The sequence below is a fragment of the Polaromonas sp. genome, from assembly GCF_012927455.1.
Classification (GTDB): Bacteria; Pseudomonadota; Gammaproteobacteria; order Burkholderiales; family Burkholderiaceae_C; genus Polaromonas.
In genome coordinates, this window is the sequence record NZ_JABBPE010000021.1 from 1 (window position 1) to 56,497 (window position 56,497).

Here is a 56,497-nt window from a genome sequence, read left to right on the forward strand (position 1 = left end):
CTCAACGCTGGGCTATGTCAGCCCAATGACGTTTGAACAACGCTGGATCGCGGCACAGCAGCAAGACAGAAAGTCCGCATAGGTAGCAGCCTATGGAGTATGGAATTCAGGGGCATGGTCACAGTGCGGCAGAATCCCTCGTCCAAGATGAGTCCGAACGGCGGGCCACCACTTGGTTAGGCTCTGACGTTGAATGTCCGCAATTGGTCGGTAGATGCCTATCCGGAGTGGCCCAGTCCAGAGCAGTTGGACGCCTAGGTCCCACCAGATGCCGCAACGCCCAAACGCCTATACTTATTGCATCCCTTGGGGAGTAGCCGGCTTCCGTTCTGGAGGCGCCTTCGTCAACATACTTGGCATGCTCAGCATGCTGTGGCGCTGGCAACCGTTCTGGTTGGCGAGACCATCGGCGCGTCAGCACGACACGGGTCGGGCAGTGCTGATGCGCCCATGCGCTCGCCCGGCCGGAAAAACCCCCCATGAATTTCATCTCCATCGCCTTGCTGTCGCTGGCAATGTCCACAGACGCCTTTGCTGCAGCTGTTGGCAAAGGCACAGCACTCGAAAAACCGCGCTGGAGCGAGGCGCTGCGAACCGGCATCATATTTGGTGTTATCGAGGCGCTGACGCCGCTGGTGGGATGGGCGCTCGGCTTGACCGCAGCGCACTACGTCAAGGCCTGGGACCACTGGATTGCATTCGTGCTGCTGGGTGCCTTAGGACTTCACATGGTGTTTGCAGGCTTTAAGGCCCCTGAAGCTGAGGAGCCGCAAAAACCCAGCAGTCATTCGTTCTGGCTGCTTGCCGTTACCGGCTTCGCCACCAGCATCGACGCCATGGTTGTCGGTGTGGGACTAGCCTTACTTAATGTCAACATCCTGCCTGTCGCCGTTGCCATCGGTTTCACCACCTTCGTTATGGTCACCATTGGCGTCATGGTCGGTCGCGTGTTGGGCGCCGTCGCGGGCAAGCGCGCTGAAGTTGTCGGCGGCGTTGTGCTCATCGGTATTGGCGCCACCATACTGATTGAACATTTAACGGGTGGCTGAATGCCAAGGTCTACTGCTTTTCGATGCATGCAATTTGGTTGCATCTCACCCTCGTCCTGCCTGCACGGCTCTACGGCTGCAACTTTTTAGGAATTAGCCATGCACACCCACAACCTGGGCGCTTGGAGCCACGACCACACGTTCGACTCGGGTAACCTGGCCGGTGAACGCAGCACGCGAGCCGTGATGTGGATTACCGTGGTCATGATGGTGGTCGAAATTGCCGCCGGCTGGTGGTACAACTCGATGGCGTTGCTGGCCGATGGTTTCCACATGAGCTCGCACGCTGTCGCTATCGGGCTCAGTGCTTTCGCCTACGCCTCAGCCCGAAGACTCGCAGGCGACAGCCGCTTTGCCTTTGGCACCTGGAAGATTGAGGTTTTGGCAGGTTTTGCCAGCGCCATTTTTCTTCTGGTTATCGTCGCGCTCATGGTGGTGGGCTCCGTCGAACGCCTTTTTTCTCCTGCGCCAATTCACTATCTGGAAGCCATCATCATCGCTGCGGTTGGTTCAGTGGTGAACATTGTCTCGGCATTGATTCTTGGCGCCGCGCACCACGAAGGCCATGGCGACCACCCTCATGAAGAGCACCACGGCCATCACGGACACGAACATCACCATGACATGAACCTCCAGTCAGCCTACGTCCATGTGATAGCCGATGCGGCGACTTCGCTGCTAGCCATTTTCGCGCTGGTGGGTGGCTGGATGTACGGATGGGCATGGCTGGACCCTGTGGCCGGCATAGCGGGCGCTGTTGTTGTCGCGCTGTGGGCCAAGCGTTTGATTACAGATACCGGCAAGGTCCTGCTCGACCGCGAAATGGACCATCCGGTGGTGGATGAAATCAGGCAGGCCGTCAAAGAGGCGGGACACCAGAGCGAGACCACTATTGCTGACCTGCATGTCTGGCGCGTGGGCAAGGCAAACTACTCCTGCGCCATCAGCCTGGTCACGCATGACAAGGGCTTAACGCCTGGCAAAGTTAAAGGCTGGTTGTCGCAGCACGAAGAAATCGTTCATTCAACCATCGAAATTCATTGCTGCGAAGTAATGCATGCCCATTGATGATAAATGTGTTGGCACAGCCTTGAGGATTGATGTTTTTAAATCAGTAAATCAGCGATGGCAGGCCTCGGCTTTGTCGCCATTCTGCGATGAGTCTGAAGCCGGTTCCGCGCAGTGCCATCGGCCCATGGCTACCCTTGTTCAGTCCCGGTGAATGGTCTTCTCCAGCCGCTTGAGGTCAAAGCCCTGGCTGGACAGCCGTGCCAGCAAGGCGGTATAGGTGCCAGGGGCCACTTTTGTGCTTCTGGACAAAATCCACAGATACTCCTGCTTGGGCTCACTAACGGCCACAAGCTGGTACGCGGGGTCAAGGTCAATGACCCAGTAGTCACCCCATACCGCTGGAATGAAGGACAGCCAGGCAGGGGCAAAACGGACCTCCAGCTTCGAAGAAGCGGTGCCCCCAATTTGTCTGGCGCTACCCACCGCCTCCTTCATTTCACCGTTTTTTTGCCGGCACCTGTTGATGACCTGAACCTGGCCGCCCGACTGCAAGCTGTACTCGGCCCGCGTGTCAGCCACGCATTTTTTCTGGAACCAAGCCGGGAATTTGGCAATCTCGTACCAGGTTCCCATGTAGCGCGGGACATCGAGCGCGCTAATGGACGCCAACGCAAGGACAGGCTCGGATTTGTCGGCCGCATGTGCCAATGCGCTGCTCAGGACAAGAATGGCAGCAATCAGGATTTTCATTTCTCTTTGTTTCTATCTGGGTAGTGCCGTGAATTTAAGGCATGGCATCGGCTAATGGTCTATCTTGGAACGTCCGCGGCTAGTCGACAGCAGCTATACCGGAAGGCTCAACATGCTTAAATTACCGATGCCGGCAGTATAGAAGCGTCGAGCAGCCCGCGACCTCGACCCGGCCTGTATTCAGGCTTCCAAGTCCATTGGCCTACGACATTCCTTCGCAGGTGTTGGCGGTGGCGACATAATCGCGCTTCACCCGAACGATGCACGCGTTGTGCGACCCGAAAGTGATTCACCAACGTGCTGAACGCGCGCTACGGCGCTGCCATGCCCTTGTCTTTGAGCACTACCTGAGTGTCCTCGCTCGCCAGCAGGATGAGCAATGACAGCGCGGGCGGGGAGTCGGAAGCCCAAGCCGAGACGGCGCCAGCGTAGACGGTGCCGTTCTGCGTGCCCGCTACTACCTTAGCGAGCGGGATGATGGAGCCGACAGAAACCGCATCTTCTTTGCCCAGCGCCTCAAGCATCGCCGGCGGCAGGATGGCCAGGTCAAAGTTTTGGCCATCGCGGATGCGCTTGGCAACCCCAGCGGCCGTGTCCTTCACCACCAACAGTTTGTCTCCAGTGCGCTTCTCGAACATGGGCGCCATGGCGGCGACCACCGGAAAGAATGCCTCTGCGCTAAGCACCTTGACCTCTGCAGCCGCCGCGGCGATTGCAAAGCTCCAGCAGACGGGCAGCAAAGCGAGGCGACTGGCCGATTGGCGCCAGCCGCCACTGCAACCAAGAGCGGAATGGGCTGTGTTCATGAGCAATATTGTGTCACAGCCCCACCTTACGACACGCCAAACTGGCACCCATCACCGACGGGCCGGCATGCATGCAACCTGCCTTGCAGTCGGCACGGCCAAGGCATCGTAGAAGCCTTCTGCAGCAGGTCTAAACACTAGCTCATCGGGCTTGTCAGGCCAGCTCTGGCTGGGTAGGCCTGCTGCAATCGTTGAAATCGTCTTGACATAGCAGACATCCAAGTTGTGGGGTTCGGAGACCGGTTTGGAGCGACTAGTTCGGAAAGTTTTACAGCCGCTTGCAGTCTTCTGCGTCACTGGCGCTTCTAGTTTGACCGTCTGCTTCTGGCCGGGCGCGGTCAATGTACCCACTGAAATCGTCGCCACATAGCCGGCGTTCGAGTTGCAGGGTGTCGCCAAAGCCGTGTTGGCCAAGGCGCAGTGCGTTCGCCAAGATATGCTATCCAACTTTCAGGCCTTGAACATAACCATCTACCTGGTTCACAACAATGCGCGTCCGGATGTCGCGGGTATTCTTTGCGCATGGGCCTCTGTCCACCATGCCTATGTCCGGGACGCTCGGGGGTTCTAGTGTCAAGGCCCGCAGGACACCGACTTGCGCACCAATTGAACGCTTTTTGCACTGGCTCCGCTCCAGCCGCCACGCAATTGCAGCACAAAATGAAAAACTGAAGCGGAACTCTTGCTACACAACAAAAATCGCCGCCCTACTTTCTAAAATTAAATGCTTATGTTGAACGCCCCAACACAGAAGGTGATAATTATCGGCGCCGGAATCGCGGCTTCTCGCCAGCCTCTGGTTTCTGGCCTTCCGTTTCCACATCTATGAGGCTTCGTCGGAAAACCCTGTCGAGATGGGATTGGAACACCTCCGGGTGTCAGTACTCCTTCGCGCCGAATGGAACGGGGGGCGGAATCAGCCCGGACTTGAGGTAGTTATCAATAGTCTTGGTGCAGACGCTGGCCAATGGCTGGGGCGAGGGTGGTGGTTTGCCCGGCATCGGACGACTGACGCCATTCCCTGAAGCCACAGCGCCAGCCGGGGGCAATTGCGGGAACTGAGCCGGGCGCTGACCGCTGCGCCTTCGCGCAACTTCCTCCTCGCTGGAGCGCCTCGGCCTAAGCCGCGTCGCTCGGTCGCACCATCAGCCTGCGCGGCTCGATGCCTGACTAACTGCCAAGCGCCCTCAGCACATTCTCCGCCGTAGCCGGCGCATCCATCGCAACGCGCTGCCCCGGGCCTCTCGTCGAAGCCACTGCATCGCGCAATGCCTCCCACACACTGATCGCCAGCATCAACGGCGGTTCGCCGACGGCTTTGCTGCCAAACACGTTGTCCTCTCGATTCGGCCCGGGCCATAGGTCTATCTTGAAGTGTTCGGGTATGTCGCCGGTTGCAGGAATTTTGTAGGTGCTAGGCGCGTGGGTGCTGAGCATTCCCTTGTCATTCCAGACCAGCTGCTCGGTGGTGAGCCAGCCCATGCCCTGCACAAAGCCGCCTTCGATTTGCCCGATGTCAATCGCCGGGTTGATGCTGGTGCCGACGTCGTGCAGGATGTCGACCTTCAGCACGCGGCTCTCGCCGGTCAGCGTGTCTATGGCCACTTCAGTGCAGGCGGCGCCGTAGGCGAAGTAGTAAAACGGCCGGCCGGTCAGCGTGGTTTTGTCGTAGTGGATTTTGGGCGTGCGGTAAAAACCGTCGCTCCACAGCTGGATGCGGTTGGCATGGGCTTGCTTGACAACCTCGGTAAAGCGCCGGCTGGCCAGCGGCGTGATGATCTGGCCGCTCTCGAATTGCACGGCGCCGGCGCCGCAGCCGTCGAGCCCGGCGACAAACTGCGCCAGGTTGTCGCGCACATGGCGCGCGGCGTATTGCGCGGCCCGGGCGTTCAGGTCGGTGCCGGCCGATGCCGCCGTGGCCGAGGCGTTGGGAATCTTGCTGGTGTCGCTGGCCGTCGCCAGCACCTGTTCAAACGCCACGCCGAGCTCGTCCGCGACGATCTGTGCCACCTTGGTGTGCAGGCCCTGGCCCATCTCGGTGCCGCCGTGATTGACCTGCACGCTGCCGTCGGTGTAGACATGCACCAGCGCGCCGGCCTGGTTAAACAGCGTGGCGGTGAACGAAATGCCGAACTTCACCGGCGTGATGGCGATGCCGCGCTTGATCACCGGGCTGCCGTTATTCCATGCGGAAATGGCCTGACGCCGCCGCTGATACTGCGCAGTCTGCTCCAGTTTTAATAGCAATGGCGGCAGGATGTCGTCTTCGACCCGCATGCCGTAGTGGGTGGTATTCCGCTCGTCAAGGTCGTAGAGGTTGCGCCTTCGCACCGCCAGCGCGTCCAGGCCCAGCTGCCGCGCAATGTCGCCCACAATGGTCTCGATCACGATCATGCCCTGCGGGCCGCCAAAGCCGCGGAAGGCGGTGTTGCTTTGGGTGTTGGTTTTGCAGCGGTAGGAGGCAATTTCGACATCCTGCAAAAAGTAGGCGTTGTCAACGTGAAAAAGCGCTCGGTCCGCCACCGGTCCCGACAGGTCGGCGCTGAAGCCGCAGTTGGCGGCCATCATGAGCTTCAGTCCGGTGATGCGCCCGCTGTCGTCAAAGCCCGCCGTGTACTCGTAGGCAAAGGGGTGGCGCTTGCCGGTGACCAAGAAGTCGTCGTCGCGGTCCAGCCGCAGCTTGACCGGGCATTTCAGTTTATTCGCGGCAATCGCCGCCCACACCGCCAGTTGTCCGGCCTGCGTTTCCTTGCCGCCAAAGCCTCCGCCCATACGCCGGCATTCGACGCGCACCGCGTGCTGGCCAACGCCCAGCGCATGCGCCACCCAGTGCTGCACTTCGCCCGGGTGCTGCGTGCTGGAATAAATCAGCCACTGGTTTTGCTCCTGCGGCACCACGTAGGCGACCTGGCCTTCCAGGTAAAAATGCTCCTGACCGCCGACTTCGAGCGTGCCGTGCAGCGTGTGCAACGCCGTTTGCAGCGCCTGCGCGGCGTCACCGCGCTTTAAAAAGACCGGCGGCAGCACGTAGCTTTGCGCCTTCAGCGCGTCATGCACATCCAATACGGCGGGCAGCGCTTCGATGTGGCACACCACCTGGCGCGCGGCGCGGCGCGCCTGCATCACCGATTCGGCCAACACCAGGCCTATGACCTGGCCGACATGCTGCACGCTATCTCGAGCAAACACCGGCTCGTCATGGGCAAAGTTGCCCAGCAGCGGGTCACCGGGAATGTCCGGCGCCAAAATCACGTCGCGCACGCCCGGCATGGCCAGCGCGGCGGCCGTGTCAACCGCTAACAGCCGGCCATGGGCGACGCTGGACAAAATCGGCGCGGCAAACAGCGTGCCGCGTATCTCCGCAATGTCGTCCACGTAGGTGGCTGCACCTTGAACCTGGGCGCGCGCGCTTTCATGAAAGTGCGGCGTGCCAGCTGCCTGCGGCACCGGTGGCTGGCTGACGGAAGTTGGTTCGTCGGCAGCGCTTGCCGCGTGGGCGTTGGCTGCGATCACGTCCGGATCGGCGACCGCATCGCGGCTTGGGGAAAGGGCGTTGTCCATGCTCATGCGGTTTCATCCAGCACGAACGAAGCCAGATCAATCTGCTGCACGCCCTGGCTTTCCAGCCAGTAGCGCTGCAGCAGGTTGCCCAGCACCTGAATGCGGTAGGCGGCGGAGGCCCGCATGTCGGAAATCGGCGAGAACTCTGCTCGCAGTACGGCTATGGCCAGCTGTACGGTTTGGAATGACCACGGCTGGCCGAGCAGTGCGGCTTCGGTCTGGACGGCGCGCACCGGTGTCGCGGCCACGCCGCCGGCGCCCAGGGAGGCGGCACGAACCACGCCGCCTTCAACGTGCAGATTCAGCGCCAGGCAGATGGCGGAGATATCGTCGTCGAAGCGTTTGGAGATTTTGTAGATACGCAGGTTTTCGTCGACGCTGGCTTTCGGCACCTTGATCCAGGCCAGCAGCTCATCGGGCGCCATGATATTTTTGCGGTAGCCGGTGTAAAGCCGCTCCAGCGGCAGTTCGCGTTGACCGCGAACGCTCATCAGCAGCACAGTCGCACCCAGCGCAATCAACAGCGGCATCGAATCGCCAATCGGCGAGCCGTTGGCGACGTTGCCGCCCAGCGTGCCCGAGTTGCGCACCGGCAGGCCGGCAAAGCGGTTGAAGAAGGTCTGCAGTTGCGGCCGGTCGGAGACCAGCGCGGCAAAGGCATCGTGCAGCGTGACGGCGGCACCAATGGCGATGTGCCGCGGGGAGTTCTCGATGCGGCGCAGTTCACCGACCTGGCTGAGGTCCAGCACCTGCTCAAACTGGCGGTGCTGCTTGGTCACCCAGAGGCCTACATCGGTGCAGCCAGCAACCAGCTGGGCTTGTGGATGGGCGGCGCGCTGTTGCAGCAAGGCCGCCAGCGTGCGCGGTGATTTATAGAAAAAAGCGGCCTCCAGCCCAATAGCCACGGGCGTAATCTGCTCTAATTTTGATAGCAAGTCGGTTTCGTCCAGCGTTACCGGCGGCAAGCTTCCCATGAGTTGGGCGGCGTCCAGAATCGGCCGGTAACCGGTGCAGCGGCACAGGTTGCCTGAGAGTTCCTGCTGCGCCATTTCGCGCGTGATGGGCTCGCCCTTGCAGACATGGTTTTGGTACATGCCGAAGAGGCTCATCACAAAACCCGGGGTGCAGAAGCCGCACTGCGACGCATGGCACTTCACCATGGCCTGCTGCGCTGGATGTAGTGGTGGTTCAATCCCTCCTCTCTCGCCAGCCGGGGCCGTGGACCCGGCTTCGCCGGGCCGCAGGCGCAGGCCTTGCAGGCCGCACGACTGCGAGACGCCGCCGCCCTTCGTGCCGTCCAAGCCTGCACCGGCAGGCTCGGAGCCGCAGCACTCAGCCCCCTCGGGAAGCAGCGAACCATACGAAGCGGAGAGCGTGGGGGCTCCCTCTTCACCAGCAGGGGCCGCGGAACCGGCTTCGCCGGGCCGCAGGCGCAGCGCCCCCTCGGGGGGCAGCGCAGTACGCGAAGCGGCAAGCGTGGGAGTCCCTTCTTCGCCAGCAGGGGCCGCGGAACCGGCTTCGCCGGGCCGCAGGCGCAGCGCCCCCTCGGGGGGCAGCGCAGTACGCGAAGCGACAAGCGTGGGGGCAATATCCTCCACGGTCCACAGCGCCATGCCGTCAATCGAATGCGCCAGCCGGATGCAACTGTTGACGGCGCGGTAGCGCATGGCGTCGCCCTGCGCTTCGCCCAGCACCACCGTGCAGGCGCCGCAGTCGCCTTCGCCGCAGCCTTCCTTGCTGCCGGTGAGGCCCAAGTCCTCGCGCAGCAGCTCCAGCAGCGTGCGGCTGGGTGGTACATTCTCGACAGAAACAACTTCGCCGCGCCTGACAAACTGAATGGTTTTGACAGGACGAGGGGTAGCAGAGCTGAGGGTGGTCATGCGTGTCAGGGTAAAACAATCGGGCTGCAGCCGCCATACAAAAATGCATTTCAACCGCATTGCCATAAGGGTATGAAAGATTTGCATCTGGTCAGGGGCTGAACACCGCGCTGATGGCGATTGAGCATAGCGCGCCCCCGGCCACGCTTACAACGCCGCCAAGTGCTTGCGAGCGGGCCAGGCGGGTGCCAGGGGTGCTACAAAAACAATAGCTGCTTGCGCCCGCATTTATTGGGCTAGAGGCCTAAAACATAGAGAAAAATGGAAAATTGACCGCCCGCCAGAGACTATGACCGCTGCTGCTCCTTCTTCCTCTTCTCCTGCTGCCCTGGCGGAAAACCGCCTCGGACTTGCGCCCAGGCTGCAGCTTTCGGGCATTTCCAAGCGCTACCCGGGCGTGATCGCCAACAGCGACATTTCGCTGACCGTGCTGCCCGGTGAAATCCATGCGGTGCTGGGCGAAAACGGCGCCGGCAAGTCCACGCTGATGAAGATCATCTACGGTTCGGTCAAGGCCGATGCCGGCAGCATCGCCATCGACGGCCAGGGCGTAGCGGTGCGCAATCCGCAGGAAGCGCGCGCGCTCGGCATCAGCATGGTGTTTCAGCATTTCAGTTTGTTTGACACGCTGACCGTGGCTGAAAACGTCTGGCTGGGCCTGAACAAGCACTTGAGCCTGGCCGAGGTGTCCCAGCGCATCACCGAGACCACGCGCGCCTACGGCCTGCAACTGGACCCGACGCGGCCGGTCCACACGTTGAGCGTCGGCGAGCGCCAACGCGTCGAGATTGTGCGGGCGCTGTTGACGCACCCCAAGCTGTTGATTCTGGACGAGCCGACTTCGGTGCTGACGCCGCAGGCGGTCGACAAGCTGTTCGTCACGCTGCGCAAACTCGCTGCCGAAGGCTGCAGCATTTTGTACATCAGCCACAAGCTGCATGAAATCCGCGCGCTGTGCACCGCCTGCACGGTGCTGCGCGGCGGCCGGGTGACGGGCGACTGCGACCCGCGCCAGGAATCGAATGCTTCACTGAGCCGCCTGATGATTGGTGCCGAGCCACCGGCGCTGCAGCACCGCGCGCTGCAGGCGGGCGCTGTGGTGCTTGACGTGCGCCAGCTGGTACTGGCCAGGGACGAGCAGTTTGGCGTGGATTTGCAGCAGATAGCGCTGCAGGTGCGCGCCGGCGAGGTAGTCGGCATTGCCGGCGTCTCCGGCAACGGCCAGAAGGAGCTGCTGTACGCGCTGTCGGGGGAAGACACGCGCGCCGCCGCCACGTCAATTGTCGTGAAAGGCCAGAACGCCGGCAAGCTGAGCCCGGCGCGGCGCCGCGCGCTGGGCCTGCACTTTGTGCCGGAAGAGCGGCTGGGACGGGGCGCGGTGCCGGCACTGTCGCTGGCGCGCAACCTGATGCTGACGCGCAAAGAGGCGGTGACGGCCGGCGGCTGGCTGCGCGGCGGCTGGCTCAAGGGCCGGCAACTGCAGGCGCAGGCGCAGCGCATCATTGCGCGCTACCAGGTCAAGGCGGGCGGCCCGCAGGCCAGCGCCATGTCGCTGTCGGGCGGCAACCTGCAAAAATTCATCATGGGCCGCGAGATCGATGCGAAGCCGGCGCTGCTGATCGTGTCGCAGCCAACCTGGGGCGTCGATGTGGGCGCCGCCACGCAGATACGTGGCGAGCTTTTGACGCTGCGCGACGCCGGCTGCGCCGTGCTGGTGGTCAGCGAGGAACTCGACGAGCTGTTTGAAATTTGCGACCGCCTGTACGTGATGGCCAAAGGCCAGCTCTCGCCCTCGCTGCCGCGCGACCAGGCGACGGTGGAGCTGGTAGGGCAGTGGATGAGTGGCTTGTGGACGCAGCCCGAGCCGCCAACTGAAGCAATGCCGGAGGTGCAGCATGGCGCAACTTGAAGTCCGGCCGCAAGCTTCTCAATTCTGGAGCTACGCCTCGCCGGTGCTGGCGCTGCTGATCACAGTGGTACTTGGCGTCGGGCTGTTCCTGGCGCTGGGCAAGGACCCGCTCAAGGGTCTGCAGGTGTTCTTCTGGGAGCCGATCCGCTCGCCCTATGCGCTGGGCGAGTTGATGGTCAAGGCCACGCCGCTGCTGATCATTGCGCTGGGCCTGGCGGTGTGCTTTCGCTCCAACGTCTGGAATATTGGCGCCGAGGGGCAGTTTGTCATGGGCGCGGTGGCGGCGGGCGGCGTGGCGCTGCTGGCCGACAAGGGCACCGGCGCCTGGATCGTACCGGTGATTCTGGCGGCCGGCGTGCTGGGCGGCATGGCCTGGGCTGGCATCACCGCCTTGCTGCGCGACCGCTTCAATGCCAACGAAATTCTGGTCAGCCTGATGCTGGTTTATGTCGCCGACATGGTGCTGAACTACCTGGTATTCGGCCCCTGGAAAGATCCCGCGGGCTACAACTTCCCGCAGAGCAAAACCTTCGAGGCGGTGACGCAAATCCCGCGGCTGATGCCCGGCTCGCGCGTCACCATCGGCATCCTCTTGGGGCTGGCGGGCGTGTTGGCGCTGTGGCTGTTTTTGTTTCGCACCTACGCCGGCTTTGCGCAGGAAGTCAGCGGGCTGGCCCCGGCGGCAGCGCGCTATGCCGGCTTTTCATCCCGCCGTGCGCTGTGGGTGGCGCTCTTGATTTCAGGCGGCGCGGCCGGGCTGGCCGGTGCGCTGGAGGTGGCCGGCCCGATTGGCCAGCTCACGCCTTATGTGCCTGCGGGCTATGGCTTTGCCGCCATCATTGTGGCCTTTGTCGGGCGCCTGCATCCGGTCGGCGTGGTGTTTTCAGCTTTGCTGATGAGCATGTTTTATATAGGCGGTGAGCTGGCGCAATCGCGCCTGGGCATGCCCAAGTCGATCACCGGCGTGTTCCAGGGCCTGTTGCTGTTCAATTTGCTGGCCTGCGACACGCTGATTGCCTACCGCTTCAAGTTTTCAAAGCCGCTGGCAACGCCAGTTTTTGCGCCAACCGCCAAATCCGTTGAAGGGGCCCGCTGATGGATTCGACCGCCTTGCTGCTGGCCGCCACCCTCAGCGCCGGCACCGTGCTGGCGATTGCGTCGCTGGGTCTGCTGATCAATGAAAAAGCCGGCATCGTGAACCTGGGCGCTGAGGGCATGATGCTGTGCGCCGCCATTGCCGGCTTTGCCACCGTGGTGCATAGCGGCAACCCCTGGCTCGGCTTTGTCGCAGGTATGGCGGCGGGGGCCGTGCTGGCCGCCATCTTCGGCGTGCTGGTGATCTGGCTCAACACCAACCAGTACGCCACCGGGCTGGCTTTGAGTCTTTTTGGTGCGGGTTTCTCGGCGTTTGCGGGCATCAAGTATGTGCAGGAAAAGCTGCCCGAGCAGTCGCAGTTCCCCATCCCGCTGCTCAGCGACATCCCGTTCGTCGGCGTGGCGCTGTTTCGCCAGCACCCCATGGTCTACATCGCGATGGCGCTGACTGGCGCGCTGATCTGGTTTTTGTACCGCACGCGGGCCGGTTTGGTGTTGCGCTCGGTCGGTGAAAGCCCCGAATCGGCACACGCGCTGGGCTACCCGGTGCGGCGCATCCGCCTGGCCGCCGTGGTGGCCGGCGGGGCGCTGTGCGGGCTGGCCGGTGCCTATGTGTCGGTGGTCTACACGCCGCTGTGGGTCGAGGGCATGATGGCCGGCAAGGGCTGGATTGCGCTGGCGCTCACCACCTTTGCCACCTGGCGCCCGGCCCGCGTCTTGCTAGGTGCTTACCTGTTTGGCGGCGTGACGATGCTGCAGTTTCATCTGCAGGGCCTGGGGGTTGATGTGCCGCCGCAGTTTTTGACCATGCTGCCTTACCTGTCCACCATCGTGGTGCTGGTGCTGATTTCGCGCAACCCGCTGTGGATTCGCGTCAACATGCCAACCTCGATTGGCAAGCCGTTTTATCCCGGCGCCTGATTTTTCAGCCGCATAATTGCGGTTTTTGTTGCACCGCGTGACCTTTTTCCCCTGTTCCCTTGATTTCCCCTTCATTGAAAGCGAAATGACATGACCGACCTGCAAAAACGTTCCCTGCTCAAGCTGGCGGCCCTTTCAGCCATGTCGGTGCTGACCAGCGCTGCCCTGATGGGTTGCGGCAAAAAAAGCGAGCCCGCGCCAGCAGCGACAACGGCCCCTGCGCCGGTTGCGGCAGCCCCGGCCAAGACCGAGCCTTTGAAAGTCGCCTTTGCCTATGTCGGCCCGGTCGGCGACGGCGGCTGGACCTTTGCGCATGACAACGGCCGCAAAGAGGTGGAAAAAGCCTACGGCGACAAGGTGGTGACCAGTTTTGTTGAAAAAGTACCCGAATCGGCCGACGCCGAGCGCGTGATTCGCGACATGGCCGGGCAGGGCAACCAGCTGATATTTGGCACCACCTTCGGTTACATGGAGCCCATGCTCAAGGTGGCGGGCGACCTCAAGGGCGTCAAGTTCGAGCACGCCACCGGCTACAAGACCGCAGCCAACATGCGCACCTACGACAGCCGCACCTACGAAGGCGCTTACATGGCCGGCGTGGTGGCGGGCAAGATGAGCAAGTCGGGCACGCTGGGCGTGGTCGGCTCGGTGCCGATTCCCGAGGTGGTGCGCAACATCAACAGCTTCACGCTGGGCGCGCAGTCGGTCAATCCTAAAATCACGACCAAGGTGGTCTGGGTCAATGAGTGGTTCAACCCACCCAAGGAAACCGAAGCCGCCACGGCATTGATCAATGGCGGTGCTGATGTGCTGTTCCAGAACACCGATTCATCAGCCGTGCTGCAAACCGCCGAGAAAATGGGCAAGCGCGCCTTTGGCTGGGATTCGGATATGACCGCTTACGGCCCGAAAGCGCACCTGGCTTCCGCCGTGATCAACTGGGGCCCTTACTACGTGAAAGCCGTCGGCGAAGCGCTGGAAGGCAAGTGGACAGGCGGGCAGAGCGCCTGGTGGGGCGTAAAAGAAGGCGCAATTGACCTGGTGTCGATTGCCGCCGATGTGCCGGATGAAACCAAAAAGCGCATCGGCGAAATCAAGATCGGCCTGAAAGACGGCAGCTTTTCGATTTGGAAAGGCCCCATCATGGACAACAGCGGCAAAGAGCTGGTGGCCAAGGACGCGGTGGCCGACGATAAGTTTCTGGGCGGCCTGAAAAGCTACGTCAAGGGCGTGGAAGGCAAAGTTCCGGGTAACTGATCAGACCAGCCAGACAGAAAACCTCGGCTGCCTTCGGGCAGCTTTTTCTTTTTTGGAGTTGAAATGAACCTCGCTAAAGCTAGTGTCAAACCCGTCGCCGCCGACCGCCTGCCCGAGCTGCTCAGGCGCATGCCGAAAGCCGAGCTGCACATTCACATCGAAGGCTCGCTCGAGCCCGAGCTGATTTTTGCGCTGGCTGCGCGCAACGGCGTGCAGCTTCCCTACGCCAGCGTGGAGGAACTGCGCAGCGCCTACGCCTTCAGCAATCTGCAGAGCTTTCTGGATATTTATTACGCCGGTGCCAGCGTGCTCTTGAAAGAGCAGGACTTCTACGACATGGCGCGCGCCTACCTGGTTAGAGCCGCTGCAGACAATGTGGTCCACACCGAGCTGTTTTTCGACCCGCAAACGCACACCGCGCGCGGCGTCAGCATGCAGACCGTGATCCAGGGCCTGCACCGCGCCTGCGTCGATGCCCAGGGCGAGCTCGGCATCAGCGCGGCGCTGATCCTGTGTTTTTTACGCCACCTCAGTGAAGAAGAGGCGTTCGAGACGCTGGAGCAGGCCCTGCCTTTTCGCGACTTGCTTCTCGGCGTCGGGCTCGATTCGGGCGAAGTTGGCAACCCGCCTGAAAAGTTTGCGCGCGTGTTTGCACGCTGCCGCGAATTGGGTTTTCACTTGGTCGCACATGCCGGCGAGGAAGGCCCGCCCGCTTATGTCTGGACGGCGCTGGACTTGCTCAAGGTCGAGCGGATTGACCACGGCGTGCAGTCCAGCAAGGACGCGGCCTTGATGCAGCGCCTGGCCCGGGACCGCATTGCGCTGACGGTGTGCCCGCTGTCCAACCTCAAGCTCTGCGTGTTCCCCGATCTGGCCAGCCACAACCTGCGCCAGCTGCTTGACGCCGGGCTGGTGGCCACCGTCAACTCGGATGATCCAGCCTACTTTGGCGGCTACATGAATGACAACTTCACACAGACCTTTGCGGCAACCGGGCTCACTGCGCAGCACGCGTACATTCTTGCGCGCAACAGCTTTGAGGCCAGTTTTATCGATGCGGCGGCCAAGCGGATGCACATCGACCGCTTGAACGAATTCTTCGAAAAATTTCAGTAAGGCCTTGATGGCACAAGACGGAAAAAAAGGGCGGGCGCCTGCATCAGCCAGCCCCTGGCCGATCGCGCTGGCCGGGCTGGTGGCGCTGGCCGTGGCCATGGGCCTGGGCCGCTTTGCCTTCACGCCGCTGCTGCCCATGATGCTGAACGACGGCGTGCTCGATTTGCCCGCCGCCAGCTGGCTGGCCAGCGCCAACTATTTTGGCTACCTGCTGGGCGCCATGCTGTGCACGCTGCAGCCCTGGCTCTGGGCGCGCTTTCGCTGGCTGCCCCTGCTGGCTTATTCGTCGCTGGTTCGCGCCGGGCTGCTGGCCACAGGGCTGCTGACGCTGGCCATGGCCTGGCAAGCTCCGGCGGCCTGGCCCTGGCTGCGCTTTGCGGCCGGCGTGGCCAGCGCGGTGGTGTTTGTCTTCACCTCGGGCTGGTGCCTGTCGCGGCTGGCCAGGCTGGGCCTGCCGGCATTGGGCGGCGTGATCTACGCGGGCCCGGGCGCCGGTATTGTGGTGAGCGGCCTGTTTGCCAGCGGCATGGTGGCCTGGCACTGGCGCGCCGCCACCGGCTGGCTGATTTTTGGCGTGCTGGCTTTTGCGCTGACCGCCCTGGTCTGGCACAGCCTGCGCGGCGGTGACGAGCGTCTGGCGCCGCGCGGCTTGCCGCCAGCCAGCCAAATCGGCGTCGCGTCGCCGCAGCACGGTCACGCCGAGATGGGGCTGCTGACGCTGGCCTACGGGCTGGCCGGCTTCGGCTACATCATCACCGCCACATTTTTGCCGGTGATTGCCCGGGCCGCGCTGCCCGGCTCGGCTTGGCTGGACCTGTTCTGGCCGATCTTCGGCCTGGGCGTGATGGCCGGCGCGCTGCTGGCTACGCGCGTCTCGCCGGCCAGGGACTTTCGCGTGCTGCTGGCAGTTTGCTATTTTCTTCAGGCGCTGGGCATCTCCGTCAGCCTGTGGAGCCCCAGCCTGGCCGGCTTTGCGCTGGGCAGCCTGATGCTGGGACTGCCGTTTACCGCCATCACCTTTTTTGCGATGCAGGAGGTGCGCCGCCTGCGCCCCAACACGGTCGCCAGCTTCATGGGCCTGCTCACCGCCACTTACGGCGTTGGGCAGATCCTGGGTCCGCCGCTGGTGGCGCTGCTGCTGCGGCGCGCCCCCAGCGCGGACGCCGGCTTTTCGCTGTCGCTGGTAATTGCCGCCAGTGCCTTGCTGGTCGGCGCGGCTATGTATGGCTGGCTGGCGCGAGTCTATCCCGTCCTTAAAAAGCACCCGATTGAACAGAGCCGGTAAAATCTCATCTTGCCAGCACGCTGCCCCGGCGAGCTGCAGTTGTTTTTGTTCCGGGGCCATGTAGAGGACCACCATGTATAAAAACCTCGCAACCGCTGTCATTTCGACCGTCGTGGCTGCCTGTTTTATCTCTCCCGCCTTTTGTTACCTGCCGCGCCAGTGCAAGCGGAGCGCCGCATGAGCTACCAGGTCAAAGAGATTTTCTACACCCTGCAAGGCGAGGGCGCCAACGCCGGACGGCCTGCGGTTTTTTGCCGCTTTGCTGGCTGCAACCTGTGGTCTGGCCGCGAGCCGGATCGCGCTACTGCCGTCTGCCGCTTTTGCGACACCGATTTTGTCGGCACCGATGGCACGGGGGGCGGCAAGTTTGCCGACGCCGACGCGCTGGCGCACCAGATCGCCGCGCAGTGGCCTGCCGGCGACAAGGCACACCGTTTCGTTGTGATGACTGGTGGCGAGCCGCTGCTGCAGGTCGATGCCGCGCTGGTCGCGGCGCTGCATGCGCAAGGCTTTCAGATCGCCGTCGAAACCAATGGCACGATCGCAGCGCCCGCTGGCATAAACTGGATTTGCGTCAGCCCCAAAGCCGGTGCGCCGTGGATTCAGCGCGAAGGCCAGGAGCTCAAGGTGGTCTGGCCGCAGCCCGGTTTTGAACTGGCGAAGCTAGCGGAATTGGAGGCGGCGCGCTTCACGCACCGCTACCTGCAGCCCATGGACAACCTCGAGCGCTCGCGCAACACCCAGGCCTGTATTGCGCTGTGCCTGGAGCGGCCGGCCTGGCGGCTCAGCCTGCAGACCCACAAGATCACCGGCATCCGTTGAATTTCGCAGTGCCTGGCCAAACAGCTAAGCTTGCAGCCATGAAAGCCTGGCGCGCCTCCATTCTGTACTTTGCCGGCCCTGCGCAAGCCCATCAGGCCGTGCTGGAGTCCGACGGCCTGCTGGTGACCGGCCCTGACGCGCAAGGTCGCCAGCGCGTGCAGGCCGTCGGCGCCTACAGCCAGCTGGCGCCGCGCTTTGCCGGCGTGCCGGTCGAACAGCTGTCGGGCCGCATCATCGCCCCGGGCTTTGTTGACATGCACATTCACTACCCGCAGCTCGACGTGATCGGCTCGCCGGCGGACGGGCTGCTGCCGTGGCTTGAAAGCTATACGTTTCCACATGAAAAACGCTTCGAAGTGCCCGAATACAGTGCGCAGGCAGCTACCGTTTTCATAGCAGAGCTGCTCCGCAACGGCGTCACTACGGCGTTCAGCTTTGCCAGCTCGCACCCGGCATCGGTCAACGCGCTGTTTGCCGAAGCGCAAACGCGCAGCCTGCGCCTGATCACCGGCAAGGTGTTGATGGATCAGAACGCGCCCGATGGCGTGCGCGACGACACCGAACAAAGCTTGCTGGACAGCGAAGCGCTGATCCAGCGCTGGCATGGCGTGGATCGGCTTGGCTACGCCATCACGCCGCGCTTTGTGCCCAGCTGCAGCGCGGCCCAGCTGCGCGGCGCCGGTGAGTTGGCGGCGCGTTACCCGGACGTCTGGATCCAGTCACATGCGGCGGAAAACCGGGACGAAATCGCCTGGGTGCGCCAGCTTTATCCCGATGCGCGCAGCTACCTGAGCGTCTATGAACGCTTTGGCCTGCTGCGCCAGCGCGCCGTCTATGCGCACTGCATCCATATTGACGACGAGGACCGCGCGCTGTTGCAGGGCAGCGGCGCCGCTGCGGCCGTCTGCCCGACCAGCAACCTGTTTCTGGGCAGCGGATTTTTTGACTACGCCGCAGCCGAGCGCGCCGGTTTTCAGTTCGGCCTGGCCAGCGATGTGGGCGGCGGCACCTCGTTCAGCCCGTTTCACACCATGCTGGCGGCGTACTACGTCGGACGGGAAGGGCATAGCAAGCTGGGCGTGTCCTTGAGCCCGCAAAGCCTGTGGTGGCAGCACACGGCCGGTGCGGCGCGGGCGCTCGGGCTGGAGGGTGTGGTGGGCAATCTGCTGCCGGGTTGCGAGGCCGATTTTGTCGTGCTCAACCCGCAGGCCACGCCGCTGCTGGCGCGCAAGACCGCGCAGGCCGCCAGCCTAGATGAACTGCTGTTTGCCATGATCGTGCTGGGCGACGACCGGCTGGTCGAGAAAACCGTGATTTCGCAGGCCGAAACCTCTTGATTGGCCGGTTTTAGGGGTCAAATCGGCCTCTAGACCATATGGGACGGGCGCAAGTAGCTATTAATATAATAGCAAACAATCTAGCGTCAAGGCGTACCTGCCGCTTGCCTACAATCATTGGCAAACCAAGGAACCTTCCCCATGAGCATTAAAAGCGACAAATGGATACGCCGCATGGCAGAGTCCACCGGCATGATCGAACCCTTCGAGCCGGGCCAGATCCGCGAGCGCGAAGGCAAGAAAATCATCAGCTACGGCACCAGCAGCTACGGCTACGACATCCGCTGCGCTCCCGAGTTCAAGGTGTTCACCAACATCCACAGCACGGTGGTGGACCCGAAAAACTTCGACGAAAAAAGCTTTGTCGACTTCCACGGCGACAGCTGCATCATTCCGCCCAACAGCTTTGCGCTGGCCCGCACGCTGGAATACTTTCGCATTCCACGCAATGTGCTGACGATTTGCTTGGGCAAAAGCACCTACGCGCGCTGCGGCATCATCGTCAACGTCACACCTTTCGAGCCCGAGTGGGAAGGCTATGTGACGCTTGAATTTTCCAACACCACGCCGCTGCCCGCCAAGATTTACGCGGGCGAAGGCTGCGCCCAGGTGCTGTTCTTTGAGAGCGACAAGGACGATGTCTGCGAGGTCAGCTACAAGGACCGCGGCGGCAAGTACCAAGGGCAAATCGGGGTGACGCTGCCCAAAGCCTGAACAGCAATAGCGCCATGGAATACCCGCACGACATTGAACAGCGGTTGATTGATCTGGAAATCAAGGCCAGCTTTAGCGAAGACATGGTGGACCAGCTCAACCAGGTCATCGTGCGCCAGCAACAGCAAATCGACCTGTTGATCCGCGAGATCAGCCAGCTGCGCCAGCAGATCCCCGAAGGCGGCAGCGGCGTGGCGGGCCGATCAAGCGAGGATTTGCCGCCGCACTACTGATTTCATGTGTTTCATCGTTTGCGGCGCTGTGCTGATCGCGCCTCGAACCGGAAATCTAATGCCCGTATTCAGGGGAGTCTGACCGGCCAGCCACGCGCCCAAGCGGGCCGGCGTCGCGATGTTGGTGACCAGCTTCACGCCTGAACGCGGATCGCGTCCGTGCAGGCGCAGCGCCGTCTCCAGAAAGATCAGCGGCCTACTGCCGGGTCGCCAGCCCATGATCTCCTTGCCGCGCAGTGCATTCCAGTCAAAGCGTTTAACTTTTTCGCGGGCCATCAGCAGGTCGCCGTTGGCTGCGGTCATGAAGCAGAAAATTCGGGCCTTTTGCGGCGATTCGCTGTTGAGCACGTAGATAGGCACTTCCGGCCCATCAGGGCGATGTCGGCGGCACCGGCTAGCAGCGCGGCCATCGCCTTATCGCACCCGTTGGCGGTCGTCAATCCGACGTCCAGACCGCTATCGTTGAAAAAGCCCCTGGTCATTACGACGTAGGCGGTTGTGAAGAACATCGAACGCACCACTTGGCTGGAGCAGCTTGATGAGATTCTTGCCCTGCGCGTGCACCGGGAACGGTGCCACGCTCAATGGCGCTACGGCATAGAGGGCGGCTGGAGGAACGTCGCGTCGATTGATCATGGGCACCCTGAGGGCTACCAAACTGATGTCGAGAGGAGGGAAATGCGAAAAATGATAACTTCTCGTTGATTTCTGCGTTTTTGCAGCGTTTCGCGTGGAAAGTAAACTATTTGCATAGTAATCTGCACAATTAACTTACATATGACTGCTAAGAAAGTATTCTTGCGAACCGGGCTGTTTACTTTTTCCACCTTCTTTGCGGGAAAAAGAGGTCAGACTTCAACCGCAAGGGCTTGCCATGCTTAGTCATCTCGTCGCCAAGCAAGACTCGCCGGAGCCCGCTAGCAGCATCACTGAGTCCTGGCAGGCCGCGCATGGCGAGCCGCAAGAGGCCGAGGGAGGCCGCGCGTCCTCGGCGCTCAGTACTTCACTGAAAAGCCTGCTCAAGGGCGGTTCGGACAAAGACTTCAGACGGCTCATCTACAACCTGCTCAGCCTGTCGAACGTGATGGTGCGCAACCGTGAGCACTTCGCTGCCTACATTGGCGTGACGAATCAGCAGTACGTCATCATGACCATCCTGTACGAGACGCCGGGTGCGACGGTCAGCCACATCGCCAATCAGATTCACGTTTCGAGTCAGTTCATCACGTTGGAGACCGGAAAGCTCATCAAGAAGGGTCTTGTCGACAAGCGGCCCCACGAGTTAGACCGTCGCAGCGTGTCGCTGACCTTGACGGAGAGGGGGCAGACCCTGTTGCGAGAGGTTTGGCCGTTGCGGCGGAGGACGAACGACCTGACTTTTCAATCGTTGACGAAGGAGCAGGCCGCCATTTTGGACCAAATCATCGGCTCGCTGGTGATGGGCGCCCAGATGGCGCTGCACGAGCTGGAAGCGCCACACCGCAGCGGCCGAAGAGCGCCGTCGATTGAGCGGAAACCAAAGAGCGGTTTGGCCGACCCGTCCCAGTAAACATCGCTTGGCCCACCCCGGATTCGTCAGGCGCGTGCGGTGCGGACCGCGCAGCTCGCCTTGCCGCTTGTTGTGCTGGTGTTGTGGGCGGTGCTGCCGCGCGCTCAGCTTATCAATCCGCTATTTATCAGCTATGCGTCGGCCCTGTGGCCAACGATGCTGGAACTCCTCAAGGAAAGCCTCAGCAACCTGGCCTGCTGGCCCATGCCGCAGCGACTTTCGGGGCCACGGTCATAGGATTCGCTCGCTATGGTTCTCGGCGTCGTGCCGACCTTCATCGCCGCGCTGAAGGTGACGGCCGGCCTGCCGTTGGTCAGCGTGGTGATCGCCGCCATGCTGATGTACGTCGCCATCGGCTGGCTGGAGACCTTTGTCATGCGCCGGCGCTGAAAGGTGGCCGTGCGCAGAATACGGACATCAACAACCGTCGACTATCATCGAAAGCAGCTGCACTGCATCGGATGCATCGGATGCACCGGTCAGCGGATAGGTTACTTTTCCGTTAAATGTCACTTTGAAAGCGGGCGGCGATGGAAATTGAACTCAACGGTTTGCCTCATCTTGTCAAAGACAGGCAAAACGTGCGTGAACTGGTTGACGAACTGAATCTGGCCCAGCAGGCGCTGGCCGTGGCCGTCAATCGCGAAGTCGTGCCGCGTTCCATGTGGTTGCAACGCGTGCTGCAGCCGCATGACCAGGTCGACCTGGTGCGCCCGATTGGCGGCGGGTAAACAAAATTTTTCAAGGTTTTGACACAATGAATCAGCATGACATGACGCAGCAAAGTACGCAGGCAAGCGCGCAGGACGGCGGCTTGACTATCGCCGGGAAAACTTATCGTTCGCGCCTTCTGGTTGGTAGCGGGAAATACCGCGACTTGGAAGAAACCCGCGTCGCCATTGAGGCATCGGGTGCGGACATCGTGACGGTGGCGATTCGACGCGTCAACATCGGCCAGGATCCGAAGGCGCCCAGTCTGCTGGACGTGGTGCCGCAATCAAAGTACACAATATTGCCGAATTCGGCGGGTTGTTATACCGCCCAGGATGCGGTTTACACGCTGCAACTGGCGCGGGAATTGTTGAATGGCCACAAGCTGGTCAAGCTGGAAGTGCTGGGTGATGAAAAATCGCTGTTTCCCAATATGCCGGAAACGCTCAAGGCCGCGGAAATCCTGGTGCGCGATGGCTTTGAGGTGATGGTGTATTGCAGCGACGATCCTATCCAGGCCAGATTGCTTGAACAAATCGGTTGCGTCGCGGTGATGCCGCTGGCCTCGCTGATCGGCTCCGGCATGGGAATTTTGAACCCCTGGAATCTGTCGCTGATCATCGAGCAGGCCACGGTGCCGGTGCTCGTCGATGCCGGTGTCGGCACGGCCTCTGATGCAACGATAGCGATGGAGCTGGGCTGCGACGGAGTCCTGATGAACAGCGCGATTGCCGGTGCACGCGAGCCCGTCCGGATGGCGCGCGCGATGCGACTGGCAGTTGAAGCCGGGCGCGAGGCTTATCTGGCGGGCCGCATGCCCAGAAAATTTTCCGCTTCGCCGTCTTCGCCCATGGCCGGCCGCGTCGCGGGATGAGCGTCGCGCACGGAAAAGCAATCTGAAGAGCGATCTGAACCATGACCAGCAAGACCTTGTTTGTCGCCTCCGCAGGATTCGAGGCGGCGCGCCAGATTGACGCGCTGGCGCCCGGCCACCGTTCGCGCCGGCTGCACGGGCACAGTTTTCTGGCGCAAGTGCGCTGTGATCTTCCCGCCGCTTGGGCGCCATTCTCGGGTGGCGAGGTGGCAAGTCTGCGCGCGCGTCTTGAAGCCACGGTGGCTCAACTGGACTACCGGTTGGTGAACGAGCAGATCGAATCTCCCACGGATGACAACCTGGCCCGCTGGATTCAGTCGCAAGCAGATCTGCCAGGATTGCAACAGGTCAGCCTTCAGAGCACCACAGCGCAAGGCGTTGAGCTGGATGCCCTGGGGCAGCTGCACTTGTGGCGACGCTATATTTTTCAGGCCGCGCACCGGCTGCCGCATGTCCCTGCCGGCCACAAATGCGGTCGCATGCATGGCCATGGTTTTGAAGTCGTCGTGCATGCCCGTCAGGCGCCCAGGACCGACGCCAGCCCGATTGACTACGACGCGTTGGACCGTTGCTGGAGGCCGATGCAGCAGCAGCTCGACTACGCCTGCCTCAACGATCTCCCCGGTTTGCAAAATCCCACCAGCGAAAGGTTGTCGAGCTGGATTTGGGAACGGCTCAAACCCAGCTTGCCGGCCTTGTCCTGGATCACGGTTTTTGAGACCGCGTCTTGTGGTGCGCACTTTGATGGCCAGCACTATCGCATCTGGAAAGAAGTGACGCTGGACAGTTCCCTGCAACTCAAGAGCGCGCCCGACGGCAGCCCGCTGCGGCGCCTGCACGGCCATACCTACACCTTGCGCCTGCACCTGTCGGCAGCGCTAAACGAATGGCTGGGCTGGCTGGTGGACTTTGGCGATGTGAAGGCTCTTTTTGACCCGGTCTTTCAGTTGATCGACCACCAGCCCCTGCACGAAATCGCTGATTTGAAGGATGGCGACACGGCAAGCATTGCCAGCTGGATTTTAGAAAAAGGACGGGCCACGCTGCCCGAGCTGGTCGGGGTTGATCTGTATGAAACCCGAGGTTGCGGGGCTGTCGTTTCGGTCGATGCTGGCGGGCTGGGGTTGCCGGTCGCCTGAATCTGGCGGGGCGCTAGCGCTGATGCGGGATAATCACTGCTTGTCTGCCCCAAGCGCCGTCATCCGCGCTTATCGACACGCATCACGCGGTCATGATGCCCACGGTGACCCCGGACGCATTCATTCCCGCGCTTCCTTCGGCCTGGAATTACCTTTGCGGTGGTGGGCGGGAATTTGTTCCCAACCCGCTACGCATCCGCATCACGCATCACGTAGTACTCAGCAAGATATTCCCATGCACCCAGAAAGCTTCATCGTCGGCAAGGACGCCTCCCTCGAGTCCTCGATCAGCAGCATGCAGGCCAAGTTGCTAGCGCTCGGCTTTCATATCGAGGAGCGTTCGTGGCTCAACCCGGTCGATGGCATCTGGTCGGTCCATGTGCGCGACCGCGATTGCCCGCTGATGTTCACCAATGGCAAGGGCGCATCCAAACTGGCGTCGTTGGCCAGCGCGCTCGGTGAATATTTTGAGCGTCTGTCCTGCAACTACTTTTGGAGTCACTACTACCTCGGCCAGGCCTATGCAGAGGGCGATGCGCGCGCGTTTGTGCATTACCCGCAGGAGCGCTGGTTTGCGCCTGGCGAAGACGGTGCATGGCCGCAGGGCTTGTTGACGCCGGAACTGCAGCAGTTCTATAACCCGCGCGACTCCATAGATGCGAGCGCCCTGGTGGACTTCAACTCTGGCAACACGGAGCGCGGCATTTGCGCCATTCCCTACGTGCGCCAGCGCGATGAGGCCGTGGTTTATTTTCCGGTCAACGTGATCAGCAACCTCTACGTCAGCAACGGCATGTCGGCTGGCAATACGCAGGCAGAGGCGCGCACCCAGGCGCTGTCAGAAATTTTTGAACGCCATATCAAGTTTCGCATCATCAGCGAAGGACTGTGCCTGCCCGACGTGCCACAAAACGTCATCAACCGGTACCCGGGCATCGCGGCCGGCATTCAAGGCCTGCGCGCTGCCGGTTTCGGCATTGTGGTGAAAGACGCCTCGCTCGGTGGCCAATACCCGGTGATGAATGTGACCTTGCTGAACCCCAACGATCAGGGTGTTTTTTCAAGTTTTGGCGCCCATCCGCGCTTTGAGATTGCGCTGGAACGCGCGCTGACCGAGTTGCTGCAGGGCCGGGCGCTCGACGCGCTGGCCGGTTTTCCCGAGGCCGGTTTTGACCTCGAAGAAATTGCCAGTTCGCCCAACCTCGAAATCCATTTCGTCGATTCCAGCGGGATCATCAGCTGGAACTTCCTTGGCAGTCAGCCCGACTTTGCCTTCAATGACTGGAACTTCAGCAGCACCACCGCCGAGGACTACGCCTGGCTGGTCGCCAGCGTGCACGCCAATGGGCACGATATCTACGTGGCCGACTTCACGCATCTGGGCGTGTATGCCTGCCGCACCATTGTTCCCGGCATGTCCGAAATCTACCCCATCGACGAACTCGAATGGGAAAACAACAGCGTGGCCAATCCCATCCGCGAAGCGATTTGTAACCTGCCCGAACTCGACAACGAGGAATGCAGCGATCTGCTCGACACGCTCAATGAAAGCGGCCTGACCGACGAGCGTCTGGTCGCTGCGCTGATCGGCCTGGCACCCGGCGACAACGCCTTCTGGAAAGACCTGCGCGTGGGTGAGTTGAAAACCTTGCTGGCGCTGGCCTGCGCAAACGAACAAGCCATCAACGAAGGCTGCGAATGGATTCGACATTTTGGCCAGATCAACACCGAGCGTCGCCGCGTCTACAGTTGTATCGAAAGCCTGCAGAAGCTTGACGATGCAACGCGCTTTGGCGATGCCCTGCAAAGCCTTTATGGCTCTGAAACGCTGCGCCAGGCCGACGCATTGCTTAAAGGTGAGTTGCGCTTTTTCGACCAGCCTTCGTTGGGGCTGAACTTGGCCAATTGTGAGATGCACCAGCGCCTGCTGGCTGCCTACAGCAAGCTGCACAAGGCCGACCAGCCAGTATGAAAACCCCGAGCAGAATCGAGCCGCTGGTCACCGACGGACTGGTCGACAAGGTCGTCCGTCAGCTCATGAGCGGCAAGGAAGCCATGGTGTATGTGGTGCAGTGTGGCGATGAAGTGCTGTGCGCCAAGGTCTACAAGGAAGCCAACAAACGCGCTTTCCGTCAGGCGGTTGACTACACCGAAGGGCGCAAGATCAAGAACAGCCGGCAGGCCCGTGCCATGGCCAAGGGTTCACGCTACGGCCGCCAGGAACAGGAAGCCGCCTGGCAGCATGCAGAGGTCGATGCGCTGCACCGCCTTGCCGGCGCTGGTGTGCGCGTGCCCACGCCGTATAACTTTCACGAAGGCGTGCTGCTGATGGAACTGGTGACCGATGAAAACGGCTCACCGGCGCCTCGCTTGAATGACGTGGTGCTGAGCGCTGACGATGCGCGTCGCTACCACGCTATGTTGATCCGGCAGGTGGTGCTGATGCTTTGTGCCGGCATCGTGCACGGGGATCTTTCCGAATACAACATCCTGATTGACAGCGACGGCCCGGTGATCATCGACCTGCCGCAGGCGATCGACGCGGCGGCCAACAACAATGCCAGCCGAATGCTGGAGCGTGATGTGGACAACCTCGCCAGCTATTTCGGCCAGTTTGCCCCGGAACTTCTGCGCACCGACTACGGCAAGGAAATCTGGTCACTCTACGAAACCGGTGCGCTGCAGCCGCAGAGCGAACTCACCGGACATTTCAAGCGCAACGAAAAATTGGCCGACCTCAACGGCGTCATGCGTGTCATCGACGCGGCGCGCGACGAGGAGGCCGCCCGACTTGCGCGCAAGGATGCCGGCAACGCCCAGGGAAAACGGGCGTAAGCGAACTAGTAGGGCGGCACGAGGCCGTGCAAAATGCGAAAAAAGCGCCAATCAAGTTCGGCGTCTGCAGGTCTGGCTTGTGGGACATTGATCGGCGGTCTGGGGCGTGTAGCCAGAAACAAATGCAAGCTGAGGTGAGGGACACTGAAAATGCGTGTCCACATTTTGGCTAGGCAGGTTGCAAGATATTGTTCTCCTATCCCTCTGCTGGCGAAATCCGCCCGTCAAGGCAGGAGCATTCACTTTGAGCCTCCACCCAGACTTTGAGGCTGCGGCCGCCCTTCCATGGACCCAGGACTCGAACCCAGTGAAGAAAAAAACAAGAACCCATGTGCTCACGCTGGTCCCCAGCACCCGCCGGGGGGAAGGAAGTCGCATGAAAGGCGCCTTGAAGGGCAATAAACAGTTTTTACCGGGCAAACCGTGCGCACGATGACACGGCGCAAGGCTTGAGTCAGGACCTGGACTGACGTGCTTTACTGTTCTGACGCCTGCCGCGCAAAAAAGAAACCTGGAAACCCACACCATGACTAAAGCGGCAAGAGTAGCTGCATCGGCAACGCTGACACCGCCCGGCTGGCTGCAGCGTCTGGTCATCGTTCTGGGGTAATCAGCTTGATGACAATGCAGCGGCGTTCGATGGCTTTGATCCCTCGCTGGACGCACTCTGGATGGCTGAAGTGGTCGAAGAGTCGACCCCTATCTGGTCGTCCAAACAGCGCATTGCACTGTTTTTGAGCGCGATGCGCCACTTCGCTGACCAGCAAAAAACATGAGCCGCTTATCGCTGGCTGGAAAAGTGAGCCAACGCCGTCCTCGCGGCCGCCAGATCCCACCCCGCCCAGCCGCAGCTCTTGAACAGCACCGGCCCCGTCACCGGGAAGGCTTCGGCGCGCACCACGTCGGCCAAACTGACAAAGCCTGCCACATCAAGCCCGGCCTGAAGCAAATCACCGGCCTCGTGGCGAGCGTCCACGGTATCCACCACCACGGTGCCTTGCGTTGCAAAGTGTCGGCACAGTTCCGGGCTCAACTCCACCATGTGTGGCGTGAAGGCGCCGACAGCGGCGATAAAGGCGTCGCTGCGCGGCAAGGCGCTGAGTACTACGCTTTGGGCTGGCGTGCAGATCACGGTCAGCGGGCAGTCGGCCAGTGCCGCGTTGGCGTCTGTCACGATGCGCGCCTGCAGGCCCAGCGATTGCGCGTGCAGAGCGAGCCATTGCGCGCTGGACGCGCTGCGCGAGACGATGACCACTTCTCTGATGGGTAAACCTTCGGCAAACGCCTCTAGATGGGCTGTCCCTTGCACGCCGGCGCCGACGATCAGCAGCGGCCCCTGCGGGCTGCGTGCAAGTCGCTGGGCGGCAAGCAGGGACACTGCGGCGGTGCGTCGCGCGGTGACGGTGGGTCCATCGAGCACCAACTGGCGCTGGCCGCTGGCCACGTCAAACACCACCACATCGCCCTGAATGGTGGCCCGGCCGCTGCCGGCATTGGCCGGCGTGAACGTAATGAGTTTGGTGATGGCGGTGCGAGAGTCCAGCGCCGGCATGACAAAAAGACTGCCGCCGCCCGCCAAGGGCTGCACCAGACGTGCCGGGACTTGAACCGAACTGTCCCCGAGCAGCCGGACCAGCTCCTTCACCAGCAGAAGGTAAGGCAGGCGGGCCGCCGTTTGGGCCGAGTCAAGCAGCGTGGCAGGCAGGGGCGTCAGGTCGTCAGAGGTCATTGAGCGATGGTAAACCTGTGGGGAGATTGCCCAATGCGTAGCCAGAGGCGTATTTATCCTACAGGTACACGGCTCTGCGGCCGGATGGCCTTTAAAAATATGGCCTCAGCATAGAGTTAGTTAACCGAAAGAGAAATTGACATGTTTGCTGACCATTTGCCCAAAATTGATGAGGTGCCCAACAGGATGCTATTTCTAGCGGCAGCTGCCCTGGTCATTTTGTGTCAGCTGGCTGCCATGGCGCTGGTGGTGGATGGCCAGGTGAACTCGGCGCAGGTCCGCGATGCATTGCGCGTCTCTGAACGCACGGCGATCAACCGGTGCATGGAAACCAGCTTGGGGACGGCCCGTCATAACTGCATCCAGCAAGCCAAAGCCGCCAAAGCCGCCAAAGCTTCCATACAGGACGGTCAAAGCACACAGGCGCTGGCTGACACCGAGGAAAGTGACATCACCGCCTTGCCCGCCAATCCGGTTCAGGGCTTCCTGCCAGTATCTTTCGCGCCCCGGCAGTGATGCGGATTTTGTCAATGTCGGTGTAAGCGACTAACGTTGTAAAAATCAGCCGGCCAAGCCGGCGACTACTACTTAATCTGTGCGCCAGTTTTACTGTCGAATCTTATTGTGTACATCTTGCCATTCTGGCCGGGAAATCCGTCAAATACCGAGCGCACCAGATAAGGCATTACTGCAGGCAGGTCGCCGTTGTCGCCTTCGTAAACCGCGCGGGACTCGAACACCGTGCGCGGTTTGCCAGGCTGCGCGCCTTGCGCTGCAACCTTGGTGTCAAGCAGCCGCAAGCGCAGAGAGTTGATCTGAACGGTGCGGTTCACCGGGCGGTCGCCTACATAGCGCGGCCCGAATGGATCTGGCCCCCACATACCCGGAAAAATAGCGCCCGCCGCGTCGCGGTAAGGTGGAAAAAACACGTAGTTGTCCTGATAAACCGGTGCCATATAGGTTTTATCTTCAGCGCGATGTGTCGCCGCCACGTCGACCTGCACGCGCCCCACTTGCCCGGAGGGTGCGCGCTTCAGGCCCAACTTTTCAAGCTCAGCCTGAACGAGGCTTTCATACGTCGCCTGCTCCAGCTCGCGGTTGGGGTTGACCGGTGTGATGAAGCTAAAGGTGCTGCCCGCAACGTCAGATGGCCACTGGTTGAAGCTGGTAACTCTGGCCGTGATCGAACTCGCGCAGCCGGTAAGCAAGGCCGTGACCAACAGTGCCAAATACAACCGTGGCAAGGAAAACACGGTACCCAAGACGGACCGACACATGGAATGGCGAATGGCTGACAGCTGCATGATGGATAGATACCTGTGGATTGTTTTTGTTCCGCGAGGGCGCTTGCTCTCAAGTAAAGTTGGCGCATGCACTGACATCGCATCGGCTGGGAAGTGCACCGGTTCATGTCAGTATAGGCAGATGTCAACAGCAGCTAATTGCGATTGGGGCAGTCATGAAATGGGAAGGCAATCGGGAATCGGACAACGTTGAAGACCGGCGCGATGATGCGGGTGGTGGCGGTGGCGGTGGCGGTGGCGGCCTAGGCGGGTTGCTGGGCGGCCGCAGCATAGGCATTGGCACGATCGTGGTGGCGCTGGTCGGCGGCTGGATTTTCGGCATCAACCCACTCACTATATTGAGCCTGCTGAGCGGCGGATCGCCGCCGGCCCAGGTTCAGCAACAGCAGCAGAGCCCCGCGCAGCGGCCGCCCGCCGATGACCGCATGGCCAGATTTGTCTCTACTGTGCTGGCCGACACCGAAGATGTCTGGAAAGACGTCTTCAGCAAAAGCGGCGCAACCTACCAGGAGCCTCGGCTGGTGCTGTTTCGCGGCGCAACGCAGACCGCCTGTGGCCAGGGCCAGGCAGCCATGGGGCCGTTTTATTGCCCGGGCGACCAAAAAGTCTATATCGACCTCGGGTTTTACGAAACCCTGAAAAACCGCCTGGGGGCGCCCGGTGATTTTGCTCAGGCTTACGTGATTGCGCACGAGGTCGGCCACCATGTGCAAAATTTGATGGGCATCAGCGGCAAGATGGACCAGATGCGTGGCCGCGTCAGCAAGGTCGAATACAACGCGCTGAGCGTGCGGCTCGAATTGCAGGCCGACTGCTTTGCCGGCGTGTGGGCGCAGAAGGCGCAAACCTCGCGGCAGATCCTGGAGCAGGGCGATGTCGAAGAAGCCATGAACGCAGCGGCCAAAATTGGTGACGATGCGCTGCAGCGGGGCGGTGGCGGCGCGGTGGTGCCCGAGAGCTTTACCCACGGCACCAGCGCCCAGCGCCAGCGCTGGTTCAACACTGGCCTGAAAACCGGAAGCGTCAAGGCCTGCGATACCTTCAGCGCCAGAAATATATAGTAAATCGTGCTCTAGCCCATGTTCCACGGGCGCAAACAGCTATAAAAACAATAGCAACCAGACCTGATTAAGGGATCGGTCCGCGCGTCGGGCGGAGGGGCGCTGACCCGGTAGTCGGGTAAAAAAAGGGAAATTCGCTCGAAGTGCGACAATAGCAGGCTAAATGACATCATCTTTTTCGAATCTTTCGCTGGCAGAACCGCTGGCCCGCGCCGTAGCCGAAATGGGCTACGAAACCATGACCCCCATCCAGGAACAGGCCATTCCGGTCGTTCTACAAGGCAAAGACGTGATGGGTGCTGCGCAAACCGGCACTGGCAAAACGGCTGCCTTTGCGCTGCCGCTGCTGCAGCGCATGATGAAGCACGAGAACGCCTCAACGTCTCCAGCCCGTCATCCGGTACGCGCCCTGGTGCTATTGCCGACCCGCGAACTGGCCATCCAGGTGGCCGAGCAGGTCAAGCTCTACGCCAAATACACCAATCTGAACAGCGCAGTGGTGTTTGGCGGCATGGACATGAAGCCGCAAACGCTGGAGCTCAAAAAGGGCGTTGAAGTGCTGGTCGCCACGCCAGGGCGTCTGCTGGACCACATCGAAGCCAAAAATACCGTGCTGAACCAGGTCGAATATGTGGTGCTCGACGAAGCCGACCGCATGCTTGACATCGGCTTTTTGCCCGATCTGCAGCGCATTTTGAGTTACCTGCCCAAGCAGCGCATCACCTTACTGTTTTCAGCGACCTTCTCGCCCGAGATCAAGCGCCTGGCTTCCAGCTATCTGCAGGACCCGGTGACGATTGAAGTGGCGCGTTCCAACGCCGCCGCCTCGACGGTCGAGCAGCATTTTTACAGTGTGGGCGCCGACGACAAACGCCGGGCGCTGCACCAGATACTCAAGCAGCGCGACATGAAGCAGGCTTTTGTCTTCGTCAACAGCAAACTCGGCTGCGCCCGTCTGGCTCGTTCGCTGGAACGCGAAGGCCTCAAGACCACCGCACTGCACGGCGACAAAAGCCAGGAAGAGCGTTTGAAGGCCCTCGATTCCTTTAAAAAAGGCGAGGTGGACCTGCTGGTTTGCACCGATGTGGCCGCCCGCGGGCTGGACATCAAGGACGTGCCGGCGGTGTTCAACTTTGACGTGCCCTTCAATGCTGAAGACTACATTCACCGCATTGGCCGCACCGGCCGAGCCGGCGCATCCGGCTTGGCGGTGAGTTTTGTCGCCAGCAGCGACATCCGCCTGGTGACCGACATTGAAAAGCTGCTCAAAACCAAAATCGAGCTGGAGCCGCTGGAGTTTGACGAAGACCGCCCGCGCATCAGCGAGCAGGGCCGCATCAACGACGGCCGGCGCATGTACCGCGAAAGCGAAGGCGCTACACCCGAGGCTTCTTCAGAGTTTCGCGCACCCCGTGAGCGCCCTGAGCGTCGCGAGCGTCGTGAGCACACGCCTTATCGTCAGGCGGCGGCGCCGCGCGATCCGTTTTTTGACCAGCCTTACGAGCCCGGCGTTGCCGTAGACGCGCAGCCGGCCTGGGAAGCCGCGGCCAAAACCAACGCGGCACGCGGCGGGGTGTCGGCCAATATTAAGCCCAAGAAAAAAGTCGCGGCGCTGTTCAAAGCCTGCGCCTGATTTTTTAATAATTCCTTCTGCGCGACGCGTCGGAAGCTTCCTACGGTCCTTCGCGCAAGTCGCCGCTTCGCGTTGATTCGCCGTCCCCTTAGGCTTCGGGCATGTTTTTCAAACCCGTCCCGCAACTCAAGGCCTTGCCGGCATTCGGCCTGGCCGCCCTGCAGCACCTTTACCGCCCCTTGTGGCGCGCCGTCAACCAGTGGGTAGACGCGGAAGGCTTGCGCATGAGCGCCGCCATGTCGTTTTACGGCATTCTCAGCCTGGCGCCGCTGCTGGTATTGCTGGTGGCTGTCATGGGATGGTGGCTGGATCGTAGCTACATTGAAACCAGCCTGGTCGACCAGATCCGCAGTGTCATAGGCGCGCAGGGGGCGCAGGTGGTGCAACAGGCGCTTTCCAGCGCGCAAGAACCCAGCGAGGGCATCACCGCCTCGCTGCTGGCGTTTGGGCTGCTGCTGTCCGGCGCTACCGGGGTATTTGCAGAGTTGCAGGACGCGTTTGAGCGCTTGTGGCGCCAAGGCCATGGTGAGGCGCCCAAGCAGAAATGGTGGCGCGGCGCTTCCTTGCGATTGCGCGGCGTCGCGTATATCCTCGCGCTCGGATTTTTACTGCTGGTGTCGCTGGCGGTTTCGACCTTTTTAGGCCTGGTAACGGGCTGGGCCGGTACTTACCTGCCGGTTGAAAAATTGGCCTGGGTCATCAACCAGGCGGTGTCCTTCGGTTTTTGCGTCACCCTGTTTGTGGCCCTGATGCGGATGAGCGCAGGCCCCAAGCCCGCCTTGCGCTACCTGGTGATGGGCGCAGCCGCCGGCGCCATCCTGTTTGAAGTCGGCAAGTACCTGATGGCTTTTTACCTGTCTACCGCCGCCGTGGTGTCGGCTTACGGTGCGGCGGGTTCGCTGGTGGTGATCTTGATGTGGATTTACTTTTCTTCCGCCGTGCTGTTGCTGGCGGCCAGCATGGCGCGTGCCTGGTCCGATGAGGCGGCCGCTGTTGCCGCCGGGCGGTCGTTGGGCACCGATGTGCCGCTGGTGGCGGTATCTCCGTAGCGCTTTATTTCGCTGCTGCTGCGAAGCGATCCGCTTTTGGATGCTTTTTAGCCTTACCGCCCAATAAGTACGGTCATTATTTGCTATTGAGTTGATAGCAAAACCAGCGCTGACTGTGCCGAACCCTTTCAGTCTGTCGCCGGCTGCTGCGCCTGCTCGCACTTCACTGCGATCAGCTCAAACTCCCCTGCCGTAGCGCCCAGGCGCGCAGCCGTCAGGCAGCCGCCCCAGACGCAGCCGGTGTCCAGCGGCAGCGTGTTGTTGCGCAGGCCCTTGATCTGCCTGGCGTCTTTCACAAGGGTGGACCAGTGCCCGAACGCCATGGGCGTCCCTTGGCTGGCGCGCCCGGGCACCTCAAACCACGGCAGAAAACCGGGGGGCTTGGCGCCCGCGCCGTCCTTGCTCGCAAAATCCATCACGCCGTCGGGCGTGCAAAAGCGCAGGCGCGTCAGCGCATTGACGATCACCCGCAGTCGGTCGGCGCCCGCCAGCCTGTCATGCCATTGGCTGGGCGCGTTTCCGTACATGGCGGTCAAAAAGCTTTTCAAGTCAGGGCCGCGCAGCGCCTGTTCCACCTCTGCGGCCAGCACCAGGGTCTGCGCCGCAGTCCACTGCGGCAGCACGCCCGCATGCACCATCAGCCAGCCATGGCGCTGCAGCGCCATGGCGCGGTGCCGCAGCCAGTCCAGCAGCGCCGCGCTGTCGGGCGCCTGCAAGACGGATTGCACGGTATCGTGACGGCCTGCCTTGCGCACGCCTTGCCACAGCGCCAGCAGGTGCAAATCATGGTTGCCCAGCAGGCACTTCGCCGCGTCGCCCAGTGCCATCAGGTGGCGCAGCAGGCCAAGCGAGTCCGGTCCGCGGTTCACCAGGTCTCCCAGCAGGTACACGGTGTCGCGGCTAGCGGAAAAATCAATCTTCTCAAGCAAGCGCTGAAATGGCAGGTGGCAACCCTGCAGGTCGCCGATACAGTAAAGTGACATGCTGTTCATTCTGCCTCCGTATTTATGACTTTCCTGCTGATTGCCTTCCTGACCTTGCTTAACGGGGTTTTTGCCATGTCGGAGCTGGCACTCGCGTCAAGCCGCAAGGCCAGGCTTGGCGCCATGGCGGAGTCAGGCGACAAGGGGGCCCAGGCGGCACTTACCTTGCTGGAAAATCCGACCCAGTTTCTATCTTCCGTGCAGGTCGGCATCACCTCGATAGGCATGCTCAACGGCATCATTGGCGAGGCCGCCTTCAGCGACGGCCTGTCAGTCTGGATTCAGGGGTGGGGCGCGCCGCATCGTGCCGCCGAAATCTCGGCCACCGCGCTGGTGGTGACCGTCATTACCTTCATCACCATCGTGTTTGGCGAACTGGTGCCCAAGCGCATCGGCCAGCTCTACCCCGAGACCGTGGCGCGGCTGGTGGCACGCCCGATGATGTGGGTGGCCACTGGCGCCAAGCCCTTTGTCCGTTTGCTGTCCCTCAGCACCCATGCAGTGCTCAAGCTGCTGCGGGTGGACAACGCGGGCCAGCGCGCCGTGACCGAAGAGGAAATCGCCGCCAGCCTGGAAGGCGGCGTGGACGCCGGTCTGATCGAGGAGCACGAGCACCAGATGGTGCAAAACGTCTTCCTGCTGGACGACCGTCTGTTGACCTCCCTGATGCTGCCGCGCTCCGACATCGAATGGCTTGACGCGTCCGATAGCGTCGCCCAGGCCTTTGACAAGGCCGGTGCCACCGGCCACTCGTGGTATCCGGTGTGCCGGGGCAGCCTCGATGACGTGGTGGGTGTGGTCAATGTGGCCAAGCTGCTGGCCCTGCGCGGGCAGCTTCAGTTCGCGGTGGCGGGCGCGGACGGGGATAGAGGCGGGGGCGCTGCCCCCTCGGTGGCCGACCGCATTGGCGACCATGCCATCCCGGCGGTGTTTGTACCTGAAACACTCACCGGCATGGAGCTGATCGAGCAGTTTCGCGCCCGCTCCACGCGCATTGTGTTTGTGGTGGATGAATACGGCGTGGTGCAGGGCCTGATGACGCCTATGGACATGCTGGAGGCCATCACCGGCGAGCTGCAGCCCGGCGCGCAGGTCGATGCCTGGGCGACCCAGCGCGAAGACGGCAGCTGGCTGATTGACGGCGTCATGCCGGTGTCCGAACTCAAGGCCCGGCTGGAGATCAAGGACTTGCCCGAAGAAGACCGGGGGCGCTACAACACCGTCGCGGGCCTGCTGCAAAGCGTGTCCGGCCGCTTGCTGAAAGTTGGCGAGCAGGTTGAGTGCGCGGGCTGGCGCTTTGAGGTGGTGGACCTGGACGGCAAGCGTATTGACAAGGTGCTGGCCAGCGGCAGCGTCGCATCTGCCAAGCTGTAGGCTCGGGAAGTACACATCTGGCGTGACGACGCAAGGTGATCTCACCAGTTGCGCAATGTTGACAAGCGCCTGACGCTGCAAGAGCGCAGACAGCGCACTGCACTAAACTGAATTTCACAAGAACTCGCCGGATCCTTCCCTCAGTGCAACTCGAAAGTTACGTCAATACCCTGGGCCAGCACCTGAAAGCGCGTTTTGGCACGCGCGTGCGCAAGCTGTCGCTGCATGTGGGTTTTACCTGCCCGAACCGCGACGGCGCGCTGGGCCGGGGCGGCTGTACCTTCTGCAGCGTGCTGTCGTTCAGCGATGGCGATCCGCAGGCATCGGTCAGCGACCAGCTTGCCGCCGGCAAGGCCGCCACAGGCCGCGCCAGCCGCTATCTGGCTTATTTTCAGGCCTACACCAATACTTATGCCGAAGTCGAGGAACTGCGGCGCCTGTATGCGCAGGCGCTGACCGGGGGCGACATCGTTGGCTTGTGCGTGGGCACCCGGCCCGATTGCGTTCCCGACGCGGTGCTGGAGATTTTGGCCGGCTACCGCGATCAGGGTTACGAGGTCTGGCTGGAGCTCGGCCTGCAAAGCGCCCACGACGCAACCCTGAAGCGCATCAACCGGGGCCACGGTTTTGTCGCCTACGCCGATGCAGTAGCGCGGGCCCGGCGTTACGGCATTCCCGTCTGCACCCATCTGATACTGGGCTTGCCCGAAGAGACGCCGGCCATGATGATGGAAACCCATGCCCGCGTGCTGGAATGCGGTGTCGAGGGGCTCAAGCTGCACCCGCTGATGATCGTCAAGGGTTCGACCATGGCCGCGCAATATGCCCGCGGAAGCTTGGCGCCGATGCCGCTGCCAGCGTATGTGACGACTGCCGCCGAATTGATCCGGCGCACGCCGGCAGGCGTGGTGTTCCACCGGATCACGGCCTCGGCCCGTGAACCGATGCTGATCGCGCCAGACTGGTGCCACACCCGATGGCCGGCAGCCGATGCGATTCGCGACGATCTGGCGCGCAAGGGAGGGCAGGGTAGCCATATCGGGCTCTGCGGCGTGGGCGCGATGGTTCAATTTGACGCTTCCTGAACCTATAGCGGCTTCCAGGCATGGTGCGACCAAGCGCTAAAAAAGCTGATCATTTGCTATGCTTTTAATAGCGCTTTGCGCCCGTTCTGATTGGGTTATGGGCTTATTTTGTTCATAAAAAAGGACTTCGGCGGCTTTTACCAACGTGGAGGCGCGCACCCCCAACAAGCGCAGCCGTTGCTCTAGCGGGACGCGTTTCAGGCACAGCCCGGCGGTCTTGCGTATGGTTGCGGCGTCGGCGGTGAACTGCTCCAGCGTCTGGTCGCGCGTCACGCTTCTGAAGTCGTCATAGCGCAACTTGATGCCAATGGTCTTGGCGACATAGCCCTTGCGCTGCAGATCGGCGGCCAGCTGCTCGCACAGCCGGGTAAACAGCAAGCCCAACTCGGCGCGGTCGCGTACTGCGTGCAAGTCGCGCTCGAAGGTGGTCTCGCGGCTCATGCTGACGGGCTCGCTTGTTGTCGCCACCGGGCTGTCGTCGCGGCCCCAGGCCACCTCATGCATCCAGGCACCGGTGGCTTTTCCAAAATTGTCGATCAGCCAGGCCGGGTCTCGCGCGGCCAGCTCGCCAATCGTGTGGATCTGCAGCCGCGCCAGCTTCTCACCGGCCTTGGGGCCAATACCGTTGATTTTCCGTACGTTGAGCGGCCAGATTTTGCTTTGCAGGTCATCCTCGTGGACCACTGAAATGCCGTTGGGTTTGTTGAACTCGCTGGCCATCTTGGCCAGCAGCTTGTTGGGCGCCACGCCGACCGAGCAGGTCAGGCCGGTCTTCTCAAGAATGCTTTTCTGGATCAACCGCGCCAGCACGCGGCCGCCCTCACGTTGGCCACCGGGCACTTCGGTGAAGTCGATGTAGACCTCGTCGACCCCGCGGTCTTGCATCAGCGGCGCAATTTCGGTGATGGTGTTTTTGAACAGGCGCGAGTATTTGCGTATTTCCTCGAAATCCACCGGCAGCACAATCGCCTGCGGGCACAGCCTGGCCGCCTTCATCATGCCCATGGCCGAGCCCACGCCAAACTGCCGCGCAGCATAGGTTGCCGTGGTGATGACGCCGCGGCCCACGTACTCCTTCAGCAGCGGAAAGTCCGCCACCGGGATGAAGCGCGGCGCCCGTATTCCCAGATCGCCCCGCGTCGTCAGCAGCGCCTCATCCACCTTGCGGCGCCCGCCACCAATGACCACCGGAAGGCCCTTGAGTTGCGGATAGCGAAGCAGTTCCACCGACGCGAAAAATGCGTCCATGTCGAGGTGGGCAATGCGGCGTAGCGGGGGCGGCATGTTTTAGCTTGCGGTTAGGGCGCGATGGATGAATTGAGAGCGTAGCGCAGCTAAAAATATACTCGACGATTCAGCCGGTCGATGGCTCTACTGAACTGGAGCACTCACCAATTCCTTGTGCCAATCTCGGCGGGCCGCGAAACAAGCAATACCGGGAAAATTTGCGGTCAACGGGCTATCGGAACCGGTTCAAGTCTGAGTAAGTGCTTGCCACCGCTTCAAATGAAATTGGCAACTGCGCTGGCACGTTGCTCGGGGAAAATCGGCGGCCGCTGACGCGCCTGGCCGCGTTACTTGTAGGTGTGTGTTGTCACAAGGCAAAAAAAATGCATGATTTCTGAATGAAATCACGCATTTACTGAGAGATGGAGCGGGTGAAGGGAATCGGACCCTCGTATGCAGCTTGGGAAGTTGCCGTTCTACCATTGAACTACACCCGCAATGGCGTTGATTATAGAAGCAGTCTGTGGCGCGCCATAGGGCAGACGCGCCCGCCAATCACGGTCGCAGGTAGGCCCAGCCTTCGCCCTGCTTTTTCATGATCTCGGACACGCCGGATGGCACATAGCCGATGGCGGGCAGCATGTCGGGCTTGGTTAACTTCTGGCCGCGCATGGTGTTTTCGCAGGCCAGCACTTTCACGTTGGCCTTTATGGCGTCGGCAAGGCGTACGCTGCTTGGTGACCCGAGCTTGAGCATGCCAATGCCCGGACCGAAGGCGACGATTTCGATGTCCACGTTGGCGGCGCCCACGTCGTCCTGCAGGTTCTTGACGTTATTGAGTGCCAGGTTCCACAGCGCCGGGTCGCTGTCGCTGACCTGAACCACGACCTTATGGCGTTTTTGGCCTGTAGGCCCCGTGTTTTGTGCGTGAGCAGCTATTAAAAAAGGAGCATTCAGGGCCAACCCACTGAGCAGCCCAACTTGAATTAGAAGTCTGCGGTTCATTTGAGGATGTCTCCCAGGCAAAGGTATTTCATTTCCACATATTCTTCCATGCCGTGGCTGGAACCTTCTCGGCCCAACCCGGATTGTTTGACGCCGCCGAAAGGCACGTGTTCGGTGGCAATCACGCCGACGTTGATGCCGACCATGCCGTATTCCAGCGCCTCGGCCACGCGGAAAATGCGGCCGACATCTCTGCTGTAGAAGTAGCTGGCCAGGCCAAACTCGGTGTTGTTGGCCGCGTCAATGGCCTCCTGTTCGGCCTTGAAGCGGAACACCGGCGCGAACGGGCCAAAGGTTTCTTCCCTGGCGCACAGCATGTCGGCGCTGGCTTCGGAGATCACTGTCGGCTCGAAGAACTGGCCTTGCAGCTTATGCCCGCCCACCAGCAGCTTGCCGCCCTTGGCAATCGCGTCGGCCACATGGCGCTGTACCTTGGCAATCGCCGCGTCTTCGATCAGCGGGCCTTGTGCCACGCCTTCTTCAAAGCCGTTGCCTACCTTGAGCAGCTTGACCTTGGCGGCGAACTTTTCAACAAACTGGTCATACACACCGTCCTGCACATAAATGCGGTTGGCGCAGACGCAGGTCTGACCGGCATTGCGGTACTTGCTGGCCATGGCGCCTTCCACGGCGGAGTCCACGTCAGCATCGTCGAACACGATGAAGGGCGCATTGCCGCCCAGTTCCAGTGACAATTTTTTGACCGACGGCGCGCTCTGCGCCATCAGGATACGGCCGACTTCGGTGGAGCCGGTAAAGCTGATGTGGCGCACCACATCGCTGGCGCAAAACACCTTGCCGATGGCAATCGAGTTGTCGCCGTCGGCGCTCAAAAGATTCAACACACCCGCCGGAATGCCGGCGCGCATGGCCAGTTCGGCAGCGGCCAGCGCGGTCAGCGGCGTCAGTTCGGCCGGTTTGATGACCACCGGGCAGCCCGCGGCGAGCGCCGGAGCCACCTTGCGTGTGATCATGGCCAGCGGAAAGTTCCAGGGGGTGATGGCGGCGCACACGCCAATCGGCTGCTTGAGCACCATCAGGCGACGGTTGTTGTCAAACTGCGGCAAGGTTTCGCCGTTGACGCGTTTGGCTTCTTCGGCAAACCACTCGACAAAGCTGGCGCCGTAGGCGACTTCCCCCTTGGCTTCGGCAAAAGGCTTGCCCTGCTCGGCGGTCATGATGCGGCCCAGGTCTTCCTGGTTGGCCATCAGCAACTGGTACCACTTCATGAGGATGGCATGGCGCTCCTTGCCGGTCTTGCTGCGCCAGGCCGGCCAGGCGGCATTGGCGGCGGCAATCGCGGCTTCGGCGTCGGCCGGGCCGAGGTTGGCGACATCGGCCAGTTTGCTGCCATTGGAGGGATCGTTCACATCAAAACGGCTGGCCCCCTTGACCCATTTTCCGTTGATCAGTGCATCGGTCTTGAGCAGGCTGGGGTCATTGAGCAACGAAAGCGGAGATGTTTTCATGTCCATGGGAATTCCTTTTAAAGAAGCAGGCAATCTGAATTCGGTGCGGGAGGATGGCGACCGCAATTAGCAAGCTTACAACGAAGCGCTTTTATCGGTTTGTTACCGGTAATGCACGCCGGGCAGCACGCAGAGCATTTCAAACAGCAGGTTGGCGCCCAGCAGAGCGGTGTTGCCCGAAGCGTCGTAGGGGGGCGACACCTCGACCAAATCAGCGCCCACCAGGTTCAATCCGCGGCAGCCCCGGATGATTTCGAGCGCTTGCGGAACGGTCAGCCCGCCGATCTCGGGCGTGCCGGTACCGCCTGCAAAAGCCGGGTCTATGCCGTCAATATCAAAGCTCAGGTAGCAGGGCGCCTGGCCAATGGATTCGCGCACCCGCGCCATCAAGGGCGCAAGCGACTGGTACCAGACTTCGTGGGCCTGCACCACGGTGAAGCCTTGCTGCCGTGGCCAGTCGAAATCATCGGCGCTGTAGCCGCTGCCGCGCAGACCGATCTGCCAGACCTTGTTGGCCTGCAGCAGTCCTTCTTCTACCGCGCGCCTGAACGGCGTTCCATGAGCGATACGCTCGCCGAACATATCGTCGTTGACGTCAGCATGTGCGTCCACATGTACCAGCGCCACCGGGCCGTGGCGCTTGGCCAGCGCACGCAGGATGGGCAGCACGATGGTGTGGTCGCCGCCCAGCGTCAGTGGCTTGCAACCGGTGTCAATGACCGGTTGGTAGTGCCGCTCGATGATCTCGATCGACTTGTCCAGGTTGTAAGTGTTGATCGCTACATCGCCCAGATCGGCCACCTGCAGGGCGTCGAAGGGCGCTGCGCCGGTGGCCATGTTGTAGGGACGGATCAGGCTTGATTCCGCACGGATCTGGCGCGGTCCGAAGCGCGTGCCCGGCCGGTGGCTGGTGCCAATGTCCAGCGGCACGCCGATGAACGCGGCATCCAGCCCGGCCGCCTCGCTCAACATGGGCAGGCGCATCATGCTGGCCCAGCCGCCGAAGCGTGGCATGGTGTTGCCGCCCAGCGGTTGGTTAAAAATTTTGGGAGCTTGACTCATAAGTGACCCTTTCCTATGACCGTTACTTGACGCGTCCCCGCAACCACTCCAGCACCATCATCAGCGCGGCGGTGAACAGGATGAGAAGCGTGGCAACGGCGGCAATAGTCGGCGAGATGTTCTCGCGGATGCCGGTAAACATCTGGCGCGGCAGTGTCCCCTGCGTCGGACCGGCCAGAAACAGCGTGACCACCACCTCGTCGAAAGAGGTGGCAAACGCAAACAGCGCGCCCGATATAACCCCGGGCGCAATCACCGGCAGGGTGACGCGAAAAAAGGTTTGCAGCGGTCCGGCGCCCAGGCTCAGGCTGGCCTTGACCAGGTTTTGGTTGAAGCCCTGCAGCGTTGCCATCACGGTTGTCAGCACAAAGGGCGCGCCGAGCGCCGCATGCACCAGCACCAGCCCGGTGTAGGAGTCGGACAGGCCGATGCGCGCAAAAAACAGGTAAGTGCTGACACCCACCACCACGATAGGCACCACCATTGGCGCGATCAACAAGCTGGTGAGCAGGCCCTTGCCGAAAAACTGCACGCGCGCCAGGCCGACCGCCGCCAGCGTGCCCAGCGTCGTGGCAATCACGGTTGCCAGCGGTGCCACGATGAAGCTGTTGCGCGTGGCGCGGGCCCAGTCCTCCGAGGCAAACAACTCCTGGTACCAGCGCAGCGACCAGCCTGGAATCGGGTAAGCCAGAAACGAGGAGTTGCTGAATGACAGGGGAATGATGACGAGGATGGGCAGCAGCAGAAAAAGCAGCACGCCGGCGCAAAGCAGCCGCAGGCCGTACCAGCCTAGCTTGTCAACGAGCGTGTAGTAGGCCGGGAAAACGTGGAAAACAGCAGATTTCATGTCGGTTCAGCCCAGGCTCAGCTCGGCTTTTGCGAAGCGGCGGTAAAAGGCGTACAGCACCAGCGTGGCCGTCAGCAAGACAGAACCCAGCGCGCAGGCCATGCCCCAGTTAATTTCGACATTGGTGTACTGAGCCACGTAATAGCTCAGCATCTGGTCGCCCGGGCCGCCCAGCAGGGCCGGGGTGACGTAGTAGCCAATCGAGGTGATGAACACCAGCAGTCCGCCGGCGGCCATGCCCGGGTAGGTTTGCGGGACATAAACGCGAAAGAATGCGGCCAGAGGAGCGCTGCCCAGCGACACGGCGGCGCGCACGTAGTTGGTCGGCACCGACTTCATCACGCTGTAAAGCGGCAAAATCATAAAGGGCAGCAGGATGTGCACCATGGCAATGATGACGCCCAGCCGGTTGAACAGCAGCGGCACCGGCATATCGGTGAGACCCGTGAACATTAAGAAGCGATTGACCAGCCCGTTCGATTGCAGCAGCACGATCCAGGCGGCGATGCGTACCAGTACCGAGGTCCAGAACGGCAGCAGCACCAGAATCATCATCAGGTTGGCGCGCCGCTCGCTCAGGGTGGACATCCAGTAAGCCAGCGGATAGCCCAACGCGATGCACAGCAGCGTGACGATGGCGCTAATCGAAAAAGTACGCAGCAAAATGTCGCTGAAGGCCGCTTCGCCTGCGCCCACGCGCACGATGTCGCCCTGGGCATCGCGTTTCAGGTCCACTGCGGTCAGCAGGTAGTCGGGCGTCCAGCGCGAACTGTTCTTGGCAATCGCCCACCAATAGGGCAATTCCGCCCAGCGCGGGTCATGCGCCAGCAGTTTTTCCTTGGCTTGGGCAGGGCTCAATCCGGTGCCCAGCGGCAGGGCGCGGTAGGTACTCATGATGAGCGAGCGTGCGCCACCGATCTCGCTGTTAAGACGGCGCGCCAGCACGCCGGCTTGCGCTGTCTCTGGAATCGCTGTCAAGTCGGCCAGCAATGCGGCGTAGGCGGCGTCGGGTGGCGCGGTTTTGCGATCCCAGCCCGCAAGCGTTTCGCCGGTTCGGCCCAGCGTGCCGGCGACTTCGGGGTTTTCCACCGCCCGCACCAGCAAAGCCCCCAGCGGCACCAAAAAGGTGACCGCCAGGAACAACAGCAGTGGCAGGGTCAGCGCCATGGCACGCAGGCGCTTGCGGCGCTCCACCCGGCGCAGCTGGACGGCCAGGGCCGGTCCGGCGGCGCCATGCGGGGTAGGCGGCGCCATGGGCGTCATAGGCAGGGAAGCCGTTGCGGTCATGCGCGCGCCCTTTTCATACCGGGTTTACTGTGCGGCCCAGGCGGCGAAGCGTTTTTCCAGCGCCTCGCCCTGGTCGGCCCAGAACGAGATGTTGAACTGCAGCGCGTCCTTGCTGTTGGCCGGGGACGTCGGCAGCAACGCCAGCACCTTGGGGTCCAGCTTGGCCAGCGCCTTGTTGTTGGTCGGGCCGTAGGAGATGTTGCGCGCGTATTCGGCCTGCGCATCAGGCGTAGAGGCCATGGCGATAAATTTCACGGCCAGGTCCTTGTTAGGCGTTCCCTTGGGCATTACCCAGTAGTCCAGGTCGTAAATGCCGCCGGTCCAGCTGATCTTGAGGTTCTTGCCCTCGCGCTGGGCGGCGTCAATGCGGCCGTTGTAGGCGGTGGTCATGACCACGTCGCCGGCCACCAGGAATTGCGGCGGCTGCGCACCGGCTTCCCAGAACTGGATGCTTGGCTTGAGTTCCGTGAGTTTCTTGAAGGCGCGCTCCGCGCCGTCTTTGGTTCCCAGCACCTTGTAAACGTCGGCGGTTTTCACGCCGTCGGCCATCAGGGCAAATTCGAGGTTGTAGCGAGCGCCCTTGCGCATGCCGCGTTTGCCGGGGAATTTCGTGGTGTCCCAGAAATCTGCCCAGGTGGTCGGGGCGGTCTTGAGCTTGTCGCCGTTGTAGGCCAGCACGGTGGACCAGATAAACACGCCGACGCCGCATTCGTGCACGGCGGCTGGTTGGAAGTCGGCCTTGCTGCCCACTTTGGACCAGTCCAGCTTCTCGAACAGGCCTTCATCGCAACCCCGGTTGAGGTCCGGGCTTTCGACCTCGACGACATCCCAGCTGATCTTCTTGGCTTCGACCATGGCTTTGATCTTGGCCTGCTCGCCGTTGTATTCGACTTGCACGATCTTGCCGGCGCCGGATTTTTCGAAGGGCTCGAAATAGGCCTTTTTCTGGGCGGCGCCGTTGGCCCCACCAAAGTTAACCACGGTCAACTGGTTTTGCGCGAGCACCGGCAAGGCGATGCTGGCAGCTAGTGCAAATATCAGGGGCTTGAGTCTCATGGGATTTCCTTGGGTTGGACGTTGAAAAAACGGTAGCTAAAAACGCCGCTTGTCAGCGGTACACACGCAGGTGTTCTTCGGGGGCATGGACCTGTATGGTCTGGCCGGGTTTGGGCAGCTGGTGATGCGCCAGCGGCATCTTGATGGTGGCGTCGGGCTGGCCGGGCAGCTCACAGCGCAGGCGCAGGTGGTCGCCAAAATACATGATGTCGGCGACCCGGGTCTCGAAGGTGTTGGCGGCAGGTACCTGCGTAATCTGCAGCCGCTCCGGGCGGATACCGCACTGCACCGTTTCCCCCACTTGGGCGCCGTTGACGTTGAAGCCGCGCATCTGCACGCCGGTGGGCAGACGCACCTCGCACTGGCTGCCGTCCAGCCGGATCACTTCGGCCTGCATCACGGTTCGGTCGCCGACAAAGCCGGCCACGAAGCGGTTGACCGGCGTCTCATACAAACGGTCGACGCTATCGATCTGCTGAATCTGCCCGTCACTGAAAACAGCTACGCGGTCGGACATGGTCAGCGCTTCGGTCTGGTCGTGGGTGACATAGACGAAAGTCACCCCCAGGCGGCGGTGCAGCGCCCTCAGTTCAATCTGCATGTGTTCGCGCAGCTGCTTGTCCAGCGCGCCCAGCGGTTCGTCCATCAGCACCAGTTGCGGGTCAAACACCAGCGCGCGCGCCAGCGCCACGCGCTGCTGCTGGCCGCCCGAAAGCTGCGACGGGTAGCGCGTGCCCATGCGGCCGAGCTGCACCATGTCGATCGCGCGCGCCACCTTGGCCTCGCGTTCGGCAGCCGGCAGCTTGCGCACCGTCAGCGGGTAAGCGATGTTGTCGGCCACCGTCATGTGGGGAAACAGCGCGTAGTTCTGAAACACCATGCCGAAGTTGCGCTTATGCGGCGGCGTGCGGGTGATGGGAACGCCGTTCAGGCTGATTTCACCGGCCGTGGGCGACTCGAATCCGGCCAGCATCATCAACGTGGTGGTCTTGCCCGAGCCTGAAGGGCCGAGCAGCGACAAAAATTCGCCCTGCCGGATATCCAGGTTCAGGTCACGCACCACCAAATTGATGCCGTCGTAGGTTTTTTGAACGCCGGTAAAGCTCACCAGTGCTTGGGTTTTGTTCATTCGAATGTTGGCCTGCTATGAATTTCGAGTTTCAGATGGGTAGCCGTGAACTTCAACGCAAGTTTAGTGCCGCAGCTGCATCAAGCCAAGGTGTCAGGCCAAGGCGTCAAAGCAGGCGGCCATGATGGCCAGGCCCTCGTCGAGCAGCGCGTCGCTGGCGGTCAGCGGCACCAATATACGGATGACGTTGCCATAATTGCCGCAGGTCAGCAGAACCAGCCCGCGAGCCGCTGCGTCAGTCGCTATGCGCTTGGCCAGGTCGGCGTCGGGCTGTTTCACGTCGCCGTTTTTGAACAGTTCTATCGCCACCATGGCGCCCAGACCGCGCACGTCGCCAATGCAGGCATGGCGAGCCGCCATGGCTTTCAGTCCGGCACTTAGGCGCTGGCCGACATCGCGGCTGCGTTGCAGCAGGTTTTCCTTTTCAAACACATCCAGCACGGCCAGGGCGGCGGCGCAGGCAACCGGACTGCCGGCGAAGGTGCCGCCCAGTCCGCCCGGTGCGGCGGCATCCATCACCTCGGCGCGGCCGACCACGGCGGAAATCGGAAAGCCGCCGGCCATTGATTTGGCCATGGTGATGAGGTCAGGCGCGACGCCGCTTTGTTCCACCGCAAACCAGGTGCCGGTACGCCCTGCGCCCGTTTGTATCTCGTCAACAATCAGCAAAATGCCGTAGCTGTCGCACAGCGTGCGCAGACGCTGCAGCAATTCTGGCGGCGCGACGTGAAAGCCGCCTTCGCCCTGCACCGGCTCGATGATGATGGCGGCAACGCGGCTGGCCTCGATGTCGTTCTTGAAAATGGCCTCGACCGATGCCATTGAGTCATCCACCGTCACGCCGTGCAGCGCATTGGGGAAAGCGGCGTGAAATATCTCAGCCGGGAAAGGGCCAAAGCCGGTCTTGTAAGGGGCGACCTTGCCCGTCATGGCCAGCGTCAGCAAGGTGCGGCCATGGTAGCCACCGGCAAAACAGATGACGCCCGAACGCTTGGTGGCGACGCGGGCAATCTTGATGGCGTTTTCGACTGCTTCGGAACCGCTAGTCAGGAACAGCGTCTTTTTGGCAAAGTCGCCCGGCGCCTTGGCGTTGATGCGTTCGGCCAGTTCGATATAAGGCTCATAGGCCAACACCTGAAAGCAGGTGTGGGTATAGCGGTCGAGCTGGTCCTTGACCGCCTGAATCACGGCCGGGTGGCGATGGCCCGTGTTGAGCACGGCTATGCCGCCGGCAAAATCGATGAAGCGGCGGCCTTCCACGTCCCAGATTTCCGCGTTTTCGCCGCGGGCAATGAAGATCTGGTGGCTTTGGCCCACACCGCGCGGAATGGCGGCCTCGCGGCGGGCGAACAGGGCGGCGTTGGTCAAATGGGGTTCACGGTGCATGATGGTTCCTTGGTAATAGGGGCGGCTTCCCGTCGGTCTTTCGAGCCTATGGCCGTACTTTAGGTGCTGTTTAGCGGCGTTAACATATACAGATCACGCGTGCTGCGCGGTGTACTGTGCTGCCAGCACGCCCTGTACATACAAACCCTTGCACCAAATTGGGCCTAGCCTTCATGTTTGTACTCAATCCCCAGTCAACTGTCGCACTGGTTACCCAGATAGTGGGGGGATTTCGCCAAATGGTAGAAGACGGATCTTTGCGCGCCGGTGCCAAATTACCCTCCATCCGCCAGTTTGCCCATGCCCATGGCGTGAGCGTCTACACCGTGGTTGATGCCTATGACCGGCTGGTGGCGCTGGGTTACTTTCAGTCGCAGGCGAATTCAGGATTTTTCGTTCGCAGCCGCGTCAGCCAGGGAACGCTGTCCATGGAGGCATCGAGCCAATACAGTTTTGACTCGATGTGGTACTTGCGCCGCATTTTTGAAAACCGCGCGCTGCGCAGCAAACCGGGCTGCGGCTGGCTGCCCGGCGACTGGCTGTTTACTGAAGGAATGCGGCGCAGCCTGCGCAATCTGACCTCGGAAGATGTCGATCTGGGCGGCTATGGCGAACCCAAGGGTTATCTGCCATTGCGCCAGGTGGTGCGCGACCTGCTCGCTTCCCGTGAAGTCCTCGTGAATGCTGAGCAGGTTCTGCTGACCCAGGGCTCCAGCCAGGGCCTGGACCTGGCCGCGCGCCAGCTGGTGCGACCGGGCGACGCCGTGCTGGTCGACGAGCCGGGCTATGCCAATTTGCTTTTTGCCCTGCGGTTTTTGGGCGCTCGCCTGGTGGGCGCGCCACGCACGCCAGCGGGCTACGATCTTGATACGCTGGAAGCCCGCATCATCGAACACCGGCCCAAGGTATTTTTTACCCAGCCGCGCCTGCAAAGCCCCACCGGCTCCACCGCCGTGCTGTCGCATTTGCACCGGGTGCTGCAGCTGGCTGAAAAGTATGATTTCATTGTTGTGGAAAACGACATTTATGCCGATCTTGACCCTGAGTCGCGGCCGTCGCTGGCCAGCCTGGACCAGTTGAAGCGGGTGATTTACATCAGCAGTTTTTCCAAAACCATTTCGCCCAATATTCGCGTCGGCTATCTGGCCGCCAACCCCGAACTGCTTGAAGACCTGGCACGACTGAAGATGATTTCGGGCCTGACCTCGTCCGAGTTCACCGAGCGCCTGGCTTACGGCGCGCTGATCGACGGCCGCTGGCGCAAACACATCAAGACTCTCAGGGACCGGCTGTCGCTGGGCCAGCAACTTCTGGCCAGCCGCTTGCTGGCGTTGGACTTTGAATTGTTCAGCGAACCCAAGGCTGGCATGTTTTTGTGGGCGCGTCACCCGGCCGTTCAAAACGCGGGCGAACTGGCTTACAAAGCGGCTGAGCGGGATATTCTGCTTGGCCCGGGCCACCTGTTCTCGGTCGATCTGGAGCCCAGCCCTTGGCTGCGTTTCAATGTGGCCTGGGCCGACGACGAAGCCGTGCTGTATTTTCTGGCCATGCTCAAGGCCAGCTAGCACCAGACCGAGGGCGTACCCCGAACTGCAGGCACGGGCCAGCCGTACTGCGTTTTACCTGCGTTGTTTCTTGCGGGTGAACTCAATGCCAGTTCAACTGCTTTTTTTACCGACGCCGGCGCGCGGTCAAAAAGGCGGAGAAAAAACCAGCCTGCGGCATTGGTAATTTTTCACATTTCAAGAGTAGATTTCTCTACATCTTTTGATTTTCATCCGATTTATAGTCTTTTTCAGCGACGAATTCGCCAAAAATGAAAAGGGGAGGGAAGCATGAACGCAGTGTCAGCTGACGAGGACGGCGCAGGCTTGGAAAACCTGCCGCCAAATGGAGCGCCTGAGGGCAGGGTGACCGGCATGGGCCGGCATCCTGCCAGCGCATTGGACGATGCATCTGCCAGCTTTTGGGCTGATAGCCTCAGCTACTGGGCGATGCGTGCCGAGGCGCTGCAAGGTCGATAGCTGCTGACGGCCGCATTCGCCGGCTGGTGGCAAATATTCTTAAAAAGAAGGTTTTCCAACTGAAATGCAGGGAGGTCAAATCATGAAAGAATTTATGACTTTGGGCGGGCGCAAACAACAACAGGCAAGGAATGGCAATGCGTTCAGCCACTCGCGCAGCCAGCGGCAGCCCAGCTCCGGTAGCCCGGTTTCCATCATCCACACCACGACTTACCGGCGTCGCGAGCGCACGCTCGACGCCGTGATTGCTATAAGTTTCGTAGCATTGTGCGCCCTGGTGGGCTGGGCGGGCGCTTCATATCTCTGACTTAAAGGGACCCGGACTGCGGGTCGCCTTTTGGCAGCAGCCTACGCCCGTGGTCATGGGCCAACCGACTTGAGATCACCGCATCTGCCCCCCGCCGTAAACCATTGCGACGTTGCCCGGTCTTGCCGCTTGGCTTGGCACTAGCCGCAGGCTGCCGCCAAGGCCGTGCTGGCCGCGCCGACAGCGCCTCGCAGGCCAGTTGCCTATGTCCAAACTTATAATCAGCCAGCCAGTGCAGGGCTATCTGCGCTGGCTACGCACGGGCCGGCCCACGGCTGCGCCGCCTTCACGTCTTTATCACGTCTGATCATCCAGCCCACCTTCCGCCATGACCACACCCAGCCCTACTGCCAGCACTACCGTCGCCACCGTCGCCGACATCCGCAAGACCTTTCTTGATTTCTTCGCGTCGAAAGGCCATACCGTGGTGACTAGCAGCTCGCTGGTGCCCGGCAACGATCCGACGCTGATGTTCACCAACTCGGGCATGGTGCAGTTCAAGGATGTGTTTCTCGGCAGCGACAAGCGCTCCTACGTGCGGGCCGCCTCGGTGCAGGCCTGCCTGCGTGCCGGCGGCAAGCACAACGACCTGGAAAACGTCGGCTACACGGCGCGCCACCACACCTTTTTCGAGATGCTGGGCAACTGGAGCTTTGGCGACTATTTCAAGCGCGACTCGCTCAAATGGGGCTGGGAGCTGCTGACCGAGGTCTACAAGCTGCCGCCCGAGCGCCTGCTGGCCACCGTCTACCAGGACGACCAGGAGGCCTACGACATCTGGACCAAAGAGATTGGCCTGCCGCCCGAACGCGTGATCCGCATTGGCGACAACAAGGGAAAAAAGTACGCGTCCGACAACTTCTGGATGATGGCCGATACGGGGCCGTGCGGCCCGTGCTCCGAGATTTTTTACGACCACGGTGACCACATTCCCGGCGGCCCGCCGGGCAGCCCCGGCGAGGACGGTGACCGTTTCATCGAAATCTGGAACCACGTGTTCATGCAGTTCGACATGCAGCCCGATGGCAGCCTGGTCAATCTGCCGGCGCCCTGCGTTGACACCGGCATGGGGCTGGAGCGGCTGGCCGCCATCCTGCAGCATGTGCACAGCAATTACGAGATCGATATTTTTGACGCGCTGATCAAGGCGGCCGCGCGCGAGACCGGCTGCACTGATCTGGACAACAAGAGCCTGCGCGTGATTGCCGACCATATCCGCGCCACCGCCTTTCTGGTCAGCGACGGCGTCAATCCGTCCAACGAAGGCCGCGGCTACGTGCAGCGCCGCATCATTCGCCGCGCGATTCGCCACGGCTACCAGCTCGGCAAAAAGACGCCTTTTTTCCACAAGCTGGTAGCCGACCTGGCCAGGCTGATGGGCGACGCCTATCCGCGACTGGCCACCGACGAAAAGCGAATCATCGCGGTGCTGAAAGCCGAGGAAGAGCGCTTTTTCGAGACGCTGGAAATCGGCATGCAGATTCTGGATGCTGCGCTGGCCGGTGGCGTCAAGCTGCTGCCAGGCGAAGTGGCCTTCAAACTGCACGACACCTACGGCTTTCCGCTCGACCTGTCAGCCGACGTGTGCCGCGAGCGCGGTGTGGCAGTCGACGAAGCCGGCTTTCATGCCGCTATGGACAAGCAGAAAAATCAGGCGCGCGCCGCCGGCAAGTTCAAGATGGACCGCGCCCTCGACTACAGCGGCGAAGGCCACGCCTTCACCGGCTACGAACTGCTCGAAGAGTCCGCCAGGGTGGTGGCGCTCTACGCCGACGGCGTCGCGGTACCGTCGCTGAGCGTCGGACAAAGCGGCGTCGTGGTGCTGAATACCACGCCTTTTTACGCCGAGAGCGGTGGCCAGGTCGGTGACCAGGGCCGCATTGTGGCGGGCCAGACCACCAAGGATGCGCAATTCGAAGTGCAGGACACGCAAAAAATCAAGGCCGATGTGTTTGGCCACCATGGCGCCGTGAGCTACGGCACTTTGAAAGTAGGCGATGCCGTGACCGCGCAAGTCAATGCCGCCGTGCGCCACGCCACCGTGCGCAACCACAGCGCGACGCATTTGATGCACAAGGCGCTGCGTGAAGTGCTGGGCGAGCATGTGCAGCAAAAGGGCAGCCTGGTCAACGCCGAGCGCACGCGCTTTGACTTTGCGCACAGCGCGCCGGTTACCGACGAGCAGATCCGCGAAATCGAGGCGCGCGTTAACGCCGAAATCCTCGCCAACGTGGCCGCCGAGGCGCGCGAGATGGACATGGACGCCGCCCAGAAAACCGGCGCCATGATGCTGTTCGGCGAAAAGTACGGCGACACCGTGCGCGTGCTGAGCATCGGGTCAAGTAAAGAACTGTGCGGCGGCACCCATGTGGCGCGCACCGGTGACATCGGCCTGTTCAAAATCGTCGCTGAAAGCGGTGTGGCGGCCGGCGTGCGCCGCGTTGAAGCCGTCACCGGGGGAAACGCGCTGGCTTACCTGCAGTCGCTCGAAGCCACCGTGCAGGCCGCCGCCGGCACGCTCAAGGCCAGCCCGTCCGGGCTGCAAAACCGCATTGGCCAAGTGCTGGACCAGATGAAATCGCTGGAAAAAGAGGTCGCCGCGCTCAAGGGCAAGCTGGCGTCTTCGCAAGGGGACGAGCTGATGCTGCAAGCCGTTGACGTCAAGGGGCTGAAGGTGCTGGCCGCACGGCTTGAAGGCGCTGACGCCAAAACGCTGCGTGACACCATGGACAAGCTCAAAGACAAGCTGAAAACCGCGGTGATCGTGCTGGCAGCGGTCGAGGGCGACAAGGTGCAGATCGCCGCTGGCGTCACCAACGACGCTACCTCCAAGGTCAAGGCCGGCGAGCTTGTCAACTTTGTCGCCCAGCAGATCGGCGGCAAAGGCGGTGGCAAGGCCGACCTGGCGATGGCCGGTGGCAGCGAGCCTGCCAAGCTGGACTCAGCGCTGGCGAGCGTGACAGCCTGGGTTTTCGCCAAGCTTTGATTTGCTATTAATTTAGTAGCTGCTTACGCCCGTGTAGTATGGGCTATAGGCTGATTGCAGCGGAAAAAATGTGTGGAGGAGTTACGGGGCGGGCATAGCCCACCAAAGTAGCTTGAACCCTGCACACGGTGGCTCGTGTGAGCGTGGGCAATGCCCACCCTACAAGGTCGCTGAGCTACTGCATCGCGCAACGTTCATTCCAGCAAAAAGTTTTTTCGGCTCGCCGTCTCCAGCGCGCCGTCCACTTCGGTTTCATCTTTCAGCGCAACACCGCTCAGTTGCCGCTGCCGCGCCTGCACCAGCAGGTAGTGCAGCTTGAAGGCGGCCTGCTGGTAAGCCAGACCGCCAGTGCGCACGTTGGAGATGCAGTTGCGGCTGGCGTCCAGCAGCCCGACGCGTGGCATCCAGGTCAGATACAAGCCCATGCTGTCCGGTGCGCTCAAACCCGGCCGCTCGCCGATCAACACCACCACCGCCCTGGCGCCCAGCAGTTCGGCCACTTCGTCGCCAATCGCCACCCGCCCCTGCTGCACGATGCACAGCGGCGCGACCGACCAGTTGTCTGGCGCCATCTTGTCCTGCAAGCACAACAGCAAAGGCGCGGCATGCTGTTCAATCGCCAACGCCGACAGGCCGTCCACCAGCACCAGCGCCAGGTCGTAGCGGCGCTCTGCCTGCGGGCTTGCAGAGGCATTGCCTGGCAGATGTTCCAGCAAACCGCGTGAAGCCGCGTCCAGCCGCCGCCCCAGGTCAGGGCGCTGCAGGTAGATGTTGCGGTCTGCGGCGGCGCTGTGCAGGCTCAAGCAGGGCGAGCGCTGCCCTTTCAAAGCGGCATCCAGGGTTTGCGCCAGCCGGGGCGCATCCAGCGCCAGCTGCACGGCGTCACGCGCCTGGGCGTGCGCCAGCTGAAATGCCAGATGCGCCGCGCTCGGCAAGCTGACCCCGGCGCGCCCCAGCGCAATGCGGGCATCGGTGAACTGGCGCAGCGCTGCCCAAGGGTTGAAAATGACAGTCGGTTTTTCAGGGTCCATCGGGGCCTAAGGCAGACGCAGCAGCGCCTTTTGAAAAGCCGGTGGCAGCGTTGCGTTCAAGCGGAACTGATCGTCGCGGCTGAAGATCTGCATCTGCTGCAGCCAGGCCTCAAACTCCGGCGCGGGGCGCAGCCCCAGCACCCGGCGCGCGTACAGCGCGTCATGAAAAGAGGTGGTCTGGTAATTGAGCATGATGTCGTCCGAGCCCGGAATCCCCATCACAAAGCTACAGCCGGCCACGCCCAGCAGGGTCAGCAGCACGTCCATGTCGTTCTGGTCGGCCTCGGCATGGTTGGTATAGCAGACGTCGCAGCCCATCGGCAGCCCCAGCAGCTTGGCGCAAAAATGGTCTTCCAGTCCGGCGCGGATGATCTGTTTGCCGTCAAACAGGTACTCTGGCCCGATGAAGCCGACGACGCTGTTGACCAGCAGCGGCTTGAACTGGCGCGCCACCGCGTAGGCCCGCGCCTCGCAGGTTTGCTGGTCCAGCCCGTGGTGCGCCTGGGCCGACAGCGCGCTGCCCTGGCCGGTCTCGAAGTACATCACGTTGTCACCCAGCGTGCCGCGCTGCAGCGACAGCGCCGCGCTGCGCGCCTCGCCCAGCAGCGCCAGGCTGACGCCAAAGCTGCGGTTGCTGGCCTCGGTGCCGCCTATGGACTGAAACACCAGGTCGACCGGCGCGCCCCGCTCGATGGCCGCTATCGTGTTGGTCACATGCGTCAGCACGCAGGACTGGGTCGGTATCTGGTACTGGCTGATGATGTCGTCCAGCATCGTCACCAGCTTGATGACCTGCTGCAGGTTGTCAGTGGCCGGGTTGATGCCTATCACCGCATCGCCGCTGCCGTACAGCAGGCCGTCAAGCAGGCTGGCGGCAATTCCGGCGGCGTCATCAAGCGGGTGGTTGGGCTGCAGCCGGGTCGCCAGGCGGCCGGGCAAGCCAATAGTGTTGCGAAAGCGGGTGACCACGCTGCATTTTTTTGCCACCAGAATCAGGTCCTGGTTGCGCATGATCTTGCACACGGCGGCGGCCATTTCCGGCGTGATGCCCGGTGCCAGCGCGGCCAGTTGCGCACTGTCCACGTCGTCGCCCAGCAGCCAGTTGCGAAAGTCGCCCACCGTGAGGTGGCTGACCGGCGCAAAGGCGGCGCCGTCGTGGCTGTCGATGATCAGCCGGGTGATGTCGTCGTCTTCATAAGGAATCAGCGCCTCGCTGAGAAAGGTCGCCAGCGGCAGCTCTGCCAGCGCCATTTGCGCCACCGCCCGCTCCTCGGCATTGCGCGCGGCCACGCCCGCCAGCAGGTCGCCCGAGCGCTTAGGCGTGGCCTTGGCCATCAGGTCCTTCAGGTCGCGAAAACCATAGCGCCGGCTGCCGACGGTGTGGGTGTACTGATGCGCTTGCACGGGGGCCTTCCGCTAATGGGTTGCCAGGCTGGCCAGCCGCGCTTCCGAGTCGCAACTGCACGGCCTGAACGCTATCAAAATAATAGCTACCTGCGCCCGTTCCTATTGGGCTAGAGGCCTATTTCATCAATAATTTCAGCAAATATGCCGGTAAAGCGTTTCAGACCGCGGCCCAGAACACGGCAAAGCGCTGCTGCGAGTCGGTCCAGTGCTCAATCTGCCGAAAGCCCGCCAGCTGCAGCAGCGTGGACATGCCATCGAGCGTGTACTTGTAGGAGTTCTCGGTGTGGATGCGCTCACCCGCGCTGAAGCGCCGTTGCTGGCCGGGCCAACGCACGTTCAGTTCGCAAACGGCTTCCAGGTGCATTTCGATGCGCGACTGCACGGCGTTGAACAGCGCCACATGGCGCCACTGGCGCAAGTCAAAATTGGACTGCAGCGCGTCGTTGACGTTAAGCAGCAGGTTTTTATTGAACGCCGCCGTCACGCCCAGCGCATCGTCGTAGGCCGCCTCCAGCGTCGCGGGGTCCTTGACCAGATCAATGCCCAGCAACAGGCCGCGCGCCTGGCCGCGTGCCGGATTGGCCATGTCGCTCAAAAACAGCAAAGCCTCGTCGGGCCGAAAGTTGCCCAGACTGGAGCCCGGGTAGAAAAACACCCGATCCTCACTTTGCACTTGCGGAGGCAGGGTAAGCCCAGCCGAAAAGTCCATGCCCACGCCGACGATGTCGAGCGCGGGAAAGCTCATTTGCACCTGCGCGGCGGCGTCTTTCAAAAAATCCACCGAGATGTCAACCGGCACATACTGGCGCGGCCGCAGGTGGGGAATCAGCGCCATGGCCTTGGCGCAGTTGCCTGCGCCCAGGTCAATCAGGCAGGGGTTTTGAAGGCCTCGCTGCGCCAGCGCGGCGGCGATTTGCGCATGAGAGGCTTCAAAAATAGCGGCCTCAGTGCGCGTCGGGTAGTACTCGGCCAGTCCCGTGATGGCCTCGAACAGCTTGGAGCCCAGCGCGTTGTAAAAGTATTTGGGCGAGACGCGCGCCGCCTCGGCGCTCAGGCCATCGCTAAGCGCTTGCAGGGCGTCGCTACGGTCGCTGGAGTCGCTGTCGAGGTGGATGAACTGGGGCGCTGCAGCCGTCGGGGCAAGCGGGAAGTCGGAGAGGGTGAGTGGCGGTTTCACGATCAGGTCGGCTCTGTGGTGATAA

General features: G+C 61.7%; 51 protein-coding genes, 1 tRNA gene and 1 pseudogene. 31 read left to right on the plus strand and 22 right to left on the minus strand.

Features of this window, described 5'->3' with window-relative positions; genetic code table 11:
* Positions 1 to 479: 479 nt before the first annotated feature.
* Together mntP and dmeF are read left to right on the plus strand one after the other, a co-directional pair.
* Positions 480 to 1,049, plus strand: a complete 570-nt coding sequence (gene mntP / locus HHJ18_RS19550) for a manganese efflux pump MntP (protein WP_296917990.1) — start codon at positions 480 to 482, stop codon at positions 1,047 to 1,049.
* Between the two features lie 99 nt (positions 1,050 to 1,148).
* On the plus strand, positions 1,149 to 2,117 hold the full coding sequence (gene dmeF / locus HHJ18_RS19555; protein WP_296917992.1) for a CDF family Co(II)/Ni(II) efflux transporter DmeF: 969 nt from the start codon (positions 1,149 to 1,151) through the stop codon (positions 2,115 to 2,117).
* 141 nt (positions 2,118 to 2,258) lie between these two features.
* On the opposite strand, the gene HHJ18_RS19560 is transcribed toward dmeF, so the two are convergent.
* From HHJ18_RS19560 to HHJ18_RS19575, 4 genes are all read right to left on the minus strand, one after another.
* A complete protein-coding gene (locus HHJ18_RS19560; protein WP_296917994.1) occupies positions 2,259 to 2,810 on the minus strand; it encodes a lipocalin family protein in 552 nt (183 codons plus the stop codon).
* A gap of 311 nt (positions 2,811 to 3,121) precedes the next feature.
* On the minus strand, positions 3,122 to 3,616 hold the full coding sequence (locus HHJ18_RS19565) for a substrate-binding domain-containing protein (RefSeq protein WP_296917996.1): 495 nt from the start codon (positions 3,614 to 3,616) through the stop codon (positions 3,122 to 3,124).
* A 1,170-nt stretch (positions 3,617 to 4,786) separates the two neighbouring features.
* The gene (xdhB, locus tag HHJ18_RS19570) at positions 4,787 to 7,183 is read right to left on the minus strand and encodes a xanthine dehydrogenase molybdopterin binding subunit (RefSeq protein ID WP_296917998.1); all 2,397 of its coding nucleotides are present in this window, start codon (positions 7,181 to 7,183) and stop codon (positions 4,787 to 4,789) included.
* Positions 7,180 to 9,057: an FAD binding domain-containing protein gene (locus tag HHJ18_RS19575; RefSeq protein WP_296917999.1), complete on the minus strand. Its 1,878-nt coding sequence runs from the start codon at positions 9,055 to 9,057 to the stop codon at positions 7,180 to 7,182. The genes xdhB and HHJ18_RS19575 overlap by 4 nt, the downstream gene beginning before the upstream one ends.
* 289 nt (positions 9,058 to 9,346) lie before the next feature.
* On the opposite strand from HHJ18_RS19575, the gene HHJ18_RS19580 reads away from it, so the two are divergent.
* The 10 genes from HHJ18_RS19580 (at position 9,347) to HHJ18_RS19625 (ending at position 19,746) form a co-directional block, all read left to right on the plus strand.
* The gene (locus tag HHJ18_RS19580; RefSeq protein ID WP_296918001.1) at positions 9,347 to 10,966 is read left to right on the plus strand and encodes an ABC transporter ATP-binding protein; all 1,620 of its coding nucleotides are present in this window, start codon (positions 9,347 to 9,349) and stop codon (positions 10,964 to 10,966) included.
* A complete protein-coding gene (locus tag HHJ18_RS19585; protein ID WP_296918003.1) occupies positions 10,953 to 12,062 on the plus strand; it encodes an ABC transporter permease in 1,110 nt (369 codons plus the stop codon). The genes HHJ18_RS19580 and HHJ18_RS19585 overlap by 14 nt, the downstream gene beginning before the upstream one ends.
* Entirely contained in the window at positions 12,062 to 12,982 is a 921-nt protein-coding gene (locus HHJ18_RS19590; protein WP_296918005.1) for an ABC transporter permease, read from the plus strand. The genes HHJ18_RS19585 and HHJ18_RS19590 overlap by 1 nt, the downstream gene beginning before the upstream one ends.
* A gap of 90 nt (positions 12,983 to 13,072) precedes the next feature.
* Complete coding sequence (locus HHJ18_RS19595) at positions 13,073 to 14,239, plus strand: BMP family ABC transporter substrate-binding protein (protein ID WP_296918007.1); 1,167 nt, start codon at positions 13,073 to 13,075, stop codon at positions 14,237 to 14,239.
* Positions 14,240 to 14,302: 63 nt separating this feature from the next.
* Positions 14,303 to 15,355, plus strand: a complete 1,053-nt coding sequence (locus HHJ18_RS19600) for an adenosine deaminase (protein WP_296918009.1) — start codon at positions 14,303 to 14,305, stop codon at positions 15,353 to 15,355.
* 7 nt (positions 15,356 to 15,362) lie between these two features.
* Entirely contained in the window at positions 15,363 to 16,640 is a 1,278-nt protein-coding gene (locus HHJ18_RS19605; RefSeq protein ID WP_296918011.1) for a YbfB/YjiJ family MFS transporter, read from the plus strand.
* 177 nt (positions 16,641 to 16,817) lie between these two features.
* Positions 16,818 to 17,462: a 7-carboxy-7-deazaguanine synthase gene (gene queE, locus HHJ18_RS19610; protein WP_296918012.1), complete on the plus strand. Its 645-nt coding sequence runs from the start codon at positions 16,818 to 16,820 to the stop codon at positions 17,460 to 17,462.
* Between the two features lie 38 nt (positions 17,463 to 17,500).
* Entirely contained in the window at positions 17,501 to 18,799 is a 1,299-nt protein-coding gene (gene guaD / locus HHJ18_RS19615; protein ID WP_296918014.1) for a guanine deaminase, read from the plus strand.
* 141 nt (positions 18,800 to 18,940) lie between these two features.
* Positions 18,941 to 19,513: a dCTP deaminase gene (gene dcd / locus HHJ18_RS19620; protein WP_296918016.1), complete on the plus strand. Its 573-nt coding sequence runs from the start codon at positions 18,941 to 18,943 to the stop codon at positions 19,511 to 19,513.
* 14 nt (positions 19,514 to 19,527) lie between these two features.
* Positions 19,528 to 19,746, plus strand: coding sequence for a SlyX family protein (locus HHJ18_RS19625; protein WP_296918018.1), 219 nt, complete (start codon positions 19,528 to 19,530; stop codon positions 19,744 to 19,746).
* Here the strand turns inward: HHJ18_RS19625 and HHJ18_RS19630 are convergent.
* Entirely contained in the window at positions 19,717 to 20,049 is a 333-nt protein-coding gene (locus HHJ18_RS19630; protein ID WP_296918019.1) for a hypothetical protein, read from the minus strand. The genes HHJ18_RS19625 and HHJ18_RS19630 overlap by 30 nt on opposite strands.
* Positions 20,046 to 20,255 carry an ABC transporter substrate-binding protein gene (locus tag HHJ18_RS21030; RefSeq protein ID WP_366558868.1) on the minus strand — a complete coding sequence of 70 codons (210 nt, stop codon included), beginning with the start codon at positions 20,253 to 20,255 and terminating at the stop codon, positions 20,046 to 20,048. Before HHJ18_RS21030 ends, HHJ18_RS19630 begins: the two co-directional genes overlap by 4 nt.
* On the opposite strand from HHJ18_RS21030, the gene HHJ18_RS19635 reads away from it, so the two are divergent.
* The 9 genes and pseudogenes from HHJ18_RS19635 to HHJ18_RS19675 all read left to right on the plus strand — a co-directional run.
* Positions 20,245 to 20,451 (plus strand): hypothetical protein, encoded by a 207-nt coding sequence (locus HHJ18_RS19635; protein WP_296918021.1) that lies wholly within the window; start codon positions 20,245 to 20,247, stop codon positions 20,449 to 20,451. The genes HHJ18_RS21030 and HHJ18_RS19635 overlap by 11 nt on opposite strands.
* A 169-nt stretch (positions 20,452 to 20,620) precedes the next feature.
* On the plus strand, positions 20,621 to 21,295 hold the full coding sequence (locus HHJ18_RS19640) for a MarR family transcriptional regulator (RefSeq protein ID WP_296918023.1): 675 nt from the start codon (positions 20,621 to 20,623) through the stop codon (positions 21,293 to 21,295).
* Positions 21,296 to 21,544: 249 nt separating this feature from the next.
* Entirely contained in the window at positions 21,545 to 21,685 is a 141-nt protein-coding gene (locus HHJ18_RS19645; protein ID WP_296918025.1) for a hypothetical protein, read from the plus strand.
* 140 nt (positions 21,686 to 21,825) lie between these two features.
* On the plus strand, positions 21,826 to 22,026 hold the full coding sequence (gene thiS, locus HHJ18_RS19650) for a sulfur carrier protein ThiS (RefSeq protein WP_296918027.1): 201 nt from the start codon (positions 21,826 to 21,828) through the stop codon (positions 22,024 to 22,026).
* 41 nt (positions 22,027 to 22,067) lie between these two features.
* Positions 22,068 to 22,880 (plus strand): thiazole synthase, encoded by an 813-nt coding sequence (locus HHJ18_RS19655; RefSeq protein WP_296918296.1) that lies wholly within the window; start codon positions 22,068 to 22,070, stop codon positions 22,878 to 22,880.
* A gap of 41 nt (positions 22,881 to 22,921) precedes the next feature.
* Complete coding sequence (locus HHJ18_RS19660) at positions 22,922 to 24,019, plus strand: 6-carboxytetrahydropterin synthase (protein WP_296918028.1); 1,098 nt, start codon at positions 22,922 to 22,924, stop codon at positions 24,017 to 24,019.
* Positions 24,020 to 24,254: 235 nt separating this feature from the next.
* Positions 24,255 to 25,991, plus strand: a complete 1,737-nt coding sequence (ycaO, locus tag HHJ18_RS19665) for a 30S ribosomal protein S12 methylthiotransferase accessory factor YcaO (RefSeq protein ID WP_296918030.1) — start codon at positions 24,255 to 24,257, stop codon at positions 25,989 to 25,991.
* A complete protein-coding gene (locus tag HHJ18_RS19670; RefSeq protein ID WP_296918032.1) occupies positions 25,988 to 26,854 on the plus strand; it encodes a PA4780 family RIO1-like protein kinase in 867 nt (288 codons plus the stop codon). Before ycaO ends, HHJ18_RS19670 begins: the two co-directional genes overlap by 4 nt.
* Before the next feature lie 526 nt (positions 26,855 to 27,380).
* A pseudogene (locus HHJ18_RS19675) lies at positions 27,381 to 27,612 on the plus strand (cryptochrome/photolyase family protein); the annotation flags it as partial.
* A 23-nt stretch (positions 27,613 to 27,635) separates the two neighbouring features.
* On the opposite strand, the gene HHJ18_RS19680 reads toward HHJ18_RS19675, so the two are convergent.
* Entirely contained in the window at positions 27,636 to 28,583 is a 948-nt protein-coding gene (locus tag HHJ18_RS19680; RefSeq protein WP_296918034.1) for a delta(1)-pyrroline-2-carboxylate reductase family protein, read from the minus strand.
* Between the two features lie 141 nt (positions 28,584 to 28,724).
* Here HHJ18_RS19680 and HHJ18_RS19685 point away from each other — a divergent pair, with 141 nt between their 5' ends.
* Positions 28,725 to 29,099: a hypothetical protein gene (locus tag HHJ18_RS19685; RefSeq protein WP_296918036.1), complete on the plus strand. Its 375-nt coding sequence runs from the start codon at positions 28,725 to 28,727 to the stop codon at positions 29,097 to 29,099.
* A 68-nt stretch (positions 29,100 to 29,167) separates the two neighbouring features.
* On the opposite strand, the gene HHJ18_RS19690 is transcribed toward HHJ18_RS19685, so the two are convergent.
* On the minus strand, positions 29,168 to 29,887 hold the full coding sequence (locus HHJ18_RS19690; RefSeq protein WP_296918037.1) for a DUF4136 domain-containing protein: 720 nt from the start codon (positions 29,885 to 29,887) through the stop codon (positions 29,168 to 29,170).
* Positions 29,888 to 30,042: 155 nt separating this feature from the next.
* On the opposite strand from HHJ18_RS19690, the gene HHJ18_RS19695 reads away from it, so the two are divergent.
* From HHJ18_RS19695 to HHJ18_RS19705, 3 genes are all read left to right on the plus strand, one after another.
* On the plus strand, positions 30,043 to 30,948 hold the full coding sequence (locus tag HHJ18_RS19695; RefSeq protein ID WP_296918039.1) for a neutral zinc metallopeptidase: 906 nt from the start codon (positions 30,043 to 30,045) through the stop codon (positions 30,946 to 30,948).
* 163 nt (positions 30,949 to 31,111) lie between these two features.
* Positions 31,112 to 32,581 carry a DEAD/DEAH box helicase gene (locus HHJ18_RS19700; RefSeq protein WP_296918041.1) on the plus strand — a complete coding sequence of 490 codons (1,470 nt, stop codon included), beginning with the start codon at positions 31,112 to 31,114 and terminating at the stop codon, positions 32,579 to 32,581.
* A 101-nt stretch (positions 32,582 to 32,682) separates the two neighbouring features.
* The gene (locus tag HHJ18_RS19705) at positions 32,683 to 33,630 is read left to right on the plus strand and encodes a YihY/virulence factor BrkB family protein (RefSeq protein WP_296918043.1); all 948 of its coding nucleotides are present in this window, start codon (positions 32,683 to 32,685) and stop codon (positions 33,628 to 33,630) included.
* 128 nt (positions 33,631 to 33,758) lie between these two features.
* On the opposite strand, the gene HHJ18_RS19710 is transcribed toward HHJ18_RS19705, so the two are convergent.
* Positions 33,759 to 34,613 (minus strand): symmetrical bis(5'-nucleosyl)-tetraphosphatase, encoded by an 855-nt coding sequence (locus HHJ18_RS19710; protein ID WP_296918045.1) that lies wholly within the window; start codon positions 34,611 to 34,613, stop codon positions 33,759 to 33,761.
* Between the two features lie 24 nt (positions 34,614 to 34,637).
* On the opposite strand from HHJ18_RS19710, the gene HHJ18_RS19715 reads away from it, so the two are divergent.
* Together HHJ18_RS19715 and HHJ18_RS19720 are read left to right on the plus strand one after the other, a co-directional pair.
* Positions 34,638 to 35,987 carry a hemolysin family protein gene (locus HHJ18_RS19715; RefSeq protein ID WP_296918047.1) on the plus strand — a complete coding sequence of 450 codons (1,350 nt, stop codon included), beginning with the start codon at positions 34,638 to 34,640 and terminating at the stop codon, positions 35,985 to 35,987.
* 143 nt (positions 35,988 to 36,130) lie between these two features.
* Complete coding sequence (locus tag HHJ18_RS19720; protein ID WP_296918049.1) at positions 36,131 to 37,072, plus strand: TIGR01212 family radical SAM protein; 942 nt, start codon at positions 36,131 to 36,133, stop codon at positions 37,070 to 37,072.
* A gap of 36 nt (positions 37,073 to 37,108) precedes the next feature.
* Here the strand turns inward: HHJ18_RS19720 and HHJ18_RS19725 are convergent, their stop codons facing one another.
* The 10 genes from HHJ18_RS19725 to gabT form a co-directional block, all read right to left on the minus strand.
* On the minus strand, positions 37,109 to 38,356 hold the full coding sequence (locus HHJ18_RS19725) for a DNA polymerase IV (RefSeq protein WP_296918051.1): 1,248 nt from the start codon (positions 38,354 to 38,356) through the stop codon (positions 37,109 to 37,111).
* A 366-nt stretch (positions 38,357 to 38,722) separates the two neighbouring features.
* Positions 38,723 to 38,796, minus strand: a tRNA-Gly gene (locus HHJ18_RS19730).
* Positions 38,797 to 38,854: 58 nt separating this feature from the next.
* A complete protein-coding gene (locus HHJ18_RS19735; protein ID WP_296918053.1) occupies positions 38,855 to 39,304 on the minus strand; it encodes a DsrE family protein in 450 nt (149 codons plus the stop codon).
* On the minus strand, positions 39,301 to 40,779 hold the full coding sequence (locus HHJ18_RS19740) for an NAD-dependent succinate-semialdehyde dehydrogenase (RefSeq protein WP_296918055.1): 1,479 nt from the start codon (positions 40,777 to 40,779) through the stop codon (positions 39,301 to 39,303). Before HHJ18_RS19740 ends, HHJ18_RS19735 begins: the two co-directional genes overlap by 4 nt.
* A 96-nt stretch (positions 40,780 to 40,875) precedes the next feature.
* On the minus strand, positions 40,876 to 41,835 hold the full coding sequence (gene speB / locus HHJ18_RS19745) for an agmatinase (protein ID WP_296918057.1): 960 nt from the start codon (positions 41,833 to 41,835) through the stop codon (positions 40,876 to 40,878).
* A gap of 22 nt (positions 41,836 to 41,857) precedes the next feature.
* Complete coding sequence (locus tag HHJ18_RS19750) at positions 41,858 to 42,682, minus strand: ABC transporter permease (protein WP_296918059.1); 825 nt, start codon at positions 42,680 to 42,682, stop codon at positions 41,858 to 41,860.
* Between the two features lie 6 nt (positions 42,683 to 42,688).
* Positions 42,689 to 43,936, minus strand: a complete 1,248-nt coding sequence (locus HHJ18_RS19755) for an ABC transporter permease (RefSeq protein ID WP_296918298.1) — start codon at positions 43,934 to 43,936, stop codon at positions 42,689 to 42,691.
* Between the two features lie 57 nt (positions 43,937 to 43,993).
* The gene (locus HHJ18_RS19760) at positions 43,994 to 45,025 is read right to left on the minus strand and encodes an ABC transporter substrate-binding protein (RefSeq protein WP_296918061.1); all 1,032 of its coding nucleotides are present in this window, start codon (positions 45,023 to 45,025) and stop codon (positions 43,994 to 43,996) included.
* A 52-nt stretch (positions 45,026 to 45,077) separates the two neighbouring features.
* Positions 45,078 to 46,154, minus strand: a complete 1,077-nt coding sequence (locus HHJ18_RS19765) for an ABC transporter ATP-binding protein (RefSeq protein WP_296918063.1) — start codon at positions 46,152 to 46,154, stop codon at positions 45,078 to 45,080.
* Positions 46,155 to 46,247: 93 nt separating this feature from the next.
* Positions 46,248 to 47,540, minus strand: a complete 1,293-nt coding sequence (gabT, locus tag HHJ18_RS19770) for a 4-aminobutyrate--2-oxoglutarate transaminase (protein WP_296918065.1) — start codon at positions 47,538 to 47,540, stop codon at positions 46,248 to 46,250.
* A gap of 173 nt (positions 47,541 to 47,713) precedes the next feature.
* On the opposite strand from gabT, the gene HHJ18_RS19775 reads away from it, so the two are divergent.
* From HHJ18_RS19775 to alaS, 4 genes are all read left to right on the plus strand, one after another.
* Positions 47,714 to 49,105, plus strand: coding sequence for a PLP-dependent aminotransferase family protein (locus HHJ18_RS19775; RefSeq protein ID WP_296918067.1), 1,392 nt, complete (start codon positions 47,714 to 47,716; stop codon positions 49,103 to 49,105).
* Between the two features lie 270 nt (positions 49,106 to 49,375).
* The gene (locus tag HHJ18_RS19780; protein ID WP_296918068.1) at positions 49,376 to 49,564 is read left to right on the plus strand and encodes a hypothetical protein; all 189 of its coding nucleotides are present in this window, start codon (positions 49,376 to 49,378) and stop codon (positions 49,562 to 49,564) included.
* 82 nt (positions 49,565 to 49,646) lie between these two features.
* The gene (locus tag HHJ18_RS19785; protein WP_296918070.1) at positions 49,647 to 49,871 is read left to right on the plus strand and encodes a hypothetical protein; all 225 of its coding nucleotides are present in this window, start codon (positions 49,647 to 49,649) and stop codon (positions 49,869 to 49,871) included.
* A 328-nt stretch (positions 49,872 to 50,199) separates the two neighbouring features.
* Complete coding sequence (alaS, locus tag HHJ18_RS19790; protein WP_296918071.1) at positions 50,200 to 52,857, plus strand: alanine--tRNA ligase; 2,658 nt, start codon at positions 50,200 to 50,202, stop codon at positions 52,855 to 52,857.
* Positions 52,858 to 53,051: 194 nt separating this feature from the next.
* Here the strand turns inward: alaS and eutC are convergent, their stop codons facing one another.
* From eutC to egtD, 3 genes are all read right to left on the minus strand, one after another.
* On the minus strand, positions 53,052 to 53,888 hold the full coding sequence (gene eutC, locus HHJ18_RS19795; protein ID WP_296918074.1) for an ethanolamine ammonia-lyase subunit EutC: 837 nt from the start codon (positions 53,886 to 53,888) through the stop codon (positions 53,052 to 53,054).
* 6 nt (positions 53,889 to 53,894) lie between these two features.
* Positions 53,895 to 55,292, minus strand: a complete 1,398-nt coding sequence (locus HHJ18_RS19800; protein WP_296918076.1) for an ethanolamine ammonia-lyase subunit EutB — start codon at positions 55,290 to 55,292, stop codon at positions 53,895 to 53,897.
* A gap of 160 nt (positions 55,293 to 55,452) precedes the next feature.
* A complete protein-coding gene (gene egtD, locus HHJ18_RS19805; RefSeq protein ID WP_296918078.1) occupies positions 55,453 to 56,472 on the minus strand; it encodes an L-histidine N(alpha)-methyltransferase in 1,020 nt (339 codons plus the stop codon).
* Positions 56,473 to 56,497 lie beyond the last annotated feature (25 nt).

Bases quoted from the DNA above. Each gene is read 5' to 3' on its own strand.
- mntP (WP_296917990.1), top strand. From the start codon at position 480: ATGAATTTCATCTCCATCGCCTTGCTGTCGCTGGCAATGTCCACAGAC.
- dmeF (WP_296917992.1), top strand. From the start codon at position 1,149: ATGCACACCCACAACCTGGGCGCTTGGAGCCACGACCACACGTTCGAC.
- HHJ18_RS19560 (WP_296917994.1), bottom strand. From the start codon at position 2,810: ATGAAAATCCTGATTGCTGCCATTCTTGTCCTGAGCAGCGCATTGGCA.
- HHJ18_RS19565 (WP_296917996.1), bottom strand. From the start codon at position 3,616: ATGAACACAGCCCATTCCGCTCTTGGTTGCAGTGGCGGCTGGCGCCAA.
- xdhB (WP_296917998.1), bottom strand. From the start codon at position 7,183: ATGAGCATGGACAACGCCCTTTCCCCAAGCCGCGATGCGGTCGCCGAT.
- HHJ18_RS19575 (WP_296917999.1), bottom strand. From the start codon at position 9,057: ATGACCACCCTCAGCTCTGCTACCCCTCGTCCTGTCAAAACCATTCAG.
- HHJ18_RS19580 (WP_296918001.1), top strand. From the start codon at position 9,347: ATGACCGCTGCTGCTCCTTCTTCCTCTTCTCCTGCTGCCCTGGCGGAA.
- HHJ18_RS19585 (WP_296918003.1), top strand. From the start codon at position 10,953: ATGGCGCAACTTGAAGTCCGGCCGCAAGCTTCTCAATTCTGGAGCTAC.
- HHJ18_RS19590 (WP_296918005.1), top strand. From the start codon at position 12,062: ATGGATTCGACCGCCTTGCTGCTGGCCGCCACCCTCAGCGCCGGCACC.
- HHJ18_RS19595 (WP_296918007.1), top strand. From the start codon at position 13,073: ATGACCGACCTGCAAAAACGTTCCCTGCTCAAGCTGGCGGCCCTTTCA.
- HHJ18_RS19600 (WP_296918009.1), top strand. From the start codon at position 14,303: ATGAACCTCGCTAAAGCTAGTGTCAAACCCGTCGCCGCCGACCGCCTG.
- HHJ18_RS19605 (WP_296918011.1), top strand. From the start codon at position 15,363: ATGGCACAAGACGGAAAAAAAGGGCGGGCGCCTGCATCAGCCAGCCCC.
- queE (WP_296918012.1), top strand. From the start codon at position 16,818: ATGAGCTACCAGGTCAAAGAGATTTTCTACACCCTGCAAGGCGAGGGC.
- guaD (WP_296918014.1), top strand. From the start codon at position 17,501: ATGAAAGCCTGGCGCGCCTCCATTCTGTACTTTGCCGGCCCTGCGCAA.
- dcd (WP_296918016.1), top strand. From the start codon at position 18,941: ATGAGCATTAAAAGCGACAAATGGATACGCCGCATGGCAGAGTCCACC.
- HHJ18_RS19625 (WP_296918018.1), top strand. From the start codon at position 19,528: ATGGAATACCCGCACGACATTGAACAGCGGTTGATTGATCTGGAAATC.
- HHJ18_RS19630 (WP_296918019.1), bottom strand. From the start codon at position 20,049: ATGACCGCAGCCAACGGCGACCTGCTGATGGCCCGCGAAAAAGTTAAA.
- HHJ18_RS21030 (WP_366558868.1), bottom strand. From the start codon at position 20,255: ATGTTCTTCACAACCGCCTACGTCGTAATGACCAGGGGCTTTTTCAAC.
- HHJ18_RS19640 (WP_296918023.1), top strand. From the start codon at position 20,621: ATGCTTAGTCATCTCGTCGCCAAGCAAGACTCGCCGGAGCCCGCTAGC.
- HHJ18_RS19645 (WP_296918025.1), top strand. From the start codon at position 21,545: ATGGTTCTCGGCGTCGTGCCGACCTTCATCGCCGCGCTGAAGGTGACG.
- thiS (WP_296918027.1), top strand. From the start codon at position 21,826: ATGGAAATTGAACTCAACGGTTTGCCTCATCTTGTCAAAGACAGGCAA.
- HHJ18_RS19655 (WP_296918296.1), top strand. From the start codon at position 22,068: ATGACGCAGCAAAGTACGCAGGCAAGCGCGCAGGACGGCGGCTTGACT.
- HHJ18_RS19660 (WP_296918028.1), top strand. From the start codon at position 22,922: ATGACCAGCAAGACCTTGTTTGTCGCCTCCGCAGGATTCGAGGCGGCG.
- ycaO (WP_296918030.1), top strand. From the start codon at position 24,255: ATGCACCCAGAAAGCTTCATCGTCGGCAAGGACGCCTCCCTCGAGTCC.
- HHJ18_RS19670 (WP_296918032.1), top strand. From the start codon at position 25,988: ATGAAAACCCCGAGCAGAATCGAGCCGCTGGTCACCGACGGACTGGTC.
- HHJ18_RS19680 (WP_296918034.1), bottom strand. From the start codon at position 28,583: ATGACCTCTGACGACCTGACGCCCCTGCCTGCCACGCTGCTTGACTCG.
- HHJ18_RS19685 (WP_296918036.1), top strand. From the start codon at position 28,725: ATGTTTGCTGACCATTTGCCCAAAATTGATGAGGTGCCCAACAGGATG.
- HHJ18_RS19690 (WP_296918037.1), bottom strand. From the start codon at position 29,887: ATGCAGCTGTCAGCCATTCGCCATTCCATGTGTCGGTCCGTCTTGGGT.
- HHJ18_RS19695 (WP_296918039.1), top strand. From the start codon at position 30,043: ATGAAATGGGAAGGCAATCGGGAATCGGACAACGTTGAAGACCGGCGC.
- HHJ18_RS19700 (WP_296918041.1), top strand. From the start codon at position 31,112: ATGACATCATCTTTTTCGAATCTTTCGCTGGCAGAACCGCTGGCCCGC.
- HHJ18_RS19705 (WP_296918043.1), top strand. From the start codon at position 32,683: ATGTTTTTCAAACCCGTCCCGCAACTCAAGGCCTTGCCGGCATTCGGC.
- HHJ18_RS19710 (WP_296918045.1), bottom strand. From the start codon at position 34,613: ATGTCACTTTACTGTATCGGCGACCTGCAGGGTTGCCACCTGCCATTT.
- HHJ18_RS19715 (WP_296918047.1), top strand. From the start codon at position 34,638: ATGACTTTCCTGCTGATTGCCTTCCTGACCTTGCTTAACGGGGTTTTT.
- HHJ18_RS19725 (WP_296918051.1), bottom strand. From the start codon at position 38,356: ATGCCGCCCCCGCTACGCCGCATTGCCCACCTCGACATGGACGCATTT.
- HHJ18_RS19735 (WP_296918053.1), bottom strand. From the start codon at position 39,304: ATGAACCGCAGACTTCTAATTCAAGTTGGGCTGCTCAGTGGGTTGGCC.
- HHJ18_RS19740 (WP_296918055.1), bottom strand. From the start codon at position 40,779: ATGGACATGAAAACATCTCCGCTTTCGTTGCTCAATGACCCCAGCCTG.
- speB (WP_296918057.1), bottom strand. From the start codon at position 41,835: ATGAGTCAAGCTCCCAAAATTTTTAACCAACCGCTGGGCGGCAACACC.
- HHJ18_RS19750 (WP_296918059.1), bottom strand. From the start codon at position 42,682: ATGAAATCTGCTGTTTTCCACGTTTTCCCGGCCTACTACACGCTCGTT.
- HHJ18_RS19755 (WP_296918298.1), bottom strand. From the start codon at position 43,936: ATGGCGCCGCCTACCCCGCATGGCGCCGCCGGACCGGCCCTGGCCGTC.
- HHJ18_RS19760 (WP_296918061.1), bottom strand. From the start codon at position 45,025: ATGAGACTCAAGCCCCTGATATTTGCACTAGCTGCCAGCATCGCCTTG.
- HHJ18_RS19765 (WP_296918063.1), bottom strand. From the start codon at position 46,154: ATGAACAAAACCCAAGCACTGGTGAGCTTTACCGGCGTTCAAAAAACC.
- gabT (WP_296918065.1), bottom strand. From the start codon at position 47,540: ATGCACCGTGAACCCCATTTGACCAACGCCGCCCTGTTCGCCCGCCGC.
- HHJ18_RS19775 (WP_296918067.1), top strand. From the start codon at position 47,714: ATGTTTGTACTCAATCCCCAGTCAACTGTCGCACTGGTTACCCAGATA.
- HHJ18_RS19780 (WP_296918068.1), top strand. From the start codon at position 49,376: ATGAACGCAGTGTCAGCTGACGAGGACGGCGCAGGCTTGGAAAACCTG.
- HHJ18_RS19785 (WP_296918070.1), top strand. From the start codon at position 49,647: ATGAAAGAATTTATGACTTTGGGCGGGCGCAAACAACAACAGGCAAGG.
- alaS (WP_296918071.1), top strand. From the start codon at position 50,200: ATGACCACACCCAGCCCTACTGCCAGCACTACCGTCGCCACCGTCGCC.
- eutC (WP_296918074.1), bottom strand. From the start codon at position 53,888: ATGGACCCTGAAAAACCGACTGTCATTTTCAACCCTTGGGCAGCGCTG.